The organism is Microcoleus sp. K4-B3 (assembly GCF_036704615.1).
Taxonomy (GTDB): Bacteria; Cyanobacteriota; Cyanobacteriia; order Cyanobacteriales; family Microcoleaceae; genus Microcoleus.
The window spans coordinates 129,731-175,655 of record NZ_JAUBSF010000005.1; the positions used below are offsets into that span (position 1 = coordinate 129,731).

Sequence of the window (45,925 nt, forward strand, 5' to 3'; positions counted from 1 at the left end):
TAAGCAAGCTCCAAATGCTTACGGAATCAGTCATTGCCAATTATTTAATCTAAAATCCTTCGACTCAGCGATCGCGCCGAAATCTCAATTATAAAATGCTATAACATCTTGCTACAGACAGATGCAGCGATCGCTCTTTGAATTAATACCAGCAGCCGATAGCTCTGCCTAAATAAACATGGTCTTCGTGCTGCTAATTTGTTAAGATTTACAAACATCAGGGACATCCGCACAGGTGCAAACTCATCCTAATTCTTAGGCAAGAACAAAGCAGACAAGCAAAGTATACAACAAAATGCTTATAAATTTCTTGCCCTGACGCTCAGAGGCAAGCGGATAATGAACATCGAACTATTAAAAGAAAAACTAGAACAGCTCAAAAAACGTCCCAATTCAAGCAAAGGAACGATCGACCAAATCGAAAAATGGTTAATCGGTTCCCACATTTTGCAGAGATTGAGAATTAACCCTTACTACGTAGCAGGCGATACAGTAAAGAATGTTAAAAGAATTACTTCGGAATTTCTGCACGGAGTAAAAGCCGGCGCTTTCGACTTGCACTGGGATATTCACTGTCCCCATTGCAACATGATAGCAGACGAATTCAAGGATTTGGCAGACACATCAGAAATGTCTTTTTGCCCGATGTGCGATCGCGAGTTTAAAATTGATTTGCTCGATCGCGTTGAAGTTACTTTTTCCCTAAACAAAGAAATCGAAGACCCGCAACTGCGGCCCGTCTGCGCTCCCCCTCCGGTACTCCAGAACAAACTGCAACTGGTAACACCTTTATACTGCACCGAATCCGAGACTGTCACCTTAGAAAACGGTCGATATCGCTACTGCTGTCCCCTCACTTTAGCTAAAGGGATTTTAAAGGTTGAAGGCGCAGAAACAGAAGAGATACAAGAAATTCAACTCAAGCAGTTAGCCGGCCCAGATTTTGACAAACAAGAGCTAGTCGTGCGTCCCGGAAAAGTTAAGATAGAATTAACTAATACCGAACACAATTTGTCCGGGTTGATTTTGCATTCAGATGAATTGCCCGATGAACTGACATTAGAACAACTGCCCCTGCGGCTGTCAGGAATGCAACTGCTTCATCACCCGGATTACAAGCGTTTGTTCGGCGATCGAGTAATATCGGAAAGAGAGCGAGTCAAGATTCGGGCGATTACTATTATGTTTACTGATATTACCGGTTCTACCAGAATGTACGAAACACTGGGAGATACTAAAGCTTACAATATTGTGCGCGACCATTTTGAAATTTTCTTTGAGTCGATCGAGAAATTTGGCGGTAAAGTCATTAAAACCATCGGCGATGCCGTCATGGCTTCCTTTATCAGCAACGAACAAGCAATTATGACCGCCGCCGCTGCTGTGGCTAGTTTCAGGAAGTACAACTCAACTCGCCAACAAGCAGAGTGGATTCAAGTCAGAATTGGCATTCACCGAGGTACGGCTTTGCTGGTAAATCTCAATAATTCGATCGACTATTTTGGTTCCACAGTCAACAAAGCTGCCCGCCTTCAAAATCTTTCTAAAACTGACGAAGTTTCGTTTTCAGAAGATGTTTACAACGACCAAGCATTTTTAACAGCATTAAAAGCTGCTGGAGTGTCCGAAATTCAAAAACGTGTTGAAGATTTAAAAGGAATACAAGGCGCACAAGTCGCTTATACTGCTAGAATTAGTACGGAATCTGTAATCGCGCTGTCTGCTGCACTGGTCGCTGAAAGAAGCTAAGTAGGGAAGCAGATATACTTAGTTATGGCCAGCCTCTCGTAGCGCTCGCTAGGACAGCAGATAGAGTTTTTCGATAGCACTCAGAGCGTGGATCCAAAAGTGTAGCTCATCCTTCAAGGAGTTGCATAATACCGACAACTTAAGTACGATCTAATAAAAATAGTTTCATTTACTTAGCCGCACACTTACCAGATAATTTTGCTGCTAAATAACAGAAGTCCAGGACTTCACATTATGACTTCTCCTCAATTATCTCCTGAAAATACACCCGCATCGATCGCCCCAGTCACTCTCGAAAGCGAACAATTAGCCGAAACCGATGCTGCCTTTCCCATCGTTGGGATTGCCGCCTCAGCAGGAGGGTTGGAAGCATTCACCGAGTTACTCAGCCATTTACCGGTAGATACGGGTATGGCGTTTGTGCTGATTCAGCATTTAGACCCCGCTCACAAAAGTCTGCTTAGCGAGATTCTCGCCAGAAAGACACAAATGCCTGTTAATGAGGTAAAAGACGGCATAGCTGTAGAGCCAAATCAAGTCTACGTTATTCCGCCCAACACCAAGATGGTGCTATGTAAAGGCGTGCTGCAACTATCCCCTCGCGAGAAGATTTATGGCAAATATATGCCGGGAGATGCCTTTTTTACATCATTGGCGATCGATCGCGGCCACAAAGCGATCGCCGTAGTATTATCCGGGGGAGACGGAGACGGTTCACTGGGGCTCAAGGCAATCAAAGCAGCCGGAGGCATGACTTTTGCTCAATGTCAAGACACAGCAAAATTCGATAGTATGCCGAATACCGCTGTTGCTACAGGAAATGTCGATTTTGTTCTGCCACCCCAAAAAATTGCCGAGGAACTGGCAAAATACAGTCACAGTCCCCTTCTAACTTCCACAATTTCCCTAGCAAAAGTTGAAGAATCGCCCGAACCGGGAGATGCCCTGACAACTATTTTTGCACTGCTGAAATCGACCACAGGCGTTGATTTTAGACACTATAAACCCACTACGATCGCTCGACGCATCCAGCGGCGGATGGTGTTGTACAAGCTAGAGAGCTTGGATGATTACGTCGCACACCTTCGACACCATTCGGCTGAAGTCAAAGCTTTGTATGAAGAAATCCTGATCCACGTTACCAGTTTCTTCCGCGATCCCGAAGCCTTTGAAAAGTTAAAAAAGTTGGTTTTCCCCACCATTACCAAAAATAAATCGGCAAATGCTCCCATTCGGATTTGGGTGGCGGGATGTTCCACAGGTGAAGAAGTTTATTCGATCGCCATTTGCTTGTTAGAGTTTTTGGGCGATCGAGTTATCTCGTCGCCGATCCAGATTTTTGCCACGGATATCAGCGAGGCGGCGATTGGCAAAGCCCGATCGGGTTTCTACTTAGAAAACCAGATGGTAGACGTTTCGCCAGAACGACGTACTCGCTTCTTTATTCGCGCCGAAGCAGGAGGTGGTTATAGAATCAGCAAGGCCGTCCGCGAACTGTGTGTATTTGCCCGACAAGACTTAGGCAGCGATCCGCCTTTTTCCAATCTCGATTTAGTTAGCTGTCGGAATGTGCTGATCTACTTGGGAGACTCATTGCAAAAAAAAGTGATGCCGATTTTTCATTACAGTCTTAACCCAACTGGCTTTCTCCTGTTAGGCACTTCTGAAAGTACCGGAAAATTTTCATCATTATTTACTGCACTCGATAAAAAAAATAAAATTTATACCAAAAAGTTGACGGCGACTCGTCCCACTTTTTCGTTTACACCGAGTTCATATCCCGTCGTTAAAGTTACTCAAAAACAGGACATGAATGAAAAAAAATTGATAAATAGCTGGGACTTGCAGCGAGAAACTGAGCAACTGATTTTGAATCGCTATGCCCCAGCCAGTGTGCTTGTCAACGAGGAGATGAAAATCCTGCAAGTGCGGGGAGACATCGATCCTTACTTGAGAGTGGCAGCCGGAACGCCGGACTTAAACTTGCTGACAATGGCAAGGCCAGGCTTGCTTGTTGAGCTTCGCACCGCAATTTATCAGGCACAGACGCAGAACGTGACTGTGAGGAAAGAAAGGGTAGTTGTGGAATCGGGCGGACGATCGACTATCGTCAATATTGAGGTGATGCCGTTCCAGCCGCACACCGCCCCAGCACGCTATTTTTTGCTGCTACTTGAAGAGGTTTTACCGCAAGCGCTCAATTTCTCCACCGTCACTTGTGAAAGCTGCGATCAAGATGATTTAGCTTCTGAAAATAACTGCCTGAAGCAGGCACTTGCCACCGCTAACCAAGAAAAAACTGATGCTCAAGTGCACCTGCAATCGCTGATCCAGGAGCAGGAAAATCTCAACCAAGACCTCAAAATTGCCAACGAAGAAATCCTATCGAGCAACGAGGAGTTGCAAAGCACCAACGAGGAACTAGAAACTGCCAAAGAAGAGATTCAAGCCACTAACGAGGAACTCACCACCACTAACGAGGAACTTCGCAGTCGAAATATTGAACAAAGTCTGGTCAATAACGATCTGACAAATTTGCTTGCTAGTATCAATATCCCTGTCTTAATGCTGGCAAACGATTTACAGATTCGACGCTTTACGCCAACGGCGCAGGCACTTTTTAATCTGATTCCCACAGATATTGGACGACCCTTTAGCGACATCCGATCGACTCTTGATGTTCCTGACTTGGAACAGATGATGTTGGAGGTGATTGATACTCTTCAGACGCAAGAACAAGAAGTCCAAACTTTATCGGGATATTGGTACAATCTCCGCATTCGTCCCTACCGCACAACGGAAAACCAGATTGACGGTGTGGTGATGGTTTTGATCGATATTGATGCTCTTAAACGCAGTGCCGCAACCTTGGAGGAAGCCCGAAATTACGCTGAAACCATCGTGGAAACTGTGCAAACGCCTTTAGTCACGCTAGATGCTGATTTCCGAGTGAACAAAGCAAATCGATCGTTCTATGAAATGTTTCAGATTTCATCCTCAGAAACAGCGCAATCTTCGCTGTTTGAGCTAGGAAACGGGCAGTGGAATATCCCTCAATTGCGATGGATATTGGAAGATATTCTGGTGAGCGATGTTCAGCTTGAAAACTTTGAGTTGACTCACCTGTTTGAGCAGATCGGGCAGAAAACTATGCTGCTGAATGCTTGTAAACTGGAACGAGAAGAGCAAGCTTTAATGATTCTGTTGTCGATCGAGGATATCACCGATCGCAAGCAGTTGGAGACTCTACGATCGCAGTTATTGGAGCACGAACAGTTGGCCCGCCAACAAGCAGAAACCGCCAACCGTGCTAAAGATGAATTTCTCGCGAATCTCTCCCACGAGCTCCGCAATCCCCTGACTCCGATCCTGGGGTGGTCACAAATTCTGCGCTCTGGCAAGCTTAATGAAGCACAGGCTATTCACGCTCTAGAGGTGATCGAGCGCAGCGCGAGAGCGCAATCTCAGTTAATCGAAGATATCCTGGATATTTCCCGGATTGCGAGTGGCAAGCTGGTTCTTGATACGAGTTTGCTCGATCTGGTTTTGGTAGTAGAAGCTGCGCTCGACGGGGTTCAATTATCAGCGAATGCCAAAAACATTCAAATGGTTGCTCAGTTGAGTTGTGGGACTGTTTTAGGTGATGCGGATCGCTTGCAGCAAGTTGTGTGGAATCTTCTATCTAATGCGATTAAGTTTACTCCTGCGGGGGGACGAGTGGAAATCACGCTGGCAGCGATCGAGAATCACGTTCAACTTCGAGTTAGCGACACGGGAAAAGGCATTGGGGCAGAATTTTTGCCGTATATTTTCGATCGTTTCCATCAAGGCGATTCCAGCAGCACCAAGGCTAATCAAGGGCTGGGATTGGGTTTGTCAATCGTGCGTCATGTGGTAGAATTGCACGGAGGAACGGTGCAAGCGGATAGTCCGGGTGAGGAACAAGGAACTACAATGACTCTGAGATTGCCGTTGCGATCGCGGCCTCAAAATTTGACACCGGCGAGCAATTTAGAGCCAAATTTTTTGGTAACGCCTTTAAATGCCTCAAGAAGCGATTGTGTCCCCTCTCTCGAAGGCTTGCACATCTTAGCTGTGGACGATCGGATCGAGACCCGGGAACTCCTAGCATTTGTGCTCGAAAGCTACGGGGCTCAGGTCTTGACAGTTGGATCTGCCAAAAGTGCGATCGCTGCTTTGACTGAGAATCCCGGCCGATACGACGTGCTAATCTCTGATATCGGAATGCCAGAGCAAGATGGGTATTTCTTAATTCGAGAAGTGCGAAACCTTGCTGCGGAAGCCGGAGGAGAAATCCCAGCCGTCGCGCTGACTGCTTATGCGAGCGATCGAGAACGGCAAAGGGCGATCGAAGCTGGTTTTCAAAGTCATATTGCTAAGCCGATCAAGCCGATTCAATTAGGATTAATTATTGCCAATCTAGCAGGGCGATTTTAATTGGTTTTGAGCTTCGACTCGGCGGTTGAAACCGCTTTTTGTCAAACCAAGCAGAGTCCCGCGCCGGACACGGCAATGCCGTTTCCCTACAAATATTGCGTACAATCTGATTTTGTATGGACACAACAGTGTTGTGTCCTAATTTTGTATAAAAATAACATTCCTCATTCTTATACCAATTATTAAAAGTCCCAGAGTCCCGCGCATGATATCAAATCCGGTAGCATCGGAATTAATATAACCCGCAATCAGGACACGGCAGTGCCGTTTCCCTACAATAAATCTGGCGCGCAAGAAACGGCACTGCCGTGTCCTCTATATCATTCCGGCGCAGCCGGAATTGATATGAGACGGTAATGCCGTGTCCCTACAAATATCGTATACAATCTGATTTTGTAGGAAAAAATATTATTGTTTCCTAATTGTGTAGGAAAAAAACTCAATCTTACACAAATCATTAACAGCCGCAGATTCCCGCTCCGCATACAATAAAGCCGTTTCCCTAAAAATATGGCGTACAATAGGATTGTTTAGTGACAGAAAATTGTTCATTGGTATCAACTTCAGCCGCTCGCCTTAAGTAACAAAATGTAAAGCGATCGTCCTCTTGGCCATTGGTTTACCGATCGCGAACAATGACCAAATAATATTGGGCATTCACTTACGAACCGTGTCTTTCAAGCAAAAAACATCTTTATATCCCCGTTGAGAGTATAAGGAACCGATTTTTTTTAGTATTTTTGCTTAATTTTTTTTATCATGGTAATAGTTTACTTAATCCTTAAGGGAGTTGCCTAAAGTGGGCAAAGCAAGATGCGATCTAGGAGAGATCGTCCGCATTAGTTACTGCCAAGTTGGCAAGATTAGTTAGCTGTTAATCTGCATTACTTAAGCAAGTGGGTTTTTATGAATTTATCTGAAAAAAATACATTGACGCCGATCGCCCCCAGCGCGATCGATCTACATCGGGAACCCAAAACCGATGCCCCGTTTCCCGTCGTCGGGATTGCAGCTTCTGCGGGAGGCTTGGAAGCATTCATCGAGTTGCTGAGCAACTTACCCGCAGATACCGGCATGGCATTTGTGCTGATCCAGCACTTAGCGCCCGATCGCAAAAGCCTGCTGAGCGAGATTCTCCGCCGAACGACGAAAATGCCCGTGAATGAGGTACAAGACGGCATGGCTTTAGAGCCGAACCATGTCTACGTCATTCCGCCGGATACCAAGCTGCTGCTGGTAGAAGGGTTGCTGAGACTGCTGCCCCGTGAGAAGATGGAGGGCAGATATATGCCTGCAAATGCGTTTTTCGACTCCTTAGCAGTCGATCGGGGCAACAAAGCCATCGGCGTAGTTTTATCGGGAGCCGATGGAGACGGCGCCTTGGGGCTGATGACAATCAAAGCAGCCGGAGGCGTGACTTTTGCTCAATGCGAAGACACAGCCAAATTCGAGAGTATGCCGAATACCGCCGTGGCTACAGGTAATGTAGACTTCGTTCTGCCACCTGAGGCAATTGCGCGGGAACTGGCACATCTGAGCCAGCATTCCTTTTTGGCTGGGCCGTTCCCCGTCACAATCGCTGAAGCATTGCCAGAACCGGGATCGACCTTAGCGACTATTTTTGGGCTGCTGAAATCGAGCGCAGGCGTTGACTTCACCCAATACAAAGTGGCCACCCTGAACCGGCGAATGCAGCGGCGCATGGTGCTGTACAAAATGGAACGATTGGAAGATTACGCTCAATATCTCCTCGACTATCCGGCGGAAGTCAAAGCTTTGTATGAAGAAATTCTGATCCACGTCACCAGTTTTTTCCGTGACTTAGAAGCTTTTCAACACTTAAAAGAGTACGTTTTCCCCACAATTACCCAAAATAAATCTCCAGAAGTTCCGATTCGGATTTGGGTTGCAGGATGTTCGACAGGGGAAGAAGTTTACTCGATCGCCATTTGCTTGTTAGAGTTTTGTAGCGATCGAGTTATCCCGCCGCCGATTCAGATTTTTGCTACAGATATCAGCGAGGTGGCGATTAGCAAAGCGAGGTCTGGTTTCTACTTAGAAAACCAGATGTTAGGCGTTTCCGAAGAACGACGCCGCCGCTTCTTTGTCTCCGTAGAAAGAGGCGGATATCGCATCTGCAAAGTAGTCCGCGAACTGTGCGTGTTCGCCCGACAAAACTTAGGCATCGACCCACCTTTCTCTAATCTCGATCTGATTAGCTGCCGCAATGTGATGATTTACTTGGCAGAACGTTTACAAAAACGAGTTGTGTCAGTTTTTCATTACAGTCTCAACCGAAGTGGCTTCCTGATGCTCGGCACTTCCGAAAGTACGGGCAAATCTTCGGACTTATTTACTTTAGTGGATGGGTCATCTAAAATTTATGCCAAGAACTTAACTGCGACTCCTCCCCGGCTGCCCTTTGCGCCAAGTTTCTTTCCCCTAACCCGACCAGAGAATCTGCAGCCTATGAATGCAAATTTTCCTAATAGCTTTGACTTACAGCGGGAAACAGACCAATTGATTTTAAAGCGCTATAATCCTGTGGGTGCGGTGGTCAACGACCAGATGGAGATTTTGCAACTCCGGGGAGACACCAATCGGTACTTAAGACTCTCACCTGGAACGCCGAGTTTAAACTTGTTCGCAATGGCGGTAGGAGAATTGTCTGTGGACCTTCGCACCGCAATTTATCAAGCGCAAACTCAGAACATGACGGTGAGAAAAGAACGGGTGAGGGTGGAAGAGGGCGAGGACACGCATATCGTCAATTTTGAGGTGATTCCGTTCCAGCCTGCGAGCGCGGAAACACGCTACTTTTTGGTGCTGTTTGAACAAGCTTTACCCGCAATTATCGACGTGGGAATCGACAATTTTGATAGGTTAGAACCCAGCGATTTAGAGCGGGAAATAGTGCGAATGAGGCACGAACTTGCCACAGCTAAGCAAGAGAAGATCGTGGCTCAAGCGCACCTGCAAGCGGTGGTTGAGCAGCAAGAACATCTCACCCAAGACCTCAGAGTTGCCAACGAAGAAATTATATCGAGCAATGAGGAGCTACAAAGCATCAACGAGGAACTAGAAACCGCTAAAGAAGAAATTCAAGCTACTAACGAAGAACTGATTACCACTGTGGAGGAACTTCGCACTCGAAATCTCGATTTGCAGCAGGTTAATAACGACGTAACTAATTTGCTTGCTAGTATCAATATTCCCATTTTAATGTTGGAAAACGATTTGCGGATTCGCAGCTTTACGCCAATGGCAGAGCGGCTGTTCAATCTGATTTCTACGGATGTCGGGCGTCCCTTTAGCGACATCCGAGTTAATCTGGAAATTCCCAACTTGGAAGAGATGATTTTGGAGGTGCTCGATACTCTCAACACCAAAGAACAAGAAGTGCAAACTCAATCGGGATATTGGTACGCCCTCCGCATTCGTCCTTACCGCACAGCAGAAAACCAGATTGAGGGTCTGGTAATGGTTTTAATCGATATTGACGCTCTCAAACGCAGTGTTGCCACTATAGAAACAGCCCGCAACTATGCGGAAACAATTGTGGAAAGCGTGCCAACCCCTTTAATGGTACTGGATGCTGATTTGCAAGTGAACACCGCCAATCGAGCGTTATATGAAACGTTTCAAGTTTTATCTTCAGAAACCGCTCAAGAGGCTTTCTTTGAATTTGCTACCGAGCCGTCGAATACCCCGGAACTGCGAGAGCTTTTGGAAGATCTTCTGCTTAATAATGTTGAGATTAACAACTTTGAGATCGAGCAGGTTTTTGGGCGGCTCGGGCAGAAAACTTTGCTGCTAAATGCTTGTAAGGTTGAACCCCAAGACAGGGTTTCAATGATTCTGCTGTCGATCGAGGATATCACCGATCGCAAGCAGTTTGAGACAGAGCGATCGCAGTTATTGGAGCAGGAACAGTCAGCCCGCCAACAAGCAGAAAGGGCTAACCGAGCTAAAGATGAATTTCTAGCGAATCTCTCCCACGAATTGCGCAATCCCCTGACTCCGATTCTGGCGTGGTCACAAATGCTGCGATCGGGGAAGCTGAAGGAAGCAGACACTAATCGCGCTCTAGAGGTAATCGAGCGCAGCGCGAGGGCGCAAGCTCAGTTAATCGAAGATCTTCTCGATATTTCTCGGATTACCAACGGCAAGCTTCAACTCTCTACCCGTTCGATCGATCTGCAGTTAGTGGTGCAAGCTGCGCTGGAGGGGGTGCAATTCTCAGCTTCCGCAAAAAACATTGACCTTGTTTCGGATTTGATTTCTGTAAATGTCTTAGGCGATATCGATCGTTTGCAGCAAGTTTTATGGAATATCCTGTCTAATGCGATTAAGTTTACTCCGGTGGGGGGACGAGTGGAAATCACGCTCTCGGCGAGCGAGAATCATGCTGAAGTTCGAGTCACCGACAGCGGAAAAGGGATTGCGCCTGAGTTGTTACCGTATATTTTCGATCGCTTCCGCCAAGGAGATTCCAGCACGACTAAGACGAATCAAGGGCTGGGATTGGGCTTGTCGATCGTGTATCATCTTGTTCAACTGCACGGGGGAACGGTGCAAGCCGATAGTCCGGGTGAGGGACAAGGAACTACAATAACTCTGAGATTGCCGTTGAGAGCCTCGCCGGAAGAGTTGACACCGCCAAGCCCACCAGAGCCGGCTCCATTGCCAGAGGCTGCCACAGACGCGATCGTCGATGAGCGCATTCCCTCTTTGAATGGTTTGCAAGTTTTAGTTGTAGATGATGAGGCTGATACCCGGGATCTCTTAAAGTTTGTGCTGGAAAACTACGGGGCTGATGTTTTGACAGTAGAATCTGCAAGAGCAGCGATGGCGGCTTTGAGGGAAACACCCGGCAGATATGACGTGCTAATCTCGGATATCGGAATGCCTGATGAAAACGGGTATTTCTTAATTCGGCAAGTGCGAGCTCTTGCTGCGGAAGCTGGAGGAAAAATCCCCGCCGCCGCGCTGACTGCGTATGCGAGCGATCGAGAACAAGAAAGGGCGATCGAAGCGGGTTTTCAAACTCATATTGCTAAGCCGATCAAGCCTATTCAACTAGGATTAATTATTGCCAATCTAGCAGGGCGATTTTAATTTATTTTGAGATTCGACTCGGCAGTTTCAACCGCTTCTTGTCACACCCAGCAGAATCCCGCGCCAGACTTAGGCTCAGCCGTTTCCATACTCGTATACAATCTGATTTTGTAGGGACACAACACTGTTGTGTCCTGATTTTGTAGGGACACAATTCAATATTACAGCGTATTCCAGGTTTATGAAGTAGGGACACGGCAATGCCGTGTCCCTACGGCGGGGATAGAGCGATTTGAGGTATTCTTCATAAACCTGGAATCTGCTGTATATTGATCGTTAAAAGTAGCCGAGTCCCGCGCCGGACACGGCATTGCCGTTTCCCTACAAATATTGTATCCTGATTTTGTAGGGACACAACATGGTTGTATCCTAATTTTATAGAAACACAACATTCTTGTTAGCAATTAACAATTCCTAAAAACAATTGCTAAAAAAAACACAACGTGAGAAAATATAAAAAAATATAGAAATTCAGGAGTTATGATTCTTGGTAACTATTAAATGTCGGGGCATTACATTCTCAAATATCGAAGCCGTAATCTTTGACAAAGACGGCACTCTAGAGGATTCTCAGGAGTTTTTGAGACTGTTGGGGATTAAGCGAGCGCGCCTCGCAGACGCTCAAATTCCGGGCGTTGGAGAGCCTTTACAAATGGCTTTCGGCATCGAAGGCGGCAGCATTGACCCCACGGGCTTGCTAGCAGTGGGTAGCCGCAGGGAAAATGAGATTGTTGCAGCGGGATACATCGCGGAAACCGGCAGGGGATGGCTGGAATCTTTAACTATTGCGCGCCGCGCTTTTGACGAAGCTGACGAAATGTTTAAAAATAGTGCTGTTTCTCCTTTATTTGTCGGCAGTTTGGAAGTGCTGAAATATCTTTCGGAAGCCGGTTTGAAGCTGGGAATTCTGTCGGCTGCTACGACGGGGGCTGTGCAAAAGTTTGTGAAACAGCACGAATTAGCCGACTACATTCAGTTAGAAATGGGAGTTGATTCAACGCTTCATAAACCAGACCCGAAATTGTTTTTGCAAGCTTGTGAGAAACTCGGAGTTGAACCCGCAGCAACTTTGATGGTGGGAGATTCAGCGGGCGATATTCAGATGGGTAAAAATGCTAATGCGGCGGGTTGTATCGGCATTTGTTGGGGGAATGCGCAGGTTAGTCATTTGGAAAAAGCTGATGTGGCGATCGCATCTTTGGATGAAATTACAATTTTAGCAGATTGAGCAAACATCACATCAATTCCGGTGGCACTCCTTATGATATAGAGGACACGGCAATGCCGTGTCCCTACCGAAAATAATATTGTAGGGACACGGCACTGCCGTGTCCTAATTTTGGCTAATAATTCCGATGCTACCGGAAACGATATCAGTCCCTACGGACAACGCAAACCGAGAATTACGACATCTCTTTCCACGCCGTCAAGTTCGGCAACTTGCGGCAGATATCCCCACCGCTGAAAGCCAAATTTCTCAAACAATCTTAAACTCGGCTGATTGTGAGCAAAAATTATCGCCATCAGAGTTTTAAGCTTCAATTCTGGACTCCGCACAATTGCCGATTGCAATAATTGTTGTCCGATTCCGCAGCGTTGGCGATCGGGTGCGACGTAGATGCTAACTTCTGCTGTATGCTGATAGGCGGCGCGTCCGTAGAAAAGCTGAAAACTCAGCCAGCCAACAATATTTTGTTCGGATTCGATTACCCAAATCGGCAAGGAATTGGGGGAGTGTATTCTGTACCACTGAAGGCGGCTTTCGACTGAGATTGGTTTTAAATCTGCTGTGGCTATTCTGCCCGGTATTGCTGCGTTGTATATTTGAACAATTGCTGGCAAATCGCTTTCTACTGCGTCGCGTATTTTCATCGTTTGCTTGACTGTTGACTGTTAACTGTTGACTGTTGACTGTTAACTAATGACTAATGACTAATAACTAATGACTATTGTACAGTTCCATAATATCGCTGACAGCCATCCGCGAATTTGCTCCCAAAGTCAGCGGCGATGTGTGTCCTCGCTGCAAGTGTTCGGCCGCCGCACAGCCGATCATGGCTGCGTTGTCTGTACAATATTTTAATGGCGGAAACAATACTCGCAAATTGTGTTTGGCTGCTGCTGCTTGTAAGTGTTTTCGCAGTCCGCTGTTTGCTGCAACTCCGCCCCCGACGGCAATGGTGGTAAGCCCGAAATTTAGCGCGCAGTCGATCGCTCTTTTTGTTAAACTCTTAGCTACTGTTTCCTGAAAACTGGCCGCAATATCATTAATTGTAGAGGCAGGCAAGAAGCCTTCCCCATCCACATTGTTATTTTGTTTTTTGAGTTTCTGCACTAATTGCAAAACTGCTGTTTTCAACCCGCTAAAACTGCTGTCGTAGGGGTGGTAGCCGCCGCCAGGCAGCGAAATTCTGCCTTCTGGCAGGGGGTATGCTTGGGGATTGCCAAGGGCGGCTAATTTGTCAATCAGTGGCCCGCCCGGATATCCTAGCTGCAACAGTCTCGCGACTTTATCAAAAGCTTCGCCGGCGGCGTCGTCGCGCGTGTGTCCTACAGTTTCGTAAACGCCGCAATCTTTGACGTAAATTAAGCTGGTGTGTCCCCCGGAAACTAACAAACACAAAAACGGTGGCTGCAAGTCTGGTTCGGTAAGGTAAGAAGCGTAGATGTGCCCTTCGAGGTGGTGGACGCCTAAAAAAGGTTTTTGACGGACTATTGCCAAGCTTTTCGCCGCTGTCAGCCCGACTAACAATGCACCTACTAAACCCGGGGCACAAGTCGCTGCAATGCCGTCAATTTCTGACCAACTCAGGTTTGCCTCCGAGAGACACTGGGCAATTACCTGATTTAGCATTTCTAAGTGACTCCGCGAAGCCACTTCGGGCACTACTCCGCCGTACTGCTCGTGGATTTTAATTTGCGATGCTACAACATTGCTGCAAACTTGACGATTCTTAACAATTGCTGCTGCTGTTTCGTCACAACTTGTTTCGATTGCGAAAATGGTTGCCATTAACTGGTAATTTTATTTGATAGGTTAGCTATTGCTAGCTTAACTAATTCGGCGCAAGTCCCCCGCTATACCTGTACTCAGGTTATTGTTGAGGGATATTTGCCCGATCGACAGGTAAGGCCATCATCTGATGCAATGAAGGAATATCCTCGCGGTATTGCTAGCTCAGCACTGACCTATGAAAACGCGAATCCCTCTTTTTATTGGGCTTTGTCGCATCAATGATGGATACTTGAGACTGTCAAGAAACACGGTAATCTGGATTCCAGATCGGCAAGTTGAAATGCTTGTACAAAAACTTATTGTTTTGTAACAAAAGGAAACAATTCCATGCGACGATTGTTTGCTGCAATTTTAGTGTTGAGTGTCTGGATCAGTTTTGCTCCAGTTGCTTCGGCTTACAATTTAGTGCCGTGCAAAGACTCTCCCGAATTCAAGGAACTAGCTAAAAATGCACGTTCTACTAATGGCGATCCGGCATCTGCGAAAGCGCGGTTCGAGCGCTATTCTCAAGCTTTGTGCGGCCCGGAAGGATACCCGCACTTAATCGTAGACGGCAACTTGAGCAAAGCAGGGGACTTTTTGATTCCTAGCATACTGTTCTTGTATATCGCAGGTTGGATTGGTTGGGTGGGCCGTTCTTATCTGCAAGTTACCAAAAAATCAGCAACCCCAGAGGAAAAAGAGATTATTATCGACGTTCCTTTGGCAATCAAATGTATGCTGAGCGGCGTTTTATGGCCTCTGGCAGCTCTGACATCAATCACCAGCGGTGAAATGTTTGCGAAGGACGACGAAATTACTGTTTCCCCCCGCTAAAATTGGGAAATGGAGAAGAGCTAATAGCTAACAGTTAATCAATTAACTGGGAATTAGCAATTAGCCGTAGCTAGATCGGCAATTACCAACTGTCTCAAATTTTTAGGAGCAGAATTCATGCAATACTTTGTCAAGTTTCTTTCGACCGCACCAGTCTTGGCTATCCTTTGGATATCTATTCAAGCTGCGGGTTTAATTGAATTTAACCGCTTTTTCCCAGACCTGCTTTTCCATCCGATGCCTTAAGATTTGAGGGAAATTAGGTTGCAAAACCTAGGAGAGAAAAGTTGAGAGTTTTGACTTTTGAGTGATGAGTTACAGGTTAATTTAGCGCTAAAAGCTCAAAACTCTCAAACCGTACCAGTTGGTGCAAGACCAGCGCATAAATGGGGAAAAGCCAAGAATCTAAACTATTTAGTTATCAAATTAGTTGCTAATGACTAATGACTAATGACTAATGACTAATGACTAATGACTAATATTGTGAATCGATGAAGTCTTATCTCGCCGCAGCAATTCAAATGACGAGCTTGCCTGACCTGCAAAAAAATTTGGTTCAGGCAGAGGAATTAATCGACCTGGCAGTGCGTCGGGGTGCGGAGTTAGTTTCCTTACCAGAAAATTTCTCGTTTATGGGAGAAGAGGAGGAAAAGATTGCTTCTGCAGAGGCGATCGGGCTCCTGAGCGAAAAATTCCTCAAAACGATGGCCCAGCGCTTCCAGGTAACGATTCTGGGCGGCGGATTTCCAGTGCCGACGGAGGGGGGGAAGGTATACAATACTTGTTTGCTGGTAGACCCAAACGGCACTGAAGTGGCAAGGTACAGAAAAGTACATTTGTTCGATGTGAATGTGCCAGACGGCATTACTTACAGGGAATCGAACACTGTGAAAGCTGGTGAAGATTTGCCACCGGTTTATGTGTCGCCGGAGTTGGGGACGCTGGGACTTTCGGTCTGCTATGACGTGCGGTTCCCGGAAGTGTACAGGCATTTGTCCTACAAGGGGGCCGATATTTTGTTCGTGCCGGCGGCGTTTACTGCTTACACTGGCAAGGATCACTGGAAGGTTTTGCTGCAAGCTAGGGCGATCGAGAATACTTGTTATACGATCGCCCCCGCACAAACTGGCCGCCACTACGGTCGCCGTCAAACTCACGGTCACGCGATGATTGTAGACCCTTGGGGTGTGGTATTGGCGGATGCCGGAGAGGAACCGGGTGTGGCGATCGCAGAAATTAATCCCGATCGACTAGAACAAGTCCGCCGCCAGATGCCGTCGCTGCAACACCGGGTTTTTATGTGAAGGAATTTTGAGACCAATTGGTCTCAAAATTTCAGTTTCCGTCAGCGAGAAGACCTGAAAAGTTTTTATTCGCTCAAGTAATTGTGTAGGTTCGTACACACAAAAACTTAGATCGCGTGCGTGCGATCGACCAAAAGAAGCCAGTGGGGGCGGATTTACGCCGATCTGTGACTGATATTGTCGATCGGGCGTGACTCTGGCCCCGACAGCTTAATATATTGTTTTTTCCCGGAGATGAACGGCCAATAACTCGCGATAAAATGTCTAAGGCAGGTTCAATGGACGTGCACTTCTGCTAAAAGGCGAATTGGCGAAAGTAGAATTGCACGAAATGCGTCTTTTTTGGAGAAATGAAACACACTCTTTCGGTTTTAGTTGAAGATGAAGCGGGTGTCCTCACTCGAATTGCTGGTTTGTTTGCCCGTCGGGGTTTTAATATTGAAAGTCTCGCCGTTGGCCCGGCGGAGCAAGTGGGAGTATCTCGGATTACGATGGTTGTACCCGGAGATGACCAGATTATCGAGCAGTTGACAAAGCAACTGTACAAGTTGATTAACGTACTAAAAGTTCAGGATATAACGGAAATTCCCTGTGTGGAACGGGAGTTGATGTTGCTGAAAGTTAATGCTGCTAGCGGGACGCGATCGGAGATAATTGAGTTAGCTCAGATTTTTAGAGCGCGAGTGGTGGATATTGGTGATGATACGCTGACATTGGAAGTTGTCGGAGATCCGGGTAAAATGGTGGCGATCGTCCAGGTTCTGAATAGATTTGGGATTAAGGAAATTGCTCGGACTGGGAAAATTGCCCTGACGCGGGAGTCGGGGGTAAATACTGAGTTTCTCAAGTCTTTGGAAGCGAAAGTTTAAGTCAGTTGACGGTTGACTGTTGACGGTTGACTGTTGACGGTTGACTGTTGACTGTTAACTTGTATTAGTCATCAATCAATTGTTGGCTATCAATTATTTAAAGAAGCTAATATGGAAAGCTTTCAACAGCTACAAGTTTATCAATTAGCTGAAAAAATATCAAACGAAATATGGTTTATTGTCAAAAAATGGGACGACTTTACGAAGGATACGATGGGCAAACAAATAGTGAGATCGGCTGATAGTGTTGGTGCTAATATTGCAGAAGGAGATGGACGCTATAGCTGCCAAGATAATCAGCGTTTTGTGAAAATTGCTCTTGGGTTCATTAAACGAAACAAGACACTGGTTAAGACTTGCCTACGCTCGAAATCTTTTAACTCAAGAACATAGCGATCGCCTGCATCCCTTATTAAATGAACTTTCACCAAAACTTAATGCTTATCTTAACTCACTAAAACAAAAACCCAAAAGTTAATAATCAACAGCCAACAGTCAACCGTCAACAGTCAAATTACCATTCAGGTTCACTTTCTATCAAAAGTGTGGCTGCGATGCTGTCTACAGGCTTTGAGAAAAAGTATCCTTGTCCGTATTCGCATTGCAGTGCTCTGAGTAAATTAAGCTGTTCGATGGTTTCGATTCCTTCAGCAATTACATCCATGCCTAAATGACTGGCTAAAATTAAAATTGTCTGTACAATGGCTTCGTTTCCTTCATCTTCAGTCATGCGGCTGACAAAAGCTCGATCGATTTTTAAAGCGTCAGTTGGAAAAGTGTGCAGGCGGCTCAAAGAAGAATAGCCAGTGCCGAAATCGTCAATATATAATTGAATTTCTAATTTTTTCAATTCTGCGAGGATAGCGACTGCTGATCCGGAATTCTCCATGATGACGCCTTCAGTAATTTCTAACTTTAAAGTGCGGGGGTCAAGCTGAGTTTCTTGTAAAATTTCGCGAATGCGATCGATTAAATCCGGTTGTTTAAATTGTTGATTAGAAAGGTTGACGCTGACAGTCAACGGCGGATTTTCTGGGAATTTTTGGTGCCACTGGTGGGTCTGACTGCAAGCCGATCGCATCATCCACCAACCAATAGGTACAATCAATCTAGTTTCTTCTGCTACTAAAATAAACTCGCCGGGAGATACAACACCCCGCTGCGGGTGATACCACCGCAGCAGCGCTTCAAAACCGCTGATTCTACCGCTAGTTAGAGAGACGATGGGCTGATAGTAAAGCTGGAATTCCTGGGATTCTAAAGCGCGCCGCAGGTCGTTTTCCAGTTGCAAAAGGGCGACGGCGCGAGTGTGCATACTTAAGTCAAAAACTTCGTGACGAGCTTTGCCCAATCCCTTAGCATGATACATGGCAGCATCTGCATCTCGGAGCAGTTCTTCAGGTCGATCGTACAATGTTCGGAACGGGACATTGGGAACAGGAGAGTCGGAAGATAAGCAAGACAAAGAAGTTTCCCGATCGATATTTCCCAGATTCCCGGCGATCGACAGTTTGCTGGTTTCCCTTGGATACGGAGGAGGAAAACCAGAACAAACAATCCCAATGCTAGCACTGGTAAAAACTTGATACTCATTAAGGTAAAAAGGCTCTGCCAGTTCCGCTTGGACTCGTTGGGCAATCAGGATCGGATCTTCGGCGCTGTTGATATTTTCCAGCAAAATAGCGAATTCGTCGCCGCCGAGACGGGCAACGGTATCTCCAGTGCGCAAACAGATTCCCAGACGCTGCGCGATCGCGATCAGCAACCGATCGCCCACTAAATGCCCCAAACTGTCGTTAACAACCTTAAAGCGATCGAGATCGATAAACAGCACCGCAAACACAACCTCGGGGCGGCGTTTTGAAAGCTCGATCGCGTGTCCCAAGCGATCCATAAATAAAGCTCGGTTGGGCAAACCCGTTAGCATATCGTGCAAAGCATCGTGTACTAACTTCTCTTCTGCTATTTTGCGGACGGTGATATCTTCGACAGTCCCTTCGTAGTAAAGCAATTTGTCGCCAGCGCCCCGAACAGCCCGGCCGTTCTCGGAAACCCAGATAGTGGTGCCGTCAGCGCGGTAAACTTGGGACTCGAATTCTGACACAAAACCGTGTTTTTCGATCTCGTGCAAAAACTCGACGCGGCGCTCGGGATCGAGGTAGAGTTGGCGATCGATGTTGCGTATGTTCGCCATCAATTCGGCGGGCGACTCGTAGCCATAAATTCTCGCCAAAGCAGGGTTAGCACTGAGGTAGCGCCCGTCGGGCGTTGCCTGGAAAATCCCTTCGATCGCATTTTCAAAGATGCTGCGGTATTTCTCTTCGGCCTGTTGCAGCGCGAATTCTGCCTGCTTGCGATCGCTGATATCGGTCAAGGTGCCGAGATAGCCCAGAACTTCCCCGCTTTTGGCAATTTCTGGCACTGCTTGCCAAAATACCCAGGTTGTCAAGTCGCCGTTGCAAAAGCGGTACTCTAACTTACAAGGCAACTTCTCTTTGACAGCGCCATACCACACGCTCAAAACGCGATCGCGGTCTTCGGGATGCAAACTTTGCGTCCAACCTTCGCCTATTGCCTGTGGTGCTGTCAGCCCCGCCATCTCCAAAAATCGCTGGTTGACGTACAAGCAATCTCCACCAGCGTCGGCGCGGAAAATCCCGACAGGCAGGATTTTTGCCAAGGTGTAATAGCGGTATTCGCTTTCTAGCAGCGCGCTGGCAGCTACTTTCGTCTCTGTGATGTCAAACATTGCACCTTGAAGAATGACGGACTTGCTTGCTTCATCGCGAACTGCAGTCGCTCGATCGCGGAACCAGACGACTCGGCCGTTGCGGGCGATCGCGCGGTATTCTGAAACGAGCGGCCCGTCCCAAAATATCTCTTCTCCACTGGTAAATTTCTGTGTGGCGTTTTCAACTAACACGCGATCGCGGTCTTCTGGGTGAACGAGTTTCAGCCACAGGTCGGGGTCTGCCCTCCATTCAGCTACAGAATAACCCAGAAAAGTCTCGATTTGCGGGCTGATATAAAGTTTGGCAGCGGTGCGGTTGAGGGGAGAAATGTAGGTGACAGCCGGCATTTGTTCTACAAGAGCGCAGTATTTCGCTTCTACAGTGGACAGTGCTGCTTCTAGGCGCTGGCGCTCTAATTCGGCGGCGGCCCGTCCGGCAAAAATACTGATAATTAATCGGAAGTTGGCAAGATGTGCTTCCGGGAGGGGCCGATCGTGGAAAATACAAATAATGCCTAAAGGTTCGCCGTAAGAGTTTTTGAGCAAGACTCCCAGGAAACTGCGCGCACCTGTAACTACCAATCTGCGGTCTTCTGGAAAGGTTTCGAAGAGGCAGTCAGGACAGGAGTACATTCCCCGATCGATCACCAGCGCTTCGGGAGTATTGGCGGTGTCGCACTCAAAGTTTGACTGCCACAGTCCGTCGCTCCAAAAACTGATAACTTGCAATCTATCGGGAGCAGCATCGGCGCGTTTCTTCGACTTAATCAATTTGGCAGCGACGGCGCTGCAAACTCCGAGTGCTGAGGCTAAGTGGCGAACTAAGGCATCAAAGAATTCTGCTCCCGCCGGCGAATCAGTACCTGCTAGGATCTCGCCCAGCAAATCTTCCTCTAATTGCGCGGAAGCTGTTAGTTTGGGAGGATTATCGGCCTTCGGGCGATCGCGATTGTCCCCCATCGAACCCGAAATCCTCACACTTAGGGTTTGGATGCTTCCAGGCCCGACAATAGGCGAAGAATTCACAGTTGGGCGCTGTTGCTGGCGCAAGAATAGAGCGCCGCCAGTACTTAAAACTTTACCCAATAATCTCTCAGTTGGCGGCAACAGATTTGAGTTGGAGAAAATCCCACAGTTTTTCCAAATTTTCAATCCCGCAGATAAATCTGCGGGGTTTAATTCTGCCAACGGCCGTTTCTCTTCTGCCAGAGGGAGACTGGGGGGTCTTCGCTGCCACTTGAGATAAATCGCCGACGCCAAGGCTAAAATCGCCGATGATCCCACAAGATATGCCAGAATCTCAAAGTAAAAAAATAAATCTAGATCGAACATCGATTAGCACCGCTCAACAATTGTTGTAGTTATCTAAAGCCAATCTATTAAAAAATCACTAAGTATCGTCACGGATGGGTAACGAATACAAGGTAGGATCGCAGTGAAAGCGACAACAGAGTTAACAGTTCACAAAAAACCGGGCAATACTTGACATTACCGAACTTTTTGTGGTTCTTTTCGTACAGGATCAACCCGTACAGGTGAAACTGCAAACACCTCTATACGGTTTCTACACTCCTCAAAGGGTGAGTTTCCGTTTATTTTTTTAATCATATTTAATAATGCTGCATTCACATTAGAATTAATCAGGGTTTGATTCAAAGACCGAAACAACCCACGTTTAACTCTCTTACGCTGGTAAGACTCTTGCTTACCGACAGGCTCTAAATCCCAAAAGCTGCACTTACTTGTATAAGATTCTTCTGTAACTGTTACCTCGATACCCACTAACTCAGCTTTGTAAGCAATCATTTCTCTGAGCTTGGCATAAGAAATTACTACAAAAGTCTGATGAGTTTTTTGGGCTAAGGCTAAATTTTGTTTCCACGCCACATTTTTGCCAATAACTAACTGCCCGATTTTCTCATCCACCAACCCCTTGACCATCAAACTGCTGGTTTGAGGAAGGTAGTTTTTTACTCCCTTGTTTCGCTTAAAGGTGATTTGCTGGATTTGGCGCGCGGTATATTTCCCTTGGTCAAGTTTTGATTGTAAAAATGCTCGGCGCTTATTAAAACATTGATTTATTAATTGGAGATATTTTCCATCATATAGAGTTGGAGTAAATGTTAGCTGATTCGATGTCAAAACGACGAGGTTATCAATCTCTAAATCTATACCTGCTATGAGTTGGGGATTTAAATCCACCAACGTTACAGGCTTTTTATAAACAACCTCAACAACGTAGCTCGCTGTTGCAGAAACTATCCTTACCTCTATGACCTCTTGGGCTTTTGTAACAATTATTATGTCACCTTGAGATAAATGAAGTAGCCCATTATTTTTATTTTCACCCCTTTTTCCTATCAATTGGTTATCATAAATTAACAAGTTACGTGCACAGATTTTAGCTTTGTTTTTTTTTATTTTAGGGAGGAATAAAAATTGATGGACATCTCGGGAATAAGCCATTATTGACTTTTTCCAAGCATCCCCATCGTGAAGAACTTGTTTGAAAAATTGATAGCTAATTTGAGCAGGTAAGGATTTATAGTCGGCTGTTGGTTTTAGGATGGCATATAAACTTTTGAGACTCCTGGCACAGCCAACTTGATACCCCGACTTAAAAAAGTGTTTCCTCATGTAGTAGTTACCATGATTGTAGAGATTTATGGACAGGAACGATAAGTTATCAAACTGTTTAAAAAACTGATGCTGCCGATCTATGTAATGCCTTTCAACGACAATCATAATTTTTTTGGTAGAAACGAAAAGTTTTTTATTGCTTAGCAAAGCAATGTACAATAAAGTTCAGGGATTATCTGATATAGTGTAACACCCATGATCAAAGCAATCGTTTTTGAAACCCCCGGAAGCCCGTCCGTATTGAAACTGCAAGATATCCCCGCCCCTACTATACAAACAGAAAATGAAGTTTTGGTGCGGTTGCGGGCGGCGGGAATCAATCCTATAGATACTAAATTGCGGGCGCGCGGCACTTTTTACCCCGAGAAAACTCCTCACGTTTTGGGGTGCGACGGTGCTGGAGTCGTAGAGGCTGTAGGTGCTGGTGTGCAAAGTTTCCAAGTGGGAGACGAGGTTTTTTTCTGCAACGGCGGTTTGGGCGGGTCGAGGGGTACTTATGCTGAGTTTGCCGTTGTAGACCAACGCTTTCTCGCCCTCAAGCCGGCTGCTTTAAGTTTTGCTGAGGCGGCGGCGGCACCGTTAGTTTTAATTACAGCATGGGAATCGCTGTACGATCGAGGGCGCTTGCAAGCCGGGCAAACAGTGCTGATTCAAGCTGGTGCCGGCGGTGTCGGCCACGTCGCGATACAGTTGGCGAAGTTGCAGGGTGCTGAGGTTTGCACTACTGTTAGTTCTGAGGAAAAAGCCAATTTTGTCAAGCAGTTAGGTGCAGATTCAGTAATTTTATACAAAAATACTGATGTTGTCGATGAAGTTTTGACTTGGACTCAAGGACAAGGAGTTGATTTGGCTTTCGATACAGTCGGGGGAGAAACTTTTTACAAAACTATTCCGGCTGTGAAGATTTATGGAGATTTGGTAACAATTTTGGAACCCGATCCGGCTTTGGGCAATTTGACCACAGCGAGAATGCGAAATCTGCGAATTAGTCTGGAATTAATGTTAACACCGATGCTGCAAAGTTTGGTGGAGGAACAGGAACAGCAGGCTCATATTTTGCAGAAGTGTGCTCGTTTGTGCGATCGCAACTTGCTCAAAATTCACGTCAGCCAAACTTTCCCTCTCGAACAAGCTCAAGCCGCTCACGAACTGTTAGAAACAGGCTCAGTAACTGGTAAAATAGTTTTGCTAATTTCCTAAATTTCCTACCCAATCTAGTAGCTTCGGTATAGTGTCCTGTCATGGACGTAGAAACCGGGTTAAGGCCATTTTTCCAGGTTAAAAAACCCGGTTTATTGAGTTTTTGCGCGTAAGTTGCTTTTAACGCCAACTCGCAATTGCTTTTGGAAACGCCGCCAGAAATTGAGAATCTTTTTTGACAAATAAGAAGGAGGATGAAAACTTGAATAAGTTGGCGTTCGTTTTTTTGTCTCGTGTTTAAAAAACGTTGGTTGGGCGATTGGGATTGCGGGCGATTAGGATTGCGCCTACACAAACAAAACCCGACGATAGCGGGTTGAAGAAGTTGCTGAGTGATTTCAATCGCCCAGTGATTTCCGAGTCAGTTCCCAATCAGGAATCATTGATTTTTGACGGTGGTGAACAGCTTGATTTCTGATATATTTAGCTAAACTGTCGATCGCATCATGGCTGGTAAATACTCCCTAGCTGCCTTGCCCTTTGAAAAATTCACCCGGTTTAATCTGGTGGGTTTCCAAATGAAAAGAACTGCCCTTGACTTGCTTAATCATATCAGCTACCCCCAAAGCCGTCAGAAAACCTGTTAACAGGTGAATGTGATATTCTATACCGCAAACGATAATCACCGTGCAGCCCAATTTCTTGCATTTTGCAATAATTGCTGCATAGATTACTTGCTGAATATCAGGAGTAATCAAAGACAATCTATCCCAAGTTGCTCAAACAAAATGGATATACAGCGTATCCCAGGTTTATGAAGCAGTAGGGACACGGCAATGCCTTGTCCCTAGGGGGATCGATCGATAGGCTGGCGTACTTCATAAAGCTGGAATCTGCTGTATGACTGCGTGAAATTGTCTCTCATTCCTCTTAAACTGTGTGAAATTTGCCTTCAACCCGCTATCGTCGGGTTTTGTTTGTGTGCCCGTAAACTTCGCGGTTTCTAACCGCGTTCTAAATTTCTTCAACCCGCTATCGTCGGGTTTTGTTTGTGTAGGCGCGGTTTCTAACCGCCCGAACTTCTAACCGCCCGGACTTATTTAAGTCGTATACTCCGCATTAATTTTCACGTAGTCGTAACTCAAATCGCATCCCCAAGCTTTCGCAAAACCGCTGCCATTCCCGACACTAACCTGAATTAAAACCGTATCAGCTTTCAAATATTCCCCCTCCGCAGCCGCTTTCATGTAATTACTCGCAGCAGCGCGATCGAACTCTTTCGGTTGCCCGTTTTCCAGCATCAAAAAATCCCCTAATTCAATCCGCAAATTTTCTTGATCGAAAGGTACACCAGCGCGCCCAGCCGCCGCCGCAATTCTCCCCCAATTCGGATCGCGTCCGAAAATAGCAGCTTTCACCAAAGAAGAACCGACAATTGTTTTGGCAATTTTACTCGCAGAAACTTCATCCAGCGCGCCGCTAACTTGCACTTCCACCAAACAAGTTGCACCTTCGCCGTCGCGGGCGATCGCCTTTGCCAAATGCACGCAAACTTCTGTCAGCATCGCCTCTAATTTTTCAGCATCTGCCCCCATTTCTGTAATCGCCGGTGTGCGGGATTGACCGTTGGCCAAAGCAATTAGCGAATCGTTGGTACTGGTATCTCCGTCAACAGTAATTTGATTGAAACTTCTGTTAGCCGCCCGACTCAGCATTTCTTGCCACAAATGCGACGACACTGCTGCATCGCAAGTTACAAATGCTAGCATTGTTGCCATATTCGGGTGAATCATTCCCGAACCTTTGCAAATGCCGCCGATGCGGACGGGTCGATCGCCAAACATAGTTTCCAGGGCGATCGTTTTCGGCACTAAATCAGTCGTACAAATAGCCTTAGCAGCCGCATCGGAACCAGTTTCCGATGCCTCAGCAACTAATCGCGGAATTCCAGCCCTCAGCGGGTCCATTTTTATCCGCTGTCCGATGACGCCTGTGGAGGCCAAAAGAATTGATTCTGGAGGAATATTCAGCGCTTCTCCCAATAATTTGGCACTTTCGAGGGCATCGGCCAAACCTTGTTCGCCAGTAGCAGCATTAGCTTGTCCCGCATTGCACAAAATTGCTTTCGCGCTTGGTTTCGCTTGCAAACGCTGGCGGCAGTAGTCCACGCAAGCTGCCCGCACAGTGGATGTAGTAAAGACTCCTGCGGCGATCGCGTCCACCTCTGACAAAATTAAACTTAAATCCGGCAAGCCAGAAGGCTTCAAACCCGCTGTAATTCCAGATGCTCGATACCCTCTGGGTGCTGTAACTCCGCCGCCAATTTCTTTCCAGTCCGACATGATGACCTCCCTAGTAGCCTTCAATCTGCTGAAAGGGGATTATATCAAGTTTCTCGGCACAAACGTTTTTTATTGTTTGTGATGTATACTTTTGAGGCTATCTCACTCTCGTTTAGCTCACCCTTTGCTCAAACGCCTCTCTATACAAGCAGTACGATCGAGATATTACCAATTCCCAATTCCCAATTCTCCATAAAACTAATCGCGGCTTCCAATCTAGAGTTAGAACTCAAGAAGAAGTCGCGACGGTTTTGTAATTGACATTATTAATTTTTAGCTGGCAAACAACAAACTCGATTCAACTATCTCGCCGTTGAAAAAATGAGTTATTTGCGATCGATACTCGCTTGAGAACCAGCATCTAAACCAACTTCAGCAGCGGCACGGCTCAGCATGGATTCCTGACGGTTTTTAACGACGTGTTGATGGCGCATCATCAGGTTGCGGGCTTGTTCTTGAGTTGACATAACTGGTTTCTCCAAATTATAGGTAATAACTTCGTAGACAATTGTCGAAATTGAGCTTGCCCTAGCTCATAGTGGCGTTGCTGCGATCGTAACTGGCTTGAAAGCTGGGCTGCGGTTTGCCTTGAATGTGACCCCAGTAGTGCGTATCTTCCATCCCGACTTCGGTGGCGGTGCGGTTGAGCATGGATTGCTGCCGATTCTTCACCAGTTGGTGGTGGCGCATCATCAGAGAGCGAGCTTGATTTTCGGTAGACATATGCGGTTCCTCCGTATTCTTTAGATTAATGTTGGGCTGGTTTTTTCTTCTCTTCTATCACTATAACAGACAATTCTGTATCTAAAGCTACCAAATCAAAATTGTCACAAAAATTTACAATTGGGCTATTGGGCGAGAAGGTCGATCGAGGGTGCAGGGAGTGCGATCGGCCTTTGGCTAGTGGATTCAGGCCCAACCTGAAGCAGCAGTTGGCAAAAATTGCCAATATTCATCTTCTAAGAGCCACATTTTAGCCACTACGTAATTGCCAAGGGCAAAAATAACTTTATAGTTTGATTCAGAGTTATGGATGCAGAATTTGGCCTCTCAAGGGAGTCGAAGTTGCCTTAGTTAACAGTAAATTTAATAAGTAGCTAAGTAGGGCTTGCTGAATAAGCCTAAAACCCTTACATCAAAAGACTTTGGCTCGTTTAGGCGCTGATAATGTGTAAGACTCTGAGCTAAAATGAGTCAAAAGCCCAGCACACCATCACTTTCGTAATGTACCGAAAAGTTGACCCAACCCCAAAAGAGCCATCCAACTTTGACCTCCCCTTCGAGGGGCAATTGTCAGATGATAATCGTTGGGTAATCATGGCAAAACTAATTCCGTGGTCAGAATTTGAAGTAGAATATGCTCTAAATTTTTCCGTAGATATGGGAGCTCCAGCTAAATCTTTTCGGATGGCATTGGGAGCATTAATAATTAAAGAAAGATTAGGAACTAGCGATCGCGAAACAATAGAACAAATTAGAGAAAACCCATACCTACAATACTTTATAGGCATGACAACCTATAGTAGTCAAGCACCATTCGACTCATCTATGTTCGTTCATTTTAGGCAGAGAATAGGTGTCAATCTCGTCAATAAAATCAATGAAAAAATGGTCAAAGAGCAGACAGAACTGCCAGGAGAGGAAGTTGAAAAAAAATCATCAGAAATAAATGAGCCTAAAAATCAAGGAAGATTAATATTAGACGCAACCTGCGCGCCAGCCGACCTTAAATATCCGACAGACTTAGGACTATTAAATCAAGCCAGAGAACATACCGAAAAAATTATAGACGCTCTACATACTCAAAGTCAGTCACCTGTAAAAAAAAAACCAAGAACTTATCGAAATCAAGCCAGAAAAGAATACTTAACAATAGCGAAAAACCGGAAACCATCAAGAAAAATACGAAAAAAAGCAATCAAGAAACAACTCCAATATATCAAAAGAAATTTAGCTCACATCGATGGTATGGGAGAGCTACAGTCTCTGAGTAAATATCATTATAAAATACTGTTAGTAGTAAAAGAAGTCTACCGTCAACAGTTATGGATGAATGAAAACAAAAAAAACAGTATAGATGACCGAATAGTAAGTTTAACACAACCACACATCCGCCCGATCGTCAGAGGAAAAGCCGGGAAATCCGTTGAATTTGGAGCAAAACTGTCTGCGAGTTGTCGCAACGGATACGTATTTTTAGACCGGATTAGTTGGGATAATTTTAACGAATCTGGAGACTTAAAAACACAAGTAGAAGAATTTAAACGGTTCACGGGATGCTATCCCGAATCAATTCATGTAGATCGCATATATCGAACGCAGTCAAATCGAGCGGGCGTGCAAAGAAAGAGGGATTAGAATGAGTGGCCCCCCTCTAGGAAGACCCCCGACAAATATCAGCAAGTCAACAAAAAAACAGGCTCAGTTAGACGAGAGAATTCGCAACTCGATTGAAGGAAAATTTGGAGAAGCTAAAAGAAGATTCAGTCTCGGTAGAGTGATGGCTAAACTGTCTAATACTTCTGGTACAACCATTGCCATAACTTTTCTGGTGATGAATCTTTCGGCCCTGCTACGGCAGGTTTTTTGGCTTTTTTTATGGCTACTTAACAACAAGTACCTTTTTTCCTGTTTTCTACCCTGGCTGATTAGAAACAATTATGATTTACCAACAAAAGTTAATCAAAAATTATCTTGTCAATAGGCTCGTGAATTCACTCATCTTTCTAAATGCTGTTTTCTGAGTTTTTCAGCAAGCCCTAAGTAGGTAGGCGCTGTAAAAACCTATTATGTTAAGGATTGTAAAGTATCCACATTCCCTAAGCGTGGCTAAGTTAGCCCTGTTTACATATTGTTACATAGCTCGGTTTAATCCCGCTTACCTACTTAAATCATTATTATTGAGTTGTGTAATTAATTTTGTTTAGGTACTTAATACAACTATTAACAATTAATTATTACAGAAACAACTTATTTTAATGAAGGGTTTATTGGGGTAAATCAGGAAATTGAGGTGGGAACTTACCCTGCCACCAAAAATGGGGTTTTTCTCCATTGGGAAAAGCTCCAACTCTCATCTGAGATGTTTGAGAATTAGCAGTTAATGGGGTTGGGTTACTGACCGGAGATTTTAAGTAAAAATTCCCTTCTTCAGGATTAATAAATTGAGGTTCTTCTCTGACGGCAGCAGTTCCATTCGTTCCATAGATATTCGCATAGTTATCAGGAAGCCATCCAGCATAAATCGGACTGGTGGTGTTATTTTCTCCAAAGATTAAGTTCTGGCTAATCTCAATATCTTTTTGACGAAAAATCTTTTCGATGTCAGAGTTAGCCGCCAAATAGCGATCGCTATAACCGATTTGAAATCCCCTATTATTACTAAAAATATTATTCTTGATTTCAACATTTTGAAGATGATCGGAAAATAAATATAACCCTCCAGTAATCCAAAAAAAGCTTTCTCCTGGGTTCGGTTTACCATAACCATTATGATGAACCGTATTATTATAAATTTTAATATTATGCCGTAACCCATCATTTCCCCATCGGGCAAAGAGAATTCCGGTTCCCCAGTTATCATAAATTAAGTTATGGTGAAATCGAATATTTTTTGCTTCTGAACCTCCTTCTACTGCTAAAGCAAGTCCTGCCCCATTACAATCATGAACAACATTATTAAAGACCTCAACATCTTCTAAGACTCCCACCCAACTATCCACATATAATCCTTGTCGTGCCATGTGGTGAATATAGTTATGATGGACGGTTCCATATTTACTCTTTTCTTTAACATCAATCCCTTCTTTTTTCCCATCCTTAACTAAGTTATAAGCAACTTCAAAATTTTCAACCCCACCGATTGAAATTGCTTCATGGGGAGCTTCTGAAAAATCATTTAAAAAGTCAGCCATCTTCAGGTCGTTTGCATTAATAACCGTATTTCCCATTACTTTATAGTGATCGCCCCACCAAACACCAATACCTGGAGAAAACGTATTTTCTGTTTTATTATTATAAAGGTTAATAAAATGGCTGTTTCTAACTGTAATCCCAGAATTATGAGAATTAATAACTTCTAAATCTTCTACTTGAATATAACTAACATTTTGTAACAAAAATGCACCTTGATCGTGAGGATAATGGGATTTCTTACCAGAGGGAGGCTCTACTTTAACTGCATCCGCATCAATAATAACTCGTTCTTCAGGATAGGCTCGATAAGTAATCCAAGCCTTTTCTGTCCCTAAATTTTTAGCTTGAATTTGTTCAGTGAGGCGATAATTTCCAGCCCGAATATAAACTGTTTCACCCGCTTTTAATACCAACGCTGCGTGATTAATTGTTGACCAAGGATGCTCAAGTGAACCGTTATTTGTATCACTGCCATTTGGTGCAACATAAAAAACATGAGGATGGATTGGTGCTAAAGTTCGCGATGTCCCGCACTCGCCACTAATCGCCAATAGAAATCCTGCTAATACTAACGTGATGAACCTATGAACGGTTTTTCTCATCATGAAGTTTTTGAGGTAGCATTTAATCCTCACTGTTTAAACATTAAAGCACTTTCGTAATTTTATAAATCTAGTAAGTAGGTAGGCGCTGTAAAACACAATTATGTTAAGGATTGTAAAGTATCCACATTCCCTAAGCGTGGCTAAGTTAGCCCTGTTTACATACTGTTACATAGCTCGGTTTAATCCCGCTTACCTACTTATAATTTCAATTAACATCAAGTCACGCCCTAAAGAAACTATGCTGTACCCACAATTGCAGAGAACCCCCTAGCCTCTTTTTCAGGAGGATGCCAGGGGGAGCGAAAGGCTCTGACGTTAGTTTTTCAAGTTGTGTGTACAGGGTAGCCCTTAAGAAAGGCGTGCCGGGGAATAAGCGGCCCTAATCGTCAAACAGTAGACTGGTACTAGATAAGACGTTAAGTTGACACGAATGCTACTCGGCGACTTCAGCTTCAGCTTCCGCTTCCGGTGCATCTGGCACATCTTGCTTGATTGTCAAATAGCGAATCACTTCTTCGCTCAGACGCATCGCGCGCTCCAGGGTAAAAATTGCAGCGCCCGGAGCTGTATAGTTCATTTGAACGTATACTCCGTCCCGGTGCTTGCCGATTTCGTAAGCCAAACGGCGCTTGCCGCGGTGCTGAGTTTCGATGCTTTCAGCACCTTGATCGCGCAAAATAGTTTGATATTTAGCGATCGCCTGGTCTGTCATTTCCTCACCCAAATCTGGGCGCAGAATGTACATAGTTTCGTAAATAAACGGTTTCATGGCAATAATCCCCTTATGGACAACAAGGCTTCTCACGAAGCAAGGACTTATTATCATATCCCAACAATGAACAATCTCAAAACTAAAAAACCAAATTCCCCAAACAACACTCCCTCGCGGTGGAGCACCCTGTGGACGTACAGCATGATGAGCGCGATCGCACTTTTAATGCTGTTTCCCCTGCTGTGGCTTCTGAGTACCTCTCTCAAATCCCCCACCGAAAACATTTTTCAATTTCCCCCGCAACTGTGGCCGCAACAGCCAACCCTCGAAAACTTCATCAAAGTTTGGCAAACCAACCCCTTCGGCCGCTACCTGTTCAACAGCACCCTGATTGCCGGCCTCACAGTTAGCATCAACGTCCTCTTTTGCGCCCTCGCCGCTTACCCCTTAGCCAGACTCAACTTTCGAGGCCGCGAAGCCATCTTAATCACGATCGTTTCCACAATCATGATTCCCTTCCAAATAGTCATGATTCCCCTATACATATTGACTGTACAACTCGGGCTAAAAAATAGTTATTTAGGAGTAATCTTTCCCGGACTAGCCTCAGCCTTCGGCATATTTTTATTACGACAAGCCTTCCTAGCAGTTCCCAAAGAACTAGAAGAAGCCGCCCGCATCGACGGCTGTACAGAATTAGGCATTTGGTGGCACGTCATGATTCCGGCAATTAAGCCAGCTTTAGTTACTTTAGGAATTTTTGTATTTATCGGTTCTTGGAGCGACTTTCTGTGGCCGCTGCTAGTTTTAGACAGGCCGGAATATTACACTTTACCTTTAGGCGTAGCTAATTTAGCCGGGACATTTTCCTTAGATTGGCGTTTAGTTGCGGCGGGTTCCATTATTTCTATTGTTCCAGTTTTAGGGCTATTTTTGCTCTTGCAAAAATACATTGTGCCAACAGAAACCGCCGCCGGAGTCAAAGGATAGAATCAACATATAAAATCGGCGTTAATCCGCGTTAATCGGCAGTTAAAAATTAAAATATTTTGAACTCACAACTCACAAAATTTATTTTTTATGTACGAACTGCCAGACATCCGCTGGATTATCGATCGCGCTGCGGTCGTAGATACGATCGTAGCATTTGCCAATGCGATCGATGCCCAAGACTGGCAAAAATTGCGATCGCATCTAGCAGACCAAATAGATATCGACTATTCAGAATTTCGAGGAATCAAACAAACTGTGGTAATTTTCAGCGACCATACTCAAGTGCATGGCGCTTTGCGGGATACATCGCAATAAAATCTAATCCACAACTGAAATGCCCTCCTATTTTTCCTAACTCAAAATTTCATCCTACCTGGGAGTAAAAACTGCACTAGGATAAGCAATCCGCTTGTGATTAAACTGTTCCCAAACCCGCACAAAAATCTCCGCAATTAGAGACATATCCTCCCGAGTTAAACCCGAATCGAGCAACTGATTATCCTGCCAGCGAGCCCTCAAAATCCGATTAACCATATTCAAAGCCTCTTCATGAGTAGCATCCTTGAGCGATCGCAAAGCAGCCTCGCAAGAATCCGCCAGCATCAGAATCCCCGTTTCCCGCGACTGCGGAATCGGCCCGTCGTAGCGAAAATCCTCCTCCCTCACTTCACGACTTGCGATTGTTAACTTTGAATTATCCGGATCTGCCAAAGCCCTCTTTAAATCTTCTGATTCTTTTGCAGCAATTTGCTGCGCTTGGTGGTAGAAATAAGCAATTAACATTGTACCTTGGTGTTCGGGAATAAACGCCTGAATCGCCTTCGGCAATCGATGCTTCCGCGCCATCACCAAGCCCTCGGTAACGTGCTTTTTAATAATCTCCGCGCTCGCCCAAGGGTCATTAATTTCATCGTGTTTGTTGGCCCCGCCCATTTGATTTTCACAAAATCCGAGCGGGTCGTGCATTTTTCCAATATCGTGGTATAATGTGCCAGTTCTGACCAGCTCAACATTGCAGCCGAGATCCCGAGCCGCAGCCTCCGCCAAACTCGCCACAAACAGGGTGTGCTGAAAAGTCCCCGGAGCCTCGGCAGCCAACTTCTTCAACAGCGGGCGGTTGGGATTGGCAAGTTCCGCCAGCCGGATCGGGGTAATCAAGTCAAAAACGTGTTCCAAATAAGGGCTGATGCCGATCGCCACAACGCTCCAAGCCAAACCCGCCAAACTTTGCGCGCCCACAGTACCCAGTACCACGTACCAAATCGCACCGGCAGCCGCGCTGGCAATTAAAGTCCCCACCAGATAAACCGTGCCGTGAGTCAAACCGACAGCCACCCCCAAAAGAGCCAATTCCTCGCGCGATCGCAGCCGCCCGGCCATAAAAGCGCCCAGCAATCCCCCCGCCCCGCTAGCCACCAAATGAATTAACTCCACATTTAAGCCAACGGGCAGCAGCGCCGATAGCAGCCCCACCACAGTCACTCCCACCGCCGAACCGTAGAAGCCACCGGCTAAAATCCCGATCGCGGGCAAACTCGTCCAAGGCAGACCCAAACTCACCAGCACAGGTGCGCTCAAAGTCAGCAGCAGCAATAGCAAATGATCTCTCCGCCGCAAGCGACAGTGCCTTTCCACCAGCAGTACAATCGCAATTGCCCCCCCGACTAAACAAACAAAACCCGCCAGCCCCAGCCAATTCACCCCCCGCCGGCTCAAACCAAAATAGTCCAGCAACACGAAATCTTGCTGCGCGATTTCTGTTCCTTCTGCAACAATTATCTCGCCCTGCTCTACTGCGATCATCACCGGTTTGACCTTTTGCGCCGCTAATTCAGCTAGCTGTTTGGTTTCCTCGGGATCTCTCACCAGATTTGGCTGCAAAATCGCTGTTAAACCCTCAATCGCCAAAGCTTGGGACTCTAACGGCACTTCATCTGCCACTTGCAGCTTCACAGCTTCTTTCAAAATTTCTTTTGGCAACCCCTGCAAGATACCTTGAGCCAACATCCTTTTTGCCGCGCGACTCATACCCGTTTGGGTTTTCTGCCAAGCTGCTTCGGACAAATCAAACAGCGAAGTATCGTAAATCTGTGGGAGTCCTAAAACCGACGGCTTTCCAAGCGCCTCCACAGCATTGAGATAGCGTCGGCGAGCAGAGGAAATACTCTCTGTCAGGCTTTGAAAGTCTGCCGCCCGCACCGATCGGCTGTAAGCTTGCAGTTGAGCGACAGCATCCTGCTGAGACTTGTTCTCCGTCTGCGCAGCAATTGCGGGGGAATCCAAACTCAACCGCTCGGAAGTTGCACTGTTGTCCCCCGCTTGCGCCAAAATAGATCGCCACTCCCACTCGGGGCAGCCCCGCAAGTAAACCTGAGCCGCATTTGAGAGCGCCGAGGGACTCGCAAACGGAAACGGCCCTACCGCCTCCCGCAGCTCGCTTCCCTGCTGCAAAAATTGTTGCAATTCTTGATAAATTTGTCGATCGACCGCAGGATCGAGCATTAATATCGCTACAGCCCCGATCCGCGCTGCTTTCCGATGTTCTTCAGTAGTTTTGTAATCCGGGATGCTAGCACTAGCAGGAGCCTTAATCGTCTGAGGAGCTTTCGTCCCCACATCGAGTTTCGGTTGGTTGTAGAAGCGGTGGCCCAGAGTGCTGCTTAGGGAAACTACCGCTACGAGCGCCAACATAGGGGAACGAGCTTGATTTTTGAGGCTTGATTTTGAGGTTTTACTTGTAAATAAACTCGTAAAAGTCTCGGGCAGAACCAATTTCTGGCGCGACAAGCGGCTCAGGAGAGGCCCGCCAGCGCGTGAGGTATCTGCTTTGCTGCCGCCATTTTGCACTTTAGCAATATGTTGGCGCAGTGAGCGCGCAGCCCCTAGCTGCTCAATCTGCCGCATCAATGAGGAGAGCGTATTCATTTGTGTCGAAGATATATCACTGTTATCCAGCAGCTTTGTCAGAAATTCTGACGGTGCATCTTGATTGAGTTTATCCGAACTACCGTGGCTGAATATTCAACCGCCCAGGCTACTTTGCCTGACTATCGGCAGCAGTTGGGTTTTCTGACTGTTTTCCTAACTTTGGCCAACAACGCAAGCAGTTTCTTTGCTTCCCTTGTCCATCTTGAACAAAACTCGCGCGCGAGGGCTAAAAACCCTGTTTCTCAGTTGATTATTCGTTTCCCAACCCCATATTCTCGTAGAAACCCGGCGTTTTGGGGCAAGCGCGTCCGATTTAATTTTTTACTTTTGAATCTTTAATTGTCGCTCTCCTTCGGCTTGCGTTTTTGACTTGTTAATTGCTAATTGCTAATTTCTCATTACTAATTAATGCTTTCCCCTCCCTGTTAAAAGCTCAAAAATTTATATTTTACGAGGTCTAATGACATAAGGTGCAGCCACCGCTCGGGCTAGCGCTGCGGCATCCATGCCGGCATCGGGCCTGTAAACTCCTGCCCAAACAGCAAACAGGTTATTTGCTAACTCTACAATTTTTGCATCGCTGCCCGTTCCCCAGAGCGAGGGTTCTTCGCCACAGGCCAACGCCTGCGGTTCAACCGTAGCCGAAGATACCTGTCGCCATTCTACAGGAATCGCAGCAGCGCCGTTGTAAGCTCCAGACAAAGCTCCCGTCAAAGCGCAGGTGAGTTGTGTGGCTATGCCACACCGGGCCGCCCGCACCACTGACAAGCGCAAGTCTTCTGGGGTGTTCAAGAAGCAGTAGAAAGCTAAGGCAATGGGAATAAAATTTTCTGGGTTGACAATTGACTCCGTTTGTAATTTTTTCTCGCCTTTGCCCTGTGTTTCTCTCAAAGCTGTGGCGCTTTTGCAAAGATGAGTTGCCGCTGTTTCTAAATCGGCTCCCTGTTTTAGTAGTATTTGCACTTGCAGCAGCAGCTCTGTTAAGGCATTATCTGTTTTCACGTAGGCAATTGTTTGCTCGATTGCTGTCGCGGGGTCAAGTTTATCTTTGAGAGTTCTGGCGATCGCATATCCTACTGCTAAAATTGCTGTCTCCCATTCTGGCTTGTTGGCGTTGGGCCAAACCTCTATCGCCAGCATGATTTTTTCTCGCAGCTTGGCTTTATTTTCGTGAAAAAACATCGCAGCAGGCAGCGCAGCAATGGCAGCTTCAGAAGGGTTAAGCAGGCTTTGAAACTCACTGCTTAGCGGATGATAGATTTCGGAATTGGCAAATGCTTCCCAAGTATCGCCCCAATCTTTTAAATCTAAACCCCTACCCCGAATTAAACTTTGAGCGCACGCCACCGCAAGTCTCCCGGATTCGGATGATTGTTTGCCAGTTGGGATTTTGCTGTTGGGAGAATTCAACGCCAATGTTGGCCCACTCAGTGTCAATTGTTGGTGTTTCGTCAGTTGTAAAATCGGCGCCAAGTCTCCTGTTTGGGGGGGAATACCAACGAGTTGCCTTTGGTATTGCAGACCTATAGAGTCTCCTAAAACTGCCCCCAGGATGGTTCCTTGAAACTTGCTCAACAGGGAATGCCGCATTTTAATTTAATTCAAGTTCCTAGTAATTGGTAATTTATAATTGGCAATTTATAATTCTTCTTGGTTTCCCTTTTTGCCTAACTCTTCTGATTAATTTGAATTACAACCAAACATATAAGGGCTGGTTTTCCATCTAAAACCTGCCCTCTTCTGAACAATCAGTTAATTTTTAATTTTCCATCAGGTAACTAACTAGAGCTTGCAGCCCCAGCCGGTAGCTTTCTGAGCCAAAACCGCTGATTTGCCCGATCGCCACCGCTGCGATAAACGAGTGGTGCCGAAAAGCTTCCCGGCGGTAAATATTGCTCAGATGAACTTCTACCGCAGGGATATTCACTGCGGCGATCGCGTCTCTAATTGCCACACTCGTATGAGTGTAAGCTCCAGCATTAATCAATAAGCCTTGGTGCTGCCCTAACATTGAGTGAATGGCATCCACCAATACCCCTTCATGATTCGACTGCTGAATTGAGACTTGCACCTGGAGGGCTTGCGCTTCTCGTTCTAGCAACTTGTTGATATCATTTAAAGTCGCAGAACCATAAACTCCAGGTTCTCGCTGACCCAATAGATTCAGATTAGGGCCGTGAAGTACCAGGATATTTAACAATTTTAAAATTTCCAGCGCAACAAAAACTATGAGAGTTTTGACATGGGATTTAGAACCAGTCTGCCACCTCAAAGCTCAAAGCTCAAACTTCAAACCCAGGGCTGACTACCGGCGATGCCTAGGTTGGTTGACAGGAATACGAATCGGTTCGAGTTCCGGTTGAGCTTCGGGATTCAGCAGTCCTTCTATCAACTTGCGAACCCATTCTTTAATTTGTTCCAGCACCTTTTCAATGTCTTCCATTGAACGGATAGCTCCTTTTTTTATAGTCTAGATTGCTAAACCGACGGCTAAATATCTGAAAATAAGCAAGCACGACTTTGAAACCAAAGGTCAAACTTGCTTTCTCGCTTGCTGGTTATTTTGAGCAATGGAGAGAGTCAGTATATTGGCCAATCAGTCCTATCTTATTATCATAACGAATCTTTACAGATAATCAAGAGGCCAGCGGAATATTACCGAATTATCTGGGAGTATAAAGTGTTAAATAAAGCTTAAGCTTACGGCTGAGTGTTGACAATTGACAAATCGCGGGATTTTTTCTACGCTTTTGCCAACAATAATTTACGGCGGAGCCGATCGAGCGCCGTACAGCTACTCAGATTCCGAATCCAATCGCGGCCTCGGGCATCGCCAAAGCGGTATTCAAAACTTTCTGCCTCGCCGTGGGGGCCCGCTAAACCGACATACACCAATCCGACAGGTTTAGCGTCTGTGCCGCCTTCGGGCCCGGCGATGCCTGTAATGCTCAATCCCCAATTGGTATTGAGGCTGGCGCGCACCCCGGCAGCCATTTGTTTTGCCACTTGGTGGCTGACTGCCCCAAATTCGGCTAAATCTTGCGGATTCACACCTAATAATCCTTCCTTGACCCGATTGTCGTAAGAAATAATCCCGCCTAAAAAGTAGCAAGAACTGCCCGGAACACAGGTTAGCATCGCCCCCAATCCTCCTCCGGTGCAGGATTCAGCCACGCTAAGAGTTTGCCCCGCATCCAGCAACAATTGGCCCACAGTCGAAGCGAGGGTATCGCTATCAGCACCGTAACAGTCTAAGCCGGCAATTTGTCGCAATTGTTGTTCGATCGGCTCAATCAAGTTTTTCGCGGCCACTTCAGACTCCGCGCGGGCCGAAATCCGCAGTTTGACTTCCCCGTGATTGGCGTAGGGAGCCACAGTAGGATTAGTTAAATTCAGAAAACTATCTACTTTTTCCGCCAATGCCGACTCAGCAATCCCCCAAAATTTTAATGTGCGGCTGTAAATAGTGGCGCTGCACCAGCCGCTATTTTTCAGGTAAGGAACGGCGGTTTCTTGCCACATCAAGTGCATTTCCGCCGGTACGCCGGGAAATGTCATCACTGTCACGTTAGGAATCGGGTGCCAAATAATACCCGGTGCCGAACCGCTGCGATTCGGCAGAATGTCCGCACTTTCTGGAATTAAAGCTTGTTTGCGGTTGCTGGCACTCATGGTGCGTCCCCGCTGGGCAAATTTGTATTCGATATCTGCGATAATTTCCGGCTTTTCGATGAGGGGAACCCCAAAAAAATCGGCGATCGTTTCGACTGTGAGGTCGTCTGGTGTGGGGCCGAGGCCTCCGGTGAAGAGCAAAAGCTGCGATCGACTGACTGCGATTTCTAACACTTTTTTGATACGTTCTGGATTGTCCCCCACCACTGTTTGATAGTAGTGAGGGATTCCCAGACTCGCTAATTCTTTCGCTAAAAACTGGGCATTGCTATTAAGAATATCGCCTAACAGCAATTCAGTTCCAACACAAATAATTTCAGCAACCATTATTCGATTTTAGATTTTAGATTTTGGATTTTAGATTTTGGATTGGGGAATTAGGGAATTAGGCATGGGGCATGGGGCATGGGGCATGGGGCATTGGGCATGGGGCATTGGGCATGGGGCATTGGGCATTAGTTATTAGAACAAACAACAAACAACTAACCATTGACTAATGACTAATGACTAATGACTAATGACTATCGAGCGTGTCTCCAAACTTTCCAGCTAGCATATCCCAGCAAACTTGTTGCACCCATAGCGTAAATTACGCCGCTCGGAAGCGAAAAAGCTAGGGCTAAACTTCCCACCCACAGTGTCAGCGAGTAAATAAATAAAACCGCAAATCGATGGGATAGTCCGGCTTGTAGAAGTCGGTGGTGGAGGTGGCGCTTGTCAGCAATAAACGGTGACTTGCCGTTGCGAAGTCGATCGAGAATCACCGCCGACATATCTAAAATCGGTACAGCTAAAATTAAATATGGCAGCAACACAGAAGTAACAGCCGTAGTTTTAACCAACCCAATTACTCCCACTCCAGCGAGAGTAAACCCGATAAAATAAGCCCCGCCATCTCCCATAAAGATTTGGGCCGGATTGAAGTTGTAGCGCAGAAATCCCAAGGCCCCGCCAGCTAAAGCCGCTGCAATTAGGGCCGCCGCCGGTTGGTGCATCGACAGACTGACAATCAGCATCACAACTGCTGCAATCCCTGAAACTCCGGCAGCTAAACCGTCCAAACCGTCAATCCAATTGATGGCGTTGGCCATGCCGACGAGCCAAATCACGGTAATTGGCAAGCTCAGCCAGCCAATATCTGTCAGTCCCAGGGAGGGAACTGTGAGAAACTCAATTTTGACCCCTGCCATCCAAGCGATGCTGGATACGCCAATTTGCATGAGCAAGCGTTTTAATGCCGAGAGGGAAAATAAGTCGTCTGCTAAACCGATGAGGAAGAATCCGATGCCGCCGATGGTGACTCCCCAAATTTCGTATTCGTCTTTGGGATTGAGAACTTGTCCGCTAGCATCGATGAAGCCTCCTGAAAGCCAGACAAATAAGAGGGCACTGAGAGTGCCGAGAAAGATGGAAACTCCTCCCAAGCGCACCATCGGGCGCTGGTGGACTTTTCGCTCGCCTGGCCGATCGACTCGCCCGCTTTTGAGACCAATTTTTTTGACTATTGGCGTACTCCAGAGGACGACGATCGCAGAAATCAGAAAAGCTACTACGTGGTACAGATACTGGTACGGCATCTGAAATCAATTTTAAATAGTGCGGGGCAATTAGTCTGTCAGGCAGAGTCTACTACATTTCAGATGGCTTATAACAAGGAAACATCTTGAAGAGCGACTGGGGGTTTGGGAGTCGGAGATTTGCCGCAATGGCAGTTGCCCTGGGGCGAATTGTCAGGTTTTTCATTCATAACTCTCGAATTAACGATTTGAAATATCGACTCTTTCGCGAGCAAAAAAGTCGATATTTGGCGAGCGGGCCCAGTTGAGCGGTATCTTTCGCAACCTACAAATACCGTTATTCAAACCAGCCCCGCCCGACAAATATCTTTACTAAAAACCGTCTTGGCGATCGATATTTTTGGTGAAAACCGCTTGTCAATATCGCTACCGGCAACTCTCAATCTTTTCCTGCTCTTTTACCCTTTTACCCGTACACTTCCAACTACCAATTCCCCATTGCCGATCAGGAAAATTAAGCTAATGCCGGCACTTTCAAGTACAAGTGCGGATATAACGGGAAGCGATCGCACAGTGCTGCTACTCCACGCAGGCAGTCGGCTGCGACGCTTTCATCATCTGGATTTAGCAGGCGATCGGCAATAATATTGCCAATCTCGGTAAATTCTGCAGTTCCCATTCCCCTGGTGGTCATCGCCGGCGAACCGAGTCTCAAACCGCTGGTGACAAAGGGCGATGCCGGATCGAAAGGCACGGTATTTTTATTAGCAGTAATATTCACACCGCTGACTAATTGGTCGGCTAGCTTGCCTGTCATGTTTACCGATCGCAAATCAACTAGCATTAAGTGATTGTCCGTGCCGCCGGAAACGAGTTTTAAACCCCGCTGCTGCAACTGTGCAGCTAAAGCGCGCGCATTTTCAATTACTTGACCGGAATAAGTTTTAAATTCAGGCTTTAATGCTTCGCCAAAAGCTACTGCTTTGCCAGCAATGACGTGTTCTAAGGGGCCACCTTGAGTGCCGGGAAACACTGCTTTGTCGAACTTTTTGCCGAGTTCCGGGTCATTGGTCAAAATCAAGCCACCACGGGGGCCGCGCAGGGTTTTGTGAGTGGTGGTGGTGACTGCGTGACAGTGGGGGAGGGGGTTGGGGTGGTGTCCTGTGGCGACTAACCCGGCGATGTGGGCGATGTCGGCGAGCAGGTAGGCTCCTATTTCGTCGGCGATCGCTCTAAACTTCTCAAAGTCGATAATTCGCGAATATGCTGAATAGCCACAAATTAGCAATTTCGGTCGATTTTCTTTGGCGAGTGCCAAAATTTCATCGTAGTCGAGCTGTTCTGTTTCTTGACTGACGCCGTAGTGAAAAGCTTTGAACCATTTGCCGGATACGTTGACCGGCGAACCGTGGGTCAAGTGTCCGCCGTGGGACAAATCCATGCCCATAATTCCGTCTCCGGGTTCCAGCAGGCTCAAAAATACTGCAAAGTTGGCTTGAGCGCCGGAGTGGGGCTGGACGTTGGCGTGAGCGGCTCCAAAGAGCTGTTTGGCGCGGTCGATCGCGATTTGCTCGATGCCGTCAATAAATTCGCAGCCGCCGTAGTACCGTTTCGCTGGCAGTCCTTCGGCGTATTTATTGGTCAGCACTGAGCCTTGAGCTGCCATTACCGCTGCAGAGGTAAAGTTTTCGCTGGCGATGAGTTCTAGGTGGTCTCGCTGCCGCTGGAGTTCTTGCCCGATTAAATCGGCAATGAGCGGATCGGTTTTGGAAAGGAATTCTAAGTTAGTGTCCGTCACAATAATCAACCTCTTGACAGTTTTGGGATTGGGAATTGGGGATCTTATACCGTACTACGGATTTCGCACCATTGACATAAATATTACGTTGTGTTCAGGTTAAGCCGTTTGTCCCCAACTGCTGACATACAATGAAATTACTGGTGTGAAACCTGCCGGAGGTATCAAATGTTAGTCATTTTAATGGAAAATCAGATGCTTGCCCCTCAGTGTGTTTGCCAAAGTTGTTTGCTCGCCGATCGCACTGGCCAACCTCGCTGGAGCGGTGGAGAGCTTCGCTGCGGTCATCCAGTGGCTAAACCTACGGAAAATTTGCCCGATCGGTACGAGTGTCAAATGGGCTTCGTCATTGCCAATATTAAATAACAAAGCCTGCATCTGGTAGTTGAGGCTGCTCCCCGCTGAGTGAAAAGCAAATTCCGGCAGAGTCGAAACACAAACCCTGCTGCTGCGTTATCCTGAGTTTAATGGAATTGATAGTTAATCGATCGACTCAGGAGAGTTCATTATGACTTGGCGCGGATCTACAACTGTTCCAGACCGGATTTTTGCTTCTTTGCCTTATTTGCTCCCGCTGATTGACGGGCTGGCCTTTGGCAGGTTTCTGTTTACACAGTTTCCTGTCCTGCAACTGTTGTTGATACCGCTAGCTCCTTTGATGCAAATTTATAGTTTGCCCTTTGCTAGCTTGATTATCTTCTTTGCTCTGTATTTAGGAGTAGTTAGAAACGAAAACATCAGTCACTTCATTCGTTTTAATGCGATGCAGGCGATTCTTTTAGACATTGTTTTGATGCTGTGCGGTCTAGTTTTGCCGATTTTTTCTAAAGGCTTACAAGTCGCATTTATTGCGGAAACTCTGTATAACATGGTGTTTTTGGGCGCTTTTGCTGCATTTGTCTATGCAGTCGTTCAGTCGCTTTTGGGACGCTATGCAGAGATTCCTCCGCTTTCGGATGCTGTTTATATGCAGGTACGTTAGTCAGTTGGCAGTTGGCAGTTGGCACTTGACAGTTGTTGGTGATAATTACCAATTACCCATTACTAATAACTACTGTATTTTCAAGACTGCCGATGCCTTCAATTTCGATGCGGACTCGATCGCCTATTTGTAGCGGCCCTACTCCTTGGGGCGTTCCCGTCAGTATCACATCACCGGGAATTAGGGTCATTACTTGACTGATGTAGGAGACGAGAAAGTCTGGCGAAAATACCATGCGATCGATCTGGGATGACTGTGCCGGTCGCTCGCTCTCATTGACAAAAGTCTGCAATTGTGCAGCAGGACTCAGTTCGCGGACAATCCAAGGCCCCAAGGGACAAAATGTATCGAACCCTTTGGCCCTCGCCCACTGGTTGTCCCGCTTTTGCAAATCTCTGGCTGTTACGTCATTGGCGATCGTATAGCCCCAAATTTTGCTGTGTGCTTGTTCGGGAGTGCAGTTGGTACAATGTTCGCCAATTACCAGGGCCAATTCTCCCTCGTAGTCTACCCTTTCCGACTGCTGCGGATAGCGAATCGCTCCACCTGCGGGGATGACAGCACTCGGAGGCTTGAAAAACAGCAGGGGCTCAGCAGGTACTGGGGTTCCCATCTCGGCGGCGTGATCGACATAATTTTTGCCTACGGCTACAATTTTTGAGGGAGAGCACGGGGCGAGAATTTGGTAAGTATCTGGTGAAAGTTCCAAATCAGTTGGTTGTCCTTGTAACCAGGGAGGTGCATCAAATACTTGAACGCTGTGGCTCAGTTGCAGTAAACCGTAATGGATGTGTCCTTGTGTTGTTTTAACTCGAACGTAGCGCTGGGCCATAGGTGATACCATTTTAGATTTTAGATTTTAGATTTTAGATTCCAAAAGACTTGTGCAAGTCCTAAATAACGTCAGTTCGGGATAAGCGAGGAAAGGGAGAAGCCAGGTAAGCTGAAGATTGTAAAACTGATTCAGCAAGCATCTCCCATGTCTAGTTTAGAAGAACTATTCTGCCATATCGATGATTTCTGGCAAGAATTTGAACCTGTATGGCAACAGCAGTTGCTCGACCAGGTGTGAAAACGCGCCGACGCTCACGGGGACTGAGCCTGAGCGAAATTATGATCATCCTGGTTGCCTTCCACCCGCCTCATTACCGGACGTTCAAACTGGACTTCCCCCATACAAATGTACTAACAGTCCTAAAACTTTTACTCAACAAAGGATGCAACTGTTGAGTTTAAAATCTGTACCCATGTATAGAATCCATTTGGGATCTTGGATAACGAGGTAAGATTAAAAATAAATGCCGGCATTGCTGAATTAGGGTATGATAAATTTATAGTGCGCTCGCCAAAAAACAACACTTCAAAAAACGCAGAGCTTGTGCAATGTCCTGAATGTCAGTCAACTCATGTTAATAAAAATTGTCAGAAAAAAGGTAAACAGAATTATATTCGTGTCGGTTGTGGCAGACAATTTATAGATTGCTATCAACCTCATAAAGGTTAATCTGAAGAGGTCAAACGTGAAGGTCTCAAAATGTATGTCAATGGTATGGGTTTTCGAGCAATTGAGAGAGTCAAAAATGTGCATCATACGACAATCATTAATTGGATCAAACAAGTAGGAAAACTCTTGCCAGATTTTTATGACGCAGAAACAACTCCACAAGTGGGAGAATTAGATGAATTAGAAACATTTGTTGACTAAAAAAAACTTGCACCTGGTTATGGACAGCAGTAGACCATTTTAAACCAGGTATTCTAGGATGGGTTTTAGGCGAGCGAGCGTGCAAAAATCTTTTAACCACTATGGGGGATTGTTAATAAATGGAAATGCCATTTTTATGTGACAGATGGGTGGAAAGTGTACCCTAAGTTTATTCTGATGAAGATCAGATCCCACCGCAAAACATATATAGCGATCGCAAATGATTTGTCAATCATAAATCATGTATAATGAGGACGTGAATCTAAGGAATGAAAAATTAATAACTTGATTAATTTGTGAGTTGAGGTACCGCTCAATAATTCCATTTTGGTAAATATTCATCAAAAACAATTTTGATATTTTTTTAAAAATCATCAGTCACCTTTCGACCAATTTCATAGATTTTATCTACCACATTTACAATTACAGATAGACCCTGGTTAGTGTGAGTTTTTTCCATGAGACTTTTCACTAAATCTAGACTTGTAAAAATCACTCCTTGACAAGCTCTGGTAATATGAGGAAAGAGTCGATGTTCTTTCTTGATTATATTTAGAGGTATAGGGCTTAGTGGTGCAGAAAACTCCTGAGATGCTTAAGGAGCGTAGAGAATGATAGTTAATGGAGAAAAGGGGCTTGCGCCGTGGTTCGATTGTTTTAGCGAAAAACAGATCCACGTAAAATAATGGCTACACCCCAACTCTATCGTCAACTACTCGAACAACTTGGTCAATGGATTGTCCCCAAAGATTTTCGCCATCTGAAGAACTGTGCAGAGATTGTAGCAGCAATATTAGAATCGGAAAGTGCTTGCGCTTCCCACTGGATTCCTTACCTAATACCATTTTTTTAAAGATGTGCTAGAGATAAAGAATGTAAAATCCAAGACCATCCTGTGAGAAAACCAATGACATG

The 45,925-nt window shown here is 46.0% G+C and carries 32 protein-coding genes and 3 pseudogenes; 16 read left to right on the plus strand and 19 right to left on the minus strand.

All coding sequences use genetic code 11. The annotated features are described in order from the left end of the window. Positions 1-339: 339 nt before the first annotated feature. The 4 genes from QUA78_RS04725 to QUA78_RS04740 all read left to right on the plus strand — a co-directional run bounded on the left by QUA78_RS04725 (position 340) and on the right by QUA78_RS04740 (position 12,553). A complete protein-coding gene (locus QUA78_RS04725) occupies positions 340-1,749 on the plus strand; it encodes an adenylate/guanylate cyclase domain-containing protein (protein WP_333299894.1) in 1,410 nt (469 codons plus the stop codon). A gap of 234 nt (positions 1,750-1,983) precedes the next feature. Then, a complete protein-coding gene (locus QUA78_RS04730; protein ID WP_333299895.1) occupies positions 1,984-6,207 on the plus strand; it encodes a chemotaxis protein CheB in 4,224 nt (1,407 codons plus the stop codon). A 906-nt stretch (positions 6,208-7,113) separates the two neighbouring features. Beyond that, a complete protein-coding gene (locus QUA78_RS04735) occupies positions 7,114-11,325 on the plus strand; it encodes a chemotaxis protein CheB (RefSeq protein ID WP_333299896.1) in 4,212 nt (1,403 codons plus the stop codon). A 487-nt stretch (positions 11,326-11,812) separates the two neighbouring features. Further along, positions 11,813-12,553, plus strand: a complete 741-nt coding sequence (locus QUA78_RS04740; RefSeq protein ID WP_333299897.1) for an HAD family hydrolase — start codon at positions 11,813-11,815, stop codon at positions 12,551-12,553. Between the two features lie 152 nt (positions 12,554-12,705). On the opposite strand, the gene QUA78_RS04745 is transcribed toward QUA78_RS04740, so the two are convergent. Further along, the gene (locus tag QUA78_RS04745) at positions 12,706-13,197 is read right to left on the minus strand and encodes an N-acetyltransferase family protein (RefSeq protein WP_333299898.1); all 492 of its coding nucleotides are present in this window, start codon (positions 13,195-13,197) and stop codon (positions 12,706-12,708) included. A gap of 67 nt (positions 13,198-13,264) precedes the next feature. Then, on the minus strand, positions 13,265-14,338 hold the full coding sequence (gene tsaD / locus QUA78_RS04750; protein WP_333299899.1) for a tRNA (adenosine(37)-N6)-threonylcarbamoyltransferase complex transferase subunit TsaD: 1,074 nt from the start codon (positions 14,336-14,338) through the stop codon (positions 13,265-13,267). Between the two features lie 330 nt (positions 14,339-14,668). Here tsaD and QUA78_RS04755 point away from each other — a divergent pair, with 330 nt between their 5' ends. The 5 genes and pseudogenes from QUA78_RS04755 to QUA78_RS04775 all read left to right on the plus strand — a co-directional run. After that, on the plus strand, positions 14,669-15,157 hold the full coding sequence (locus QUA78_RS04755) for a Photosystem I reaction center subunit III (protein WP_332985161.1): 489 nt from the start codon (positions 14,669-14,671) through the stop codon (positions 15,155-15,157). A gap of 117 nt (positions 15,158-15,274) precedes the next feature. Beyond that, positions 15,275-15,403, plus strand: coding sequence for a photosystem I reaction center subunit IX (gene psaJ, locus QUA78_RS04760; protein WP_172188099.1), 129 nt, complete (start codon positions 15,275-15,277; stop codon positions 15,401-15,403). Positions 15,404-15,648: 245 nt separating this feature from the next. Further along, positions 15,649-16,461 (plus strand): carbon-nitrogen hydrolase family protein, encoded by an 813-nt coding sequence (locus QUA78_RS04765; RefSeq protein ID WP_333303756.1) that lies wholly within the window; start codon positions 15,649-15,651, stop codon positions 16,459-16,461. A 350-nt stretch (positions 16,462-16,811) separates the two neighbouring features. Continuing rightward, entirely contained in the window at positions 16,812-17,330 is a 519-nt protein-coding gene (gene ilvN, locus QUA78_RS04770) for an acetolactate synthase small subunit (RefSeq protein WP_190739991.1), read from the plus strand. Positions 17,331-17,441: 111 nt separating this feature from the next. Next, positions 17,442-17,787, plus strand: a pseudogene (locus tag QUA78_RS04775) (four helix bundle protein); the annotation flags it as partial. Positions 17,788-17,844: 57 nt separating this feature from the next. Here QUA78_RS04775 and QUA78_RS04785 read toward each other — a convergent pair. Then, positions 17,845-21,393 (minus strand): EAL domain-containing protein, encoded by a 3,549-nt coding sequence (locus QUA78_RS04785; protein WP_333303759.1) that lies wholly within the window; start codon positions 21,391-21,393, stop codon positions 17,845-17,847. 156 nt (positions 21,394-21,549) lie between these two features. Further along, positions 21,550-22,806 (minus strand): transposase, encoded by a 1,257-nt coding sequence (locus tag QUA78_RS04790; protein ID WP_333303760.1) that lies wholly within the window; start codon positions 22,804-22,806, stop codon positions 21,550-21,552. A gap of 90 nt (positions 22,807-22,896) precedes the next feature. Between QUA78_RS04790 and QUA78_RS04795 the strand changes: the two genes are divergently transcribed. Beyond that, a complete protein-coding gene (locus QUA78_RS04795) occupies positions 22,897-23,901 on the plus strand; it encodes a zinc-dependent alcohol dehydrogenase family protein (RefSeq protein ID WP_333303761.1) in 1,005 nt (334 codons plus the stop codon). 338 nt (positions 23,902-24,239) lie between these two features. On the opposite strand, the pseudogene QUA78_RS04800 reads toward QUA78_RS04795, so the two are convergent. The 4 genes and pseudogenes from QUA78_RS04800 to QUA78_RS04815 all read right to left on the minus strand — a co-directional run bounded on the left by QUA78_RS04800 (position 24,240) and on the right by QUA78_RS04815 (position 26,906). Next, positions 24,240-24,605, minus strand: a pseudogene (locus tag QUA78_RS04800) (transposase). A 336-nt stretch (positions 24,606-24,941) separates the two neighbouring features. Continuing rightward, positions 24,942-26,183 carry a bifunctional ornithine acetyltransferase/N-acetylglutamate synthase gene (gene argJ / locus QUA78_RS04805; protein ID WP_333189198.1) on the minus strand — a complete coding sequence of 414 codons (1,242 nt, stop codon included), beginning with the start codon at positions 26,181-26,183 and terminating at the stop codon, positions 24,942-24,944. Between the two features lie 326 nt (positions 26,184-26,509). Continuing rightward, the gene (locus tag QUA78_RS04810) at positions 26,510-26,650 is read right to left on the minus strand and encodes a hypothetical protein (protein ID WP_333303770.1); all 141 of its coding nucleotides are present in this window, start codon (positions 26,648-26,650) and stop codon (positions 26,510-26,512) included. A gap of 61 nt (positions 26,651-26,711) precedes the next feature. Beyond that, positions 26,712-26,906, minus strand: coding sequence for a hypothetical protein (locus QUA78_RS04815; protein WP_006631905.1), 195 nt, complete (start codon positions 26,904-26,906; stop codon positions 26,712-26,714). A 501-nt stretch (positions 26,907-27,407) separates the two neighbouring features. On the opposite strand from QUA78_RS04815, the gene QUA78_RS04820 reads away from it, so the two are divergent. Further along, a protein-coding gene (locus QUA78_RS04820; protein WP_333303763.1) for an IS5 family transposase occupies positions 27,408-28,887 on the plus strand; the annotation gives its coding sequence in 2 pieces (ribosomal slippage) (positions 27,408-28,520 and positions 28,522-28,887; 1,479 coding nt in all). A 283-nt stretch (positions 28,888-29,170) separates the two neighbouring features. On the opposite strand, the gene QUA78_RS04825 is transcribed toward QUA78_RS04820, so the two are convergent. Together QUA78_RS04825 and rpsF are read right to left on the minus strand one after the other, a co-directional pair. Beyond that, complete coding sequence (locus QUA78_RS04825; RefSeq protein WP_333303764.1) at positions 29,171-30,703, minus strand: right-handed parallel beta-helix repeat-containing protein; 1,533 nt, start codon at positions 30,701-30,703, stop codon at positions 29,171-29,173. A gap of 433 nt (positions 30,704-31,136) precedes the next feature. Then, the gene (gene rpsF, locus QUA78_RS04830) at positions 31,137-31,472 is read right to left on the minus strand and encodes a 30S ribosomal protein S6 (protein WP_006631907.1); all 336 of its coding nucleotides are present in this window, start codon (positions 31,470-31,472) and stop codon (positions 31,137-31,139) included. A 15-nt stretch (positions 31,473-31,487) separates the two neighbouring features. On the opposite strand from rpsF, the gene QUA78_RS04835 reads away from it, so the two are divergent. Further along, positions 31,488-32,405: a carbohydrate ABC transporter permease gene (locus QUA78_RS04835; RefSeq protein ID WP_333398612.1), complete on the plus strand. Its 918-nt coding sequence runs from the start codon at positions 31,488-31,490 to the stop codon at positions 32,403-32,405. A 90-nt stretch (positions 32,406-32,495) separates the two neighbouring features. Beyond that, a complete protein-coding gene (locus tag QUA78_RS04840; protein WP_333303766.1) occupies positions 32,496-32,723 on the plus strand; it encodes a hypothetical protein in 228 nt (75 codons plus the stop codon). A gap of 54 nt (positions 32,724-32,777) precedes the next feature. Here QUA78_RS04840 and QUA78_RS04845 read toward each other — a convergent pair whose 3' ends face one another. The 7 genes from QUA78_RS04845 to glyA all read right to left on the minus strand — a co-directional run bounded on the left by QUA78_RS04845 (position 32,778) and on the right by glyA (position 42,323). Next, on the minus strand, positions 32,778-35,333 hold the full coding sequence (locus QUA78_RS04845) for an HDIG domain-containing metalloprotein (RefSeq protein ID WP_333303767.1): 2,556 nt from the start codon (positions 35,331-35,333) through the stop codon (positions 32,778-32,780). A gap of 444 nt (positions 35,334-35,777) precedes the next feature. After that, on the minus strand, positions 35,778-36,926 hold the full coding sequence (locus QUA78_RS04850; protein ID WP_333303768.1) for an ADP-ribosylglycohydrolase family protein: 1,149 nt from the start codon (positions 36,924-36,926) through the stop codon (positions 35,778-35,780). A gap of 169 nt (positions 36,927-37,095) precedes the next feature. After that, positions 37,096-37,536, minus strand: a complete 441-nt coding sequence (gene aroQ, locus QUA78_RS04855) for a type II 3-dehydroquinate dehydratase (RefSeq protein WP_333398614.1) — start codon at positions 37,534-37,536, stop codon at positions 37,096-37,098. 105 nt (positions 37,537-37,641) lie between these two features. Then, positions 37,642-37,779: a hypothetical protein gene (locus QUA78_RS04860; RefSeq protein WP_333398615.1), complete on the minus strand. Its 138-nt coding sequence runs from the start codon at positions 37,777-37,779 to the stop codon at positions 37,642-37,644. 299 nt (positions 37,780-38,078) lie between these two features. Continuing rightward, positions 38,079-39,335, minus strand: coding sequence for a competence/damage-inducible protein A (locus QUA78_RS04865; RefSeq protein ID WP_333306351.1), 1,257 nt, complete (start codon positions 39,333-39,335; stop codon positions 38,079-38,081). 194 nt (positions 39,336-39,529) lie between these two features. Further along, positions 39,530-40,585, minus strand: coding sequence for an MraY family glycosyltransferase (locus QUA78_RS04870; protein WP_333306349.1), 1,056 nt, complete (start codon positions 40,583-40,585; stop codon positions 39,530-39,532). A gap of 454 nt (positions 40,586-41,039) precedes the next feature. Continuing rightward, the gene (glyA, locus tag QUA78_RS04875) at positions 41,040-42,323 is read right to left on the minus strand and encodes a serine hydroxymethyltransferase (RefSeq protein WP_333306347.1); all 1,284 of its coding nucleotides are present in this window, start codon (positions 42,321-42,323) and stop codon (positions 41,040-41,042) included. Positions 42,324-42,491: 168 nt separating this feature from the next. Between glyA and QUA78_RS04880 the strand changes: the two genes are divergently transcribed. Together QUA78_RS04880 and QUA78_RS04885 are read left to right on the plus strand one after the other, a co-directional pair. Continuing rightward, a complete protein-coding gene (locus QUA78_RS04880; RefSeq protein ID WP_006631916.1) occupies positions 42,492-42,689 on the plus strand; it encodes a hypothetical protein in 198 nt (65 codons plus the stop codon). A gap of 142 nt (positions 42,690-42,831) precedes the next feature. Next, complete coding sequence (locus QUA78_RS04885; RefSeq protein ID WP_333189185.1) at positions 42,832-43,305, plus strand: Tic20 family protein; 474 nt, start codon at positions 42,832-42,834, stop codon at positions 43,303-43,305. A gap of 52 nt (positions 43,306-43,357) precedes the next feature. Here the strand turns inward: QUA78_RS04885 and QUA78_RS04890 are convergent, their stop codons facing one another. Beyond that, positions 43,358-44,137, minus strand: a complete 780-nt coding sequence (locus QUA78_RS04890) for a fumarylacetoacetate hydrolase family protein (RefSeq protein ID WP_333306353.1) — start codon at positions 44,135-44,137, stop codon at positions 43,358-43,360. Between the two features lie 546 nt (positions 44,138-44,683). Between QUA78_RS04890 and QUA78_RS04895 the strand changes: the two are divergent. Beyond that, positions 44,684-45,220: pseudogene (locus QUA78_RS04895) on the plus strand (IS1 family transposase); the annotation flags it as partial. 154 nt (positions 45,221-45,374) lie between these two features. Here QUA78_RS04895 and QUA78_RS04900 read toward each other — a convergent pair. Then, on the minus strand, positions 45,375-45,506 hold the full coding sequence (locus tag QUA78_RS04900; RefSeq protein ID WP_333306345.1) for a hypothetical protein: 132 nt from the start codon (positions 45,504-45,506) through the stop codon (positions 45,375-45,377). Positions 45,507-45,925: the final 419 nt, after the last annotated feature.

What these genes read in the sequence shown, in the direction of transcription:
- QUA78_RS04845 (WP_333303767.1), bottom strand. Translation starts at nt 35,333, where the DNA reads ATGAATACGCTCTCCTCATTGATGCGGCAGATTGAGCAGCTAGGGGCT.
- QUA78_RS04790 (WP_333303760.1), bottom strand. Translation starts at nt 22,806, where the DNA reads ATGATTGTCGTTGAAAGGCATTACATAGATCGGCAGCATCAGTTTTTT.
- QUA78_RS04785 (WP_333303759.1), bottom strand. Translation starts at nt 21,393, where the DNA reads ATGTTCGATCTAGATTTATTTTTTTACTTTGAGATTCTGGCATATCTT.
- QUA78_RS04755 (WP_332985161.1), top strand. Translation starts at nt 14,669, where the DNA reads ATGCGACGATTGTTTGCTGCAATTTTAGTGTTGAGTGTCTGGATCAGT.
- QUA78_RS04765 (WP_333303756.1), top strand. Translation starts at nt 15,649, where the DNA reads ATGAAGTCTTATCTCGCCGCAGCAATTCAAATGACGAGCTTGCCTGAC.
- QUA78_RS04815 (WP_006631905.1), bottom strand. Translation starts at nt 26,906, where the DNA reads ATGTCTACCGAAAATCAAGCTCGCTCTCTGATGATGCGCCACCACCAA.
- QUA78_RS04880 (WP_006631916.1), top strand. Translation starts at nt 42,492, where the DNA reads ATGTTAGTCATTTTAATGGAAAATCAGATGCTTGCCCCTCAGTGTGTT.
- QUA78_RS04865 (WP_333306351.1), bottom strand. Translation starts at nt 39,335, where the DNA reads ATGGTTGCTGAAATTATTTGTGTTGGAACTGAATTGCTGTTAGGCGAT.
- QUA78_RS04735 (WP_333299896.1), top strand. Translation starts at nt 7,114, where the DNA reads ATGAATTTATCTGAAAAAAATACATTGACGCCGATCGCCCCCAGCGCG.
- QUA78_RS04870 (WP_333306349.1), bottom strand. Translation starts at nt 40,585, where the DNA reads ATGCCGTACCAGTATCTGTACCACGTAGTAGCTTTTCTGATTTCTGCG.
- rpsF (WP_006631907.1), bottom strand. Translation starts at nt 31,472, where the DNA reads ATGAAACCGTTTATTTACGAAACTATGTACATTCTGCGCCCAGATTTG.
- QUA78_RS04745 (WP_333299898.1), bottom strand. Translation starts at nt 13,197, where the DNA reads ATGAAAATACGCGACGCAGTAGAAAGCGATTTGCCAGCAATTGTTCAA.
- QUA78_RS04890 (WP_333306353.1), bottom strand. Translation starts at nt 44,137, where the DNA reads ATGGCCCAGCGCTACGTTCGAGTTAAAACAACACAAGGACACATCCAT.
- QUA78_RS04825 (WP_333303764.1), bottom strand. Translation starts at nt 30,703, where the DNA reads ATGATGAGAAAAACCGTTCATAGGTTCATCACGTTAGTATTAGCAGGA.
- QUA78_RS04885 (WP_333189185.1), top strand. Translation starts at nt 42,832, where the DNA reads ATGACTTGGCGCGGATCTACAACTGTTCCAGACCGGATTTTTGCTTCT.
- QUA78_RS04730 (WP_333299895.1), top strand. Translation starts at nt 1,984, where the DNA reads ATGACTTCTCCTCAATTATCTCCTGAAAATACACCCGCATCGATCGCC.
- QUA78_RS04835 (WP_333398612.1), top strand. Translation starts at nt 31,488, where the DNA reads ATGGACAACAAGGCTTCTCACGAAGCAAGGACTTATTATCATATCCCA.
- tsaD (WP_333299899.1), bottom strand. Translation starts at nt 14,338, where the DNA reads ATGGCAACCATTTTCGCAATCGAAACAAGTTGTGACGAAACAGCAGCA.
- ilvN (WP_190739991.1), top strand. Translation starts at nt 16,812, where the DNA reads ATGAAACACACTCTTTCGGTTTTAGTTGAAGATGAAGCGGGTGTCCTC.
- psaJ (WP_172188099.1), top strand. Translation starts at nt 15,275, where the DNA reads ATGCAATACTTTGTCAAGTTTCTTTCGACCGCACCAGTCTTGGCTATC.
- argJ (WP_333189198.1), bottom strand. Translation starts at nt 26,183, where the DNA reads ATGTCGGACTGGAAAGAAATTGGCGGCGGAGTTACAGCACCCAGAGGG.
- QUA78_RS04860 (WP_333398615.1), bottom strand. Translation starts at nt 37,779, where the DNA reads ATGGAAGACATTGAAAAGGTGCTGGAACAAATTAAAGAATGGGTTCGC.
- QUA78_RS04810 (WP_333303770.1), bottom strand. Translation starts at nt 26,650, where the DNA reads ATGTCAACTCAAGAACAAGCCCGCAACCTGATGATGCGCCATCAACAC.
- QUA78_RS04725 (WP_333299894.1), top strand. Translation starts at nt 340, where the DNA reads ATGAACATCGAACTATTAAAAGAAAAACTAGAACAGCTCAAAAAACGT.
- QUA78_RS04795 (WP_333303761.1), top strand. Translation starts at nt 22,897, where the DNA reads ATGATCAAAGCAATCGTTTTTGAAACCCCCGGAAGCCCGTCCGTATTG.
- QUA78_RS04840 (WP_333303766.1), top strand. Translation starts at nt 32,496, where the DNA reads ATGTACGAACTGCCAGACATCCGCTGGATTATCGATCGCGCTGCGGTC.
- QUA78_RS04850 (WP_333303768.1), bottom strand. Translation starts at nt 36,926, where the DNA reads ATGCGGCATTCCCTGTTGAGCAAGTTTCAAGGAACCATCCTGGGGGCA.